This is a genomic window from Flavobacterium sp. (genome assembly GCF_046153165.1).
Taxonomy (GTDB): domain Bacteria; phylum Bacteroidota; class Bacteroidia; order Flavobacteriales; family Flavobacteriaceae; genus Flavobacterium.
Genome location: NZ_JBJXEN010000001.1, coordinates 1 through 57,671 on the forward strand (window position 1 = coordinate 1; position 57,671 = coordinate 57,671).

Annotated in this window: 52 protein-coding genes (1 of these 52 running past the window's edge); 4 read left to right on the forward strand and 48 right to left on the reverse strand. The window is 28.3% G+C overall.

What is annotated here, in order from left to right:
* The coding region (locus ACKVOV_RS00005; RefSeq protein WP_409204736.1) for a hypothetical protein at nt 1-505 on the forward strand (505 nt) is incomplete at its 5' end.
* Nucleotide 506: 1 nt separating this feature from the next.
* Here the strand turns inward: ACKVOV_RS00005 and ACKVOV_RS00010 are convergent.
* Together ACKVOV_RS00010 and ACKVOV_RS00015 are read right to left on the reverse strand one after the other, a co-directional pair.
* Nucleotides 507-1,322, reverse strand: a complete 816-nt coding sequence (locus tag ACKVOV_RS00010) for a glycoside hydrolase family 25 protein (protein ID WP_409204737.1) — start codon at nt 1,320-1,322, stop codon at nt 507-509.
* A 7-nt stretch (nt 1,323-1,329) separates the two neighbouring features.
* Nucleotides 1,330-2,040 carry a CDP-alcohol phosphatidyltransferase family protein gene (locus tag ACKVOV_RS00015; RefSeq protein WP_409204738.1) on the reverse strand — a complete coding sequence of 237 codons (711 nt, stop codon included), beginning with the start codon at nt 2,038-2,040 and terminating at the stop codon, nt 1,330-1,332.
* Nucleotides 2,041-2,232: 192 nt separating this feature from the next.
* Between ACKVOV_RS00015 and ACKVOV_RS00020 the strand changes: the two genes are divergently transcribed.
* Entirely contained in the window at nt 2,233-3,225 is a 993-nt protein-coding gene (locus ACKVOV_RS00020) for a PorV/PorQ family protein (protein ID WP_409204826.1), read from the forward strand.
* Nucleotides 3,226-3,234: 9 nt separating this feature from the next.
* Nucleotides 3,235-4,341, forward strand: coding sequence for a DUF4105 domain-containing protein (locus ACKVOV_RS00025; RefSeq protein ID WP_409204739.1), 1,107 nt, complete (start codon nt 3,235-3,237; stop codon nt 4,339-4,341).
* A gap of 2 nt (nt 4,342-4,343) precedes the next feature.
* Here ACKVOV_RS00025 and ACKVOV_RS00030 read toward each other — a convergent pair whose 3' ends face one another.
* The 32 genes from ACKVOV_RS00030 to ACKVOV_RS00185 all read right to left on the reverse strand — a co-directional run bounded on the left by ACKVOV_RS00030 (nt 4,344) and on the right by ACKVOV_RS00185 (nt 39,372).
* Nucleotides 4,344-5,738: a sugar transferase gene (locus tag ACKVOV_RS00030; protein ID WP_409204740.1), complete on the reverse strand. Its 1,395-nt coding sequence runs from the start codon at nt 5,736-5,738 to the stop codon at nt 4,344-4,346.
* 38 nt (nt 5,739-5,776) lie between these two features.
* Nucleotides 5,777-7,144, reverse strand: a complete 1,368-nt coding sequence (locus ACKVOV_RS00035) for an O-antigen ligase family protein (protein WP_409204741.1) — start codon at nt 7,142-7,144, stop codon at nt 5,777-5,779.
* Between the two features lie 64 nt (nt 7,145-7,208).
* Nucleotides 7,209-8,345, reverse strand: a complete 1,137-nt coding sequence (locus ACKVOV_RS00040; protein WP_409204742.1) for a glycosyltransferase — start codon at nt 8,343-8,345, stop codon at nt 7,209-7,211.
* Nucleotides 8,346-9,455: a glycosyltransferase family 4 protein gene (locus tag ACKVOV_RS00045; RefSeq protein WP_409204743.1), complete on the reverse strand. Its 1,110-nt coding sequence runs from the start codon at nt 9,453-9,455 to the stop codon at nt 8,346-8,348.
* A 1-nt stretch (nt 9,456) separates the two neighbouring features.
* Entirely contained in the window at nt 9,457-10,284 is an 828-nt protein-coding gene (locus ACKVOV_RS00050) for a polysaccharide deacetylase family protein (RefSeq protein ID WP_409204744.1), read from the reverse strand.
* Nucleotides 10,271-11,266 carry a GNAT family N-acetyltransferase gene (locus ACKVOV_RS00055; protein ID WP_409204745.1) on the reverse strand — a complete coding sequence of 332 codons (996 nt, stop codon included), beginning with the start codon at nt 11,264-11,266 and terminating at the stop codon, nt 10,271-10,273. The genes ACKVOV_RS00050 and ACKVOV_RS00055 overlap by 14 nt, the downstream gene beginning before the upstream one ends.
* A gap of 23 nt (nt 11,267-11,289) precedes the next feature.
* Nucleotides 11,290-12,636 (reverse strand): glycosyltransferase family 2 protein, encoded by a 1,347-nt coding sequence (locus tag ACKVOV_RS00060; protein WP_409204746.1) that lies wholly within the window; start codon nt 12,634-12,636, stop codon nt 11,290-11,292.
* The gene (locus ACKVOV_RS00065; RefSeq protein WP_409204747.1) at nt 12,626-13,684 is read right to left on the reverse strand and encodes an exostosin family protein; all 1,059 of its coding nucleotides are present in this window, start codon (nt 13,682-13,684) and stop codon (nt 12,626-12,628) included. The genes ACKVOV_RS00060 and ACKVOV_RS00065 overlap by 11 nt, the downstream gene beginning before the upstream one ends.
* An 11-nt stretch (nt 13,685-13,695) precedes the next feature.
* Nucleotides 13,696-14,589 (reverse strand): FkbM family methyltransferase, encoded by an 894-nt coding sequence (locus tag ACKVOV_RS00070; protein ID WP_409204748.1) that lies wholly within the window; start codon nt 14,587-14,589, stop codon nt 13,696-13,698.
* Nucleotides 14,576-15,733: a glycosyltransferase family 4 protein gene (locus ACKVOV_RS00075; RefSeq protein ID WP_409204749.1), complete on the reverse strand. Its 1,158-nt coding sequence runs from the start codon at nt 15,731-15,733 to the stop codon at nt 14,576-14,578. The genes ACKVOV_RS00070 and ACKVOV_RS00075 overlap by 14 nt, the downstream gene beginning before the upstream one ends.
* Before the next feature lies 1 nt (nt 15,734).
* Entirely contained in the window at nt 15,735-16,907 is a 1,173-nt protein-coding gene (locus ACKVOV_RS00080; protein WP_409204750.1) for a glycosyltransferase family 4 protein, read from the reverse strand.
* Nucleotides 16,897-18,282 (reverse strand): asparagine synthase-related protein, encoded by a 1,386-nt coding sequence (locus tag ACKVOV_RS00085; protein ID WP_409204751.1) that lies wholly within the window; start codon nt 18,280-18,282, stop codon nt 16,897-16,899. The genes ACKVOV_RS00080 and ACKVOV_RS00085 overlap by 11 nt, the downstream gene beginning before the upstream one ends.
* Nucleotides 18,272-19,351 (reverse strand): acyltransferase family protein, encoded by a 1,080-nt coding sequence (locus ACKVOV_RS00090; RefSeq protein WP_409204752.1) that lies wholly within the window; start codon nt 19,349-19,351, stop codon nt 18,272-18,274. Before ACKVOV_RS00090 ends, ACKVOV_RS00085 begins: the two co-directional genes overlap by 11 nt.
* Nucleotides 19,348-20,448: a glycosyltransferase gene (locus ACKVOV_RS00095; protein WP_409204753.1), complete on the reverse strand. Its 1,101-nt coding sequence runs from the start codon at nt 20,446-20,448 to the stop codon at nt 19,348-19,350. Before ACKVOV_RS00095 ends, ACKVOV_RS00090 begins: the two co-directional genes overlap by 4 nt.
* Nucleotides 20,424-21,200 (reverse strand): class I SAM-dependent methyltransferase, encoded by a 777-nt coding sequence (locus tag ACKVOV_RS00100; protein WP_409204754.1) that lies wholly within the window; start codon nt 21,198-21,200, stop codon nt 20,424-20,426. Before ACKVOV_RS00100 ends, ACKVOV_RS00095 begins: the two co-directional genes overlap by 25 nt.
* Before the next feature lie 3 nt (nt 21,201-21,203).
* The gene (locus ACKVOV_RS00105; RefSeq protein ID WP_409204755.1) at nt 21,204-22,109 is read right to left on the reverse strand and encodes a glycosyltransferase family 2 protein; all 906 of its coding nucleotides are present in this window, start codon (nt 22,107-22,109) and stop codon (nt 21,204-21,206) included.
* Nucleotides 22,110-23,066, reverse strand: a complete 957-nt coding sequence (locus ACKVOV_RS00110) for a hypothetical protein (protein ID WP_409204756.1) — start codon at nt 23,064-23,066, stop codon at nt 22,110-22,112. It abuts the gene before it with no gap.
* 3 nt (nt 23,067-23,069) lie between these two features.
* Nucleotides 23,070-24,509, reverse strand: a complete 1,440-nt coding sequence (locus ACKVOV_RS00115) for an MBOAT family O-acyltransferase (RefSeq protein WP_409204757.1) — start codon at nt 24,507-24,509, stop codon at nt 23,070-23,072.
* 43 nt (nt 24,510-24,552) lie between these two features.
* Entirely contained in the window at nt 24,553-26,391 is a 1,839-nt protein-coding gene (gene asnB, locus ACKVOV_RS00120; protein WP_409204758.1) for an asparagine synthase (glutamine-hydrolyzing), read from the reverse strand.
* Between the two features lie 69 nt (nt 26,392-26,460).
* Nucleotides 26,461-27,423: a polysaccharide deacetylase family protein gene (locus ACKVOV_RS00125; protein WP_409204759.1), complete on the reverse strand. Its 963-nt coding sequence runs from the start codon at nt 27,421-27,423 to the stop codon at nt 26,461-26,463.
* A gap of 13 nt (nt 27,424-27,436) precedes the next feature.
* Nucleotides 27,437-28,408 (reverse strand): glycosyltransferase family 2 protein, encoded by a 972-nt coding sequence (locus tag ACKVOV_RS00130; RefSeq protein ID WP_409204760.1) that lies wholly within the window; start codon nt 28,406-28,408, stop codon nt 27,437-27,439.
* Nucleotides 28,409-28,431: 23 nt separating this feature from the next.
* The gene (locus tag ACKVOV_RS00135; RefSeq protein WP_409204761.1) at nt 28,432-29,352 is read right to left on the reverse strand and encodes a GDP-L-fucose synthase family protein; all 921 of its coding nucleotides are present in this window, start codon (nt 29,350-29,352) and stop codon (nt 28,432-28,434) included.
* A 12-nt stretch (nt 29,353-29,364) separates the two neighbouring features.
* Entirely contained in the window at nt 29,365-30,453 is a 1,089-nt protein-coding gene (gene gmd, locus ACKVOV_RS00140) for a GDP-mannose 4,6-dehydratase (protein WP_409204762.1), read from the reverse strand.
* Between the two features lie 80 nt (nt 30,454-30,533).
* On the reverse strand, nt 30,534-31,658 hold the full coding sequence (locus tag ACKVOV_RS00145; RefSeq protein ID WP_409204763.1) for a DegT/DnrJ/EryC1/StrS family aminotransferase: 1,125 nt from the start codon (nt 31,656-31,658) through the stop codon (nt 30,534-30,536).
* Entirely contained in the window at nt 31,642-32,007 is a 366-nt protein-coding gene (locus ACKVOV_RS00150) for a sugar 3,4-ketoisomerase (protein ID WP_409204764.1), read from the reverse strand. The genes ACKVOV_RS00145 and ACKVOV_RS00150 overlap by 17 nt, the downstream gene beginning before the upstream one ends.
* Before the next feature lie 144 nt (nt 32,008-32,151).
* Nucleotides 32,152-33,078, reverse strand: a complete 927-nt coding sequence (locus ACKVOV_RS00155; RefSeq protein WP_409204765.1) for a hypothetical protein — start codon at nt 33,076-33,078, stop codon at nt 32,152-32,154.
* A 4-nt stretch (nt 33,079-33,082) separates the two neighbouring features.
* A complete protein-coding gene (locus ACKVOV_RS00160) occupies nt 33,083-34,519 on the reverse strand; it encodes an MBOAT family O-acyltransferase (RefSeq protein ID WP_409204766.1) in 1,437 nt (478 codons plus the stop codon).
* Nucleotides 34,520-34,534: 15 nt separating this feature from the next.
* Nucleotides 34,535-35,566, reverse strand: a complete 1,032-nt coding sequence (locus ACKVOV_RS00165) for a hypothetical protein (protein WP_409204767.1) — start codon at nt 35,564-35,566, stop codon at nt 34,535-34,537.
* A complete protein-coding gene (locus ACKVOV_RS00170) occupies nt 35,566-36,417 on the reverse strand; it encodes a class I SAM-dependent methyltransferase (protein WP_409204768.1) in 852 nt (283 codons plus the stop codon). Before ACKVOV_RS00170 ends, ACKVOV_RS00165 begins: the two co-directional genes overlap by 1 nt.
* Nucleotides 36,414-37,235, reverse strand: a complete 822-nt coding sequence (locus ACKVOV_RS00175; protein WP_409204769.1) for a TIGR04325 family methyltransferase — start codon at nt 37,233-37,235, stop codon at nt 36,414-36,416. Before ACKVOV_RS00175 ends, ACKVOV_RS00170 begins: the two co-directional genes overlap by 4 nt.
* A gap of 11 nt (nt 37,236-37,246) precedes the next feature.
* The gene (locus ACKVOV_RS00180) at nt 37,247-38,503 is read right to left on the reverse strand and encodes a polysaccharide ABC transporter ATP-binding protein (RefSeq protein WP_409204770.1); all 1,257 of its coding nucleotides are present in this window, start codon (nt 38,501-38,503) and stop codon (nt 37,247-37,249) included.
* Nucleotides 38,503-39,372, reverse strand: a complete 870-nt coding sequence (locus ACKVOV_RS00185) for an ABC transporter permease (protein ID WP_409204771.1) — start codon at nt 39,370-39,372, stop codon at nt 38,503-38,505. The genes ACKVOV_RS00180 and ACKVOV_RS00185 overlap by 1 nt, the downstream gene beginning before the upstream one ends.
* Nucleotides 39,373-39,491: 119 nt before the next feature.
* Here ACKVOV_RS00185 and ACKVOV_RS00190 point away from each other — a divergent pair, with 119 nt between their 5' ends.
* Nucleotides 39,492-40,226, forward strand: coding sequence for a tyrosine-protein phosphatase (locus tag ACKVOV_RS00190; RefSeq protein ID WP_409204772.1), 735 nt, complete (start codon nt 39,492-39,494; stop codon nt 40,224-40,226).
* 31 nt (nt 40,227-40,257) lie between these two features.
* Here the strand turns inward: ACKVOV_RS00190 and ACKVOV_RS00195 are convergent, their stop codons facing one another.
* The 14 genes from ACKVOV_RS00195 to ACKVOV_RS00260 form a co-directional block, all read right to left on the reverse strand.
* Complete coding sequence (locus tag ACKVOV_RS00195; RefSeq protein ID WP_409204773.1) at nt 40,258-42,612, reverse strand: GumC family protein; 2,355 nt, start codon at nt 42,610-42,612, stop codon at nt 40,258-40,260.
* An 8-nt stretch (nt 42,613-42,620) separates the two neighbouring features.
* Nucleotides 42,621-43,418, reverse strand: coding sequence for a polysaccharide biosynthesis/export family protein (locus ACKVOV_RS00200; RefSeq protein ID WP_409204774.1), 798 nt, complete (start codon nt 43,416-43,418; stop codon nt 42,621-42,623).
* 61 nt (nt 43,419-43,479) lie between these two features.
* Complete coding sequence (locus ACKVOV_RS00205; protein WP_409204775.1) at nt 43,480-45,396, reverse strand: polysaccharide biosynthesis protein; 1,917 nt, start codon at nt 45,394-45,396, stop codon at nt 43,480-43,482.
* Nucleotides 45,397-45,556: 160 nt separating this feature from the next.
* The gene (locus ACKVOV_RS00210; RefSeq protein ID WP_409204776.1) at nt 45,557-46,693 is read right to left on the reverse strand and encodes a DegT/DnrJ/EryC1/StrS family aminotransferase; all 1,137 of its coding nucleotides are present in this window, start codon (nt 46,691-46,693) and stop codon (nt 45,557-45,559) included.
* Nucleotides 46,686-47,303, reverse strand: coding sequence for an acetyltransferase (locus ACKVOV_RS00215; RefSeq protein WP_409204777.1), 618 nt, complete (start codon nt 47,301-47,303; stop codon nt 46,686-46,688). Before ACKVOV_RS00215 ends, ACKVOV_RS00210 begins: the two co-directional genes overlap by 8 nt.
* Nucleotides 47,293-47,895, reverse strand: a complete 603-nt coding sequence (locus tag ACKVOV_RS00220) for a sugar transferase (RefSeq protein ID WP_409204778.1) — start codon at nt 47,893-47,895, stop codon at nt 47,293-47,295. Before ACKVOV_RS00220 ends, ACKVOV_RS00215 begins: the two co-directional genes overlap by 11 nt.
* Nucleotides 47,896-47,934: 39 nt before the next feature.
* Nucleotides 47,935-49,089: a glycosyltransferase family 4 protein gene (locus ACKVOV_RS00225; protein ID WP_409204779.1), complete on the reverse strand. Its 1,155-nt coding sequence runs from the start codon at nt 49,087-49,089 to the stop codon at nt 47,935-47,937.
* A gap of 75 nt (nt 49,090-49,164) precedes the next feature.
* Complete coding sequence (locus ACKVOV_RS00230) at nt 49,165-50,475, reverse strand: hypothetical protein (protein WP_409204780.1); 1,311 nt, start codon at nt 50,473-50,475, stop codon at nt 49,165-49,167.
* A 23-nt stretch (nt 50,476-50,498) separates the two neighbouring features.
* Complete coding sequence (locus ACKVOV_RS00235; protein WP_409204781.1) at nt 50,499-51,698, reverse strand: glycosyltransferase; 1,200 nt, start codon at nt 51,696-51,698, stop codon at nt 50,499-50,501.
* Nucleotides 51,698-52,555, reverse strand: coding sequence for a dTDP-4-dehydrorhamnose reductase family protein (locus tag ACKVOV_RS00240; protein ID WP_409204782.1), 858 nt, complete (start codon nt 52,553-52,555; stop codon nt 51,698-51,700). The genes ACKVOV_RS00235 and ACKVOV_RS00240 overlap by 1 nt, the downstream gene beginning before the upstream one ends.
* A gap of 4 nt (nt 52,556-52,559) precedes the next feature.
* Entirely contained in the window at nt 52,560-53,690 is a 1,131-nt protein-coding gene (gene wecB / locus ACKVOV_RS00245) for a non-hydrolyzing UDP-N-acetylglucosamine 2-epimerase (protein ID WP_409204783.1), read from the reverse strand.
* Nucleotides 53,691-53,874: 184 nt separating this feature from the next.
* On the reverse strand, nt 53,875-55,392 hold the full coding sequence (locus ACKVOV_RS00250; protein ID WP_409204784.1) for a lipopolysaccharide biosynthesis protein: 1,518 nt from the start codon (nt 55,390-55,392) through the stop codon (nt 53,875-53,877).
* A 58-nt stretch (nt 55,393-55,450) separates the two neighbouring features.
* A complete protein-coding gene (locus ACKVOV_RS00255) occupies nt 55,451-56,677 on the reverse strand; it encodes a glycosyltransferase family 2 protein (protein WP_409204785.1) in 1,227 nt (408 codons plus the stop codon).
* A gap of 13 nt (nt 56,678-56,690) precedes the next feature.
* A protein-coding gene (locus tag ACKVOV_RS00260) for an EpsG family protein (protein WP_409204786.1) crosses the window boundary here: on the reverse strand, nt 56,691-57,671 show its 3' portion. Its footprint extends 150 nt past the window's final position; the window shows 981 of its 1,131 coding nt (coding positions 151-1,131); the start codon falls outside the window, past its right edge; it ends in the stop codon at nt 56,691-56,693.

Genomic DNA, 57,671 nt, shown 5'->3' on the forward strand with positions numbered 1-57,671 from the left:
TTCCGAAATTACAGATTATCGATATGGTGTAAAATGGATTCGAGGTTTTGAATTTACTATTGGTCGAGAATATCAAATTTTTATTAAAAATCAAGAAAATAAAATCATAAAAATTAATTTTAAAAGTTTTTATGGAATTAATAAAAATTTACACTTTAAAAATTATTCAGGGATTCTAAACTCTTTATGGAATTTTCATTTCAATAAAATAGCTTCAGACTTTATTGAAAAATTTAAAAATAACGAACAATTCTCAATTGGTAATGTTCATTTTTCAGATGAAAATATAATAATTGAAACAAATTCTATCTTAAAAAAGAAACAAAATATTATTCTTTGGAAAGATTTACGAACAAAAGACTACAGAACCTATTTTGCAATATATTCTCAAGAAAACCCATCAAATATAAATCAATGTTATAATTATAAAGATGATTGGAATACTGCAATTCTATATACTGTGATTAGAACTATTCTAAAAAACAAAGAAATCGAAATCTATTGATTTATTTTATCAATAACTCTTTCAAATCTACCGAAGTTCCGTTGTAAATATTTACATCTACACAACCTTTTATTCCGTTTACTTTTCCGTTTTCGGTTACTTGCCACATAGACCAATCGGAATCAATATCTGTATAAAAAGCGGTGTAATTTGCAATCCAAAAAGGATAATCCGAGAAATCTTCTTGCAGAAAATCGTTGTAATAACTCTCACCACTATAAATAATTGGTTTTACTCCATAATGTTTTTCAACTACATCGAGCCAACGTTGCAAACCAACTTTTAACCGTTCTATAGATTGTTCTTTTGGCAGCTTTTCAATATCTAAAACCGGTGGGAAATCACCTTTATGCAATCTTACATTCTTTATAAAATTATTAGCTTGCTCAATTGAGTTTTCGTTGGGACGATAATAATGATAAGCACCACAAATAAGCTTACTTTCTTTGGCTTTTTTCCAATATTTTTTAAACTTATAATCTCGTCTATCATTACCGACAGTAGCTCGAACAAAAACAAATTCAATAGGAAAACCACCTTCAATTTCTTTAATATTATCCCAATCTATTTTGTCTTGGTATTCAGAAACATCAATTCCAAAGGATTTTTCTATGTGTGCATCTAAGACTTTATCAAGCGGAGCGATTCTGGTTTCTACAATGATTTTATCCGTTTTAAAGCCTAAATAATAGGCCAAAATATTTCGCTGACTATATATAATAATCAAAACAAATGCAATGAAAATATACCCGTAAAAAGTATTGCTTCGAATGAATGATTTTTGTTTTTTAGACTTAACTGATTTTCGTACAGCCATTAATCCATTATTTTTTATTAATCATATTGTTTACAACCGAAAGCAAAACATAAAAAATAATAATCATAGGAATTCCTAAGTATCTAAACAGAAGTAAAAACAATACTGAAGTTGCCAAAAACAAAATTTGCAAGGCGTTTTTCTTGAAGGTAAAATCTTTTACTTTCAATGAAAATAAAGGAATTTCGGCATTCATAATGTAAGCACTAACAATAGATATTCCTATTAAAGTCCATTTATTAAATAAAATTTCAACAAATTGTGTATTTTGATTATCTGCCATCACCAATGGCAAACTCAATATAAACAAAGCGTTAGCAGGTGTTGGCAACCCTATAAATGAATCCGTTTGGCGTGTATCTATATTAAAATTTGCCAAACGATAACATGCTCCAAGAGTTATTATAAATCCTAAATAAGGCAAATAACCTTGTATTGGTACATGAGTATATTCGCCCGAAATCATATAAACCATAGCAAAACCAGGAACAACTCCGCTTGTAACCATGTCTGCCAAAGAATCTAGTTGTAATCCAAGTGGGCTAGAAACTTTGAATAATCTAGCAAAAAAGCCATCAAAAAAATCAAAGAAAATTCCTAAACAAACAAAATACAATGCTAAATCGAATTTGAAATCTGAAATAAAAATTATTGCTATGCAACCACACGCTAAATTTAACAAAGTAATAATATTGGGAATATGTTTTTTGATATTCATTTTGAAATAATTTAATTATCGATTCAGCAAATTTAGCACAATAAGTTTATACATCGATGCGTTTATTATATCAGATTTTTATTTAATCTTTGTAGAAATTAATTTTCCTTGAAAAAACTTATACTTTTTATATTTTTAATCTCATTTAGCTTTACAAAAGCGCAAACAATTCGTAAATATTCGAACGAATTTATGAATATTGGTGTCGATGCCCGTGCTTTTGGTATGGCAAATACCATGGTAGCGCATACTAAAGATGTAAATTCAGGTTATTGGAATCCGACAGGTTTACTAAAAATAGAAGATGGTGAAGCATCATTGATGCATGCTAATTATTTTGCTAATATTGCGCAATATGATTATGCGGCTTACGCGAAAAAAATAGATGATCGTAGTGCTTGGGGCGCATCAATCATACGTTTTGGGGTTGATGATATTCTTAACACAACTGAACTTATAGATGCCAGCGGAAATATAGATTATAACAGAATTAGCTTATTTTCGACCGCAGATTATGGTTTTACATTTTCATATGCTAGAAAATTACCCGTACAAGGATTTCAATATGGTGTAAATGCAAAAGTTATTAGGCGAATTATTGGGGATTTTGCTAGTTCATGGGGATTTGGATTTGATGTAGGTTTACAGTTCGAAAAAAACGATTGGCAATTTGGTCTAATGGTACGCGATGTTACTACTACTTATAATATTTGGAATATTAATGAAAAGGAGTTTAAGAAAATAAAAGATGCACAAACTCTAAATCCTTTACAAAATCAGGATTTACCCGAAAGTAGCGAAATTACTTTACCGAAAATGCAACTTGGTATTGCTAAAAAATATGAATTTCATAATGAAACAAGTTTATTAGCTTCTGCAAATTTGAATATGCAATTTCAACAAACAAATGACTTAATTTCTACTAGTTTTGCAAGTATTGATCCCGCTTTAGGATTTGAATATGGTTATAACAATTTAGCTTTCCTTAGAGCTGGTTTTGGTAATTTTCAAAAAATACAACAAATAGACGGAAGCAATAAAGTAGGATTTCAGCCTAATCTAGGTGTAGGATTTCAATATAAAGGAATTGCTATAGATTATGCATTAACCGATTTAGGAAACCAAAGCGCCGCTTTATACTCGAATGTCTTTTCTGTAAAAATTGATTTAAGTATATTTAGATAAAACTCTCCAATGACAAAAAAAATACTTTCTTTATTATTTTTTATACAATTTTCAATAAGTTATTGCCAACAATTGCCTATTTCAGAAAGTACAAAAATTAGTATTATCACTGTAGGTCTTGCTGATGAAGTGCATTCTTTATACGGACATACTGCATTGAGAATTCAGGATTACAAATTAAATTTTGATTTAGTTTATAACTACGGAATGTTCGATTTTAGTACTGAAAATTTTGTTGCAAAATTTGCAAAAGGTGATTTACAATACTATGCGGCAGCTTATCCTTATGCAGATTTTGAGTATAGTTATAGAGAAGACAATCGTTCTATATATGAGCAAGTTTTAAACTTATCTACTCTAGAAAAGCAAAAATTATTTGATAAATTAAACACTTCTCTTTTACCTGAAAATACATTTTATACCTATAAATTTATTGATAGAAATTGCACTACAAAAGTGATTGACATTGTAAATGAAGTATTGGAAAACAAACCAATTGTTAAAAAAAATATTAATAGTTCAACGTACAGAGAAGTGCTATTCCCTTATGCAAATAATCATTTTTATGAACAATTGGGCATCAATATAATTTTTGGACAAAAAGTAGATAATCAAGCAACTACTATTTTCCTTCCTCTAGATTTATATGATAATTTAAAAGCTATTTCATATAAAAACGAACCTTTAGTTTCTGAAACAAATATTATTTTTGAAGCTAACAGAACTACTCCCATTTCTTATTTAGATAGTATTTATTCTCTAATAGTCGTTTTATTATTATTTGTAATTCTAAACAAAAAAGCGACTAATATTATTTATTTTACTTTCTTAGGACTAATAGGATTGTTATTTTCTTTTATGAGTATTTACTCTTTTCACAAAGAGTTATTCTGGAATTATAACATTTTATTACTTAATCCATTATTTTTGTTTCTTGTATATTTCATTATTAAAAACAATACAAAATGGATTAAAAAAATAAGTATAATATGTTTATTATCTCTAGGGATTTATTGTTTATATGTCATAGGGAAAATACATTTTATAATTGTTTTACCTATTATAATTACAACATCTATTATACTTTCTCGATTGATTTTGAAAAGACAAAACTAAAATTACTGTCCCTTATAAAAAAGCACGGTACTTATTGTTTTTACGATAATATTTAAATCGAGAAAAATACTTCTATGTTTAATATAGTACAAATCATATTGTAATTTTATTAGGCTATCTTCAATAGTTTCTCCGTAAGAATAATTTACTTGAGCCCAACCCGTAAGTCCTGGTTTTATAACATGACGAGTTTCATAAAAGGGCATTATTTCTGCAATTTCTTTTACAAACACTGGTCTCTCAGGTCTTGGTCCAATAACGGACATATCACCTTTTAGCACATTTATAAATTGTGGAACCTCATCTAGCCTAGATTTTCTTAAGAACTTACCAAAAGGTGTTATTCTAGAATCATTTGCTGTTGCAAAAACAGCACCAGTCTTTTCGGCATTTATAATCATAGATCGAAGTTTATAAATCTTAAAAATCTCCCCATTCTTACCCATCCTTTCTTGAGTATAAAATATAGAACCTTGATTACCTATTACATTTCCTAATAGAACAAAAGGAAAAATAAGTAGACCACAAGAAAGCCCTAATATTGAAAAAATGATTTCAAAAAACCTAATTAATATGAGATACAATTGGTTATGATTACTTCTAGAGAATGGGAAATATTTATAAAAATCTCGTGCAACATACTGAACTGGTATACGTTGTGTAATACTCTCATAAACTTGCGTATACTCTCTAATAACTAAACCTTTTTCAAGAAGTCTGATTAGCTTATTATACAATTGTACAGTTATTCCTTCTGTTTTTTGTGAGGCAATAACAATTTCCGATATGTTTTTTTCATCAATAAATTTTTCAATATTTTTTAAATCAATATGACTCACAAAATTATATTCAAATCCTTTTGAATTTTGAATATCTGAATTTATATATCCTTCAATTTTATAATGAGGATCTACACTTTGTAATCCGTTTATTAACTCTTCTAATTCTTCTTTATCGCAAATTAAAATTACTTTTTTTCCAAATCTTGTTGATGCGAAAAATTTAACATAGATCATTCTCCAAAAAAACAATGATATTAATACGGAAGCATAAAAAAGCAGTATCTGTAATCTGTTTTCTGGAAGTGCTGGTGTTATAAGTGGTGTAAGTAAATAAAATAAAACAGTAGTTGAACTTACTAAAACGATACTTTTTGTAATTTGAAATTGATTACTTGCTACTTGCAAATTATACATTTCAAAAACAGAACCAAAAAATAAAATATAAACAGATAAAATTAATGTCCAATAAAAATTAGTTTCTGATATTTTAAAATAATAAAAATCAAAAATTATACCTAATAAATGTAAGATTCCTAAAACAAAAATTACATCAAAAACTCTAAGCAGAATTTTTCTCTCAGACATTTCGAAGTGTATTTTAGATTGGGAAGTCATTATAGGCGTGTATTGTTTACAAATATCTAAAAATATTTCTATTCTTTATCTAATTTCTCTTCTTGAATTGTAATATTTTGATTTTCGACACTATAAATATGCAATAATGAAAGTGCATATACAAATGCTGGGGCTGCAAGTCGCATTGCTGCATGATTTATTGTTAATAACCAAAAAGTGAAAAGAGCTAATAAATATATATGTTTTCTGTTATTTATATATAACGCTAAAGGTGTTAAACCTAAAATAAGCAACCCTAAAACACCAAATGACCCATGTTCCGCAAGCATTCTTGATATTTCATTATGTGTTGCCCCAACCATTTCTTTTGTTTCTTCTTGTCGGTTTTCTTTTCCTTTACCTACTCCAATACCCATGACTGGATTTTCTAAAAACATATTAAACTCATTTTCTATAATCACTTCTCTCCCTGAAAGCCTACTGGCTTTTACTCTACCAGCAGCATCTTCATTTGCATAACGCTTATTTATAAGTCCTCCAGTTTCTAAAGTACTATATGCCCAAATTATAGACATCGCAATTATAGAAAAACCTACCATTTTAATTATTTTATATTTAGATTTTGTCTTTACTACATTAAAAAGTATTAAAATTAAAAAAATCACCATGACTAGAGCACAAATCATACCTCCTCTTGAAAAAGTCATTAATCCTCTAAAAGCAAAAACTAACAACATGAATATATTAATAATCTTTATCCACTTTTCTTGTGAATAAAATATGACTCTTGTAAAAATGATAAAAACTCCTAATCCTATAATTGTAGAAACTTGATTTGGTCCATAACCTCCTGAAGTAGCAAAATTAGAATCGGTTCCAGTGACTACTTCTTTCACACTTGGGGCATATAAAAACAAAAAAGTAATTGTGCTGATTATAGGTAATAATATACATAATAAAATATTATCTAGCTCTTTTAAAGTGACATTCCTCTGATAGCAATACAGTGCAGAAATACCCAAACATATTGGTCCTGAAATATTAAACGCAATGGCTTTTCTTACGCTTGTATCTAAATTAAGTGTTGATGATCCAAGTATTATTCCTGGAATAAGTATAAGCAAAAATACCCAATAAGGAAATGAATTTCTAGAAAACCCAGAAAAATAAATTCCCATAATCATATAAATAATAACTGAATATTTTCCTATCTCATATAAAACATAACCACCTGTCATTCTTAATATTACTTCACTACCAATACTATAGGCAGCAACATAAAGCACTTGATTATGACGATTTTCTGTTTTTAAAATCAACAAGAAACCAATAGACAAAATCGCCAATCCATAAGGTATTGCTAACTTAGCTTCTATGAATACTAATACTCCAAGAATAACATGGAGGAAAACAAGACTTATATATAAATTATTCTTTTTAAACATTATTTAGGTTTGTTGCAATTCTTAGACATTTGCCTTTTAATAATTCAAAAGTACACACAAAATACTAAGAAATAAAAACCAAATGATTTAACTTTTCTAGATAGTTTATAAATGTAAATTTTTGAGCGACTTCCTGAATTCTGTTCGATTGCTCTTTTAGTTCTAAACTATCGATATAAATAGCTTTGTCTACAACAATAGCATAACTTTCTTTCGAGTTAAAATTCCATACAAAACCATTAGTTTCATTAATATAATGTCCTATACTACCCACGTTAGAAACGATTGGAACAACTCCATAACAGGCCGCTTCTGCAATCACTTTTGGAAATCCTTCAGAGTCTGAGGGAAGCAATAAGAAATGGGATTCTAACAAAATTTTATGTACATTTTCTTTATCTAAAAACCCATGATATTGTATTTTTTCTTTTAAAAAAGTCGTTTTTTCTTTGTAAAAAATTATTTTTTCGCCATCTCCAATAAAATTCACTTTCTCTATTTTATCTAGTGGAATGCTTTGCAAGGCTTCAATAATTCTATCGACACCTTTGGATGATTCTAATCTTCCAACAAAGGTAAAAATGAATGGTGAATCAAATTTTTTGTTTTTACTTATTATTTTTCCTTCTTCTAAATCATTAATTGTTAAACAAGGATTTTCAAACGACAAACAATGTTTGGGTTGATTTTCCCAAAAACCATTTATTGTGACTTTACAGTTTGCCCATTTTTTTTTGAGCCAAGTTCTTTGAATCCTGTAAGACAGTGGTCCTTTTTCTTGACCCCAATTTCCTGCGTATTTTACCCAAAGAATAAATTTTCTATTTATAAAAAAGGAAAATAAAGGCAATAGAAATAATCCCATACTGGTAGGCAAACGCAATTGCACCTCCGAAGCACCATCAAGAGATTTAACAACCTGACTTATAATTTTGGGTATTTTTGTAAAAATTAGAACTTTATCTAACAAACTCTTCCCTCCAAAAGGCGGAATAGGAACAAATGTGATGTTATTTTTGGAATAAGGTAATGAACTTAAAGGCATTTTAGTATCATAGAAACAGGCAACATGATACACTTCCTCCCAATAATCGGCAAGGAAATTGACTTCATTTACAGTTGATCCCCAACCCATTATAATACCATTTTCATTCGTATAATGTTCGGTATGCGAAATAATTACTAATTTTTTCTTTTTCATTTAATCAATAATTTCCAAATACTTTTTAATAATAATATCCCAATCAAAATGCTTCGACCATTGCTTGGACTCAGTAGAATAATGATTGTAATTATTCATAATTTCATCAAAAGCCGATGCAATTTCTATCGCATCATGTGGATTGACTAATTTTCCTGAATATCCCTCTTTTATTGCATCAGTAATGCCACTGTTTTTTGAACCAATGGCTGGCAAACCTAAGAAATTGGCTTCTAAAACAGCAATACCAAAGCCTTCTACATCTCCATTTTTTAAATGATCACTTAACATAAAAAAAACTTTGGATGAAGAAACTACTTGCTTCAAATCATGATTTGACATTGCACCATGAAATATAACATTTTCATGAACATGAAGTGATTTCGCCAAAGCCTCAAACGTATCTTTTTCGGTAGGAATACCAATAATATGATATTGTATTTCAGGATATTTTTCTTTTAATATCGGTAGCGCATTAATTACATTTTGTTGTCCTTTTCGATACGAAACATTTCCTACAGTCACTATATTTGGGTTTCCCTTTACAAAATCGGAATTATTGTTTTCAATTTCAGGAAAAGCAAAACCGTTATTTATTACTGTAATTTTTAAATTGGGATTGGTTTCTAGCGCTAAATTTTTGGTGAACTCAGAAACAGCTACTAAAGAGTCGAACTGAGATAGACTCCATTTTGTAATATGCTTGCTTAGTTTGCCGCCAGCATAAATCTCGGAACCATGTAGTACCGCTACACATTTACTTCTAGAAAATAAAAATTTCATAAATGCTCCTAGCCACAAGGAAAATTTTCCTGAACTAATTAAGGTGATTTTTTTGTTAGTATTTACTGTTTTTATAGTTTGGAAAATCCTGCTCAAATAGGTAAATAATACCATCGAGTGTCTTTTTATTCTTTGCACTTTAATAGGCAATTGATTATCAAAAACAATATCATCGTCAATTTTTTTCGAGCGCTGATCAGTAATTACAGCAACTTCCTTTCCTTCATTTTGCAAAGATAAAGCTAGATGCAAAGCATGATTGCCTATACCGCCTGGTAAGGGTGGAAATTCGGAAGATAGGATTAGAATGTTAAACTTATTTCTCAAATTAAATTAAACTAGACGGTAAAACAAATTGAATTTCTTGATCCGATTGAGTCAATTTTTTTAAAAAATTTTCAAAATTCTCTTTCGATTCAGTCTTATTAAGGAATGAAATCATTAATGGATGTGCGCTAATTGTATAAGTTGGAAAATTTGTATTTAATATATGATTAATTACTTTATCATCAAAACCTGTATAGTGGTTTTCTAAAATTAGAATTTTATTATATTTATATACTTTTCCTGTACAGTTTTTTTTAAGTAAATTAAATTTTTGAAATATATTTTGATACGAAATTCGAACCCATTTATAATTTGTTTCTATTAAAACATTAATCAAATTATTATTATCACCCATTTTAAAAAAAGGAAAAATCCCTCTATCACCTATACTAAAAGCACCTTTTCGAAGCCAAGTCATTGGTCTATTATGCGGAGGAACAAAACCAATCACATTTTGTTTGTTATGTATGGCTTTCTCTAAACTTTTTTTGCTTCGAATTAAACTTTTTTCAATTTGCTTTTTCAAGAATATTGGAGTCCATTCGTGACGCCAACTGTGTGATGCTATTTCATGACCTGCAAGAGAAATTTCATTTATTAATTCTGGAAACACGTAAGGATATTTTCCTTCTTCGGCAGAAAAACCCGTAATTGCAAAACAAGACTTTATATTATATTCTTCTAATTTTTTTAAAATATAATGAACATTATTTATTTCTTCTTCAAAATTTTCGAAAGAAAAATTATAGGGATACGAAGAATTTATTTGACCTATTGGACCATCAAAATCCCAAATTAATATTATTTTTTTCTCTTTAAATATTTTCATCCGAATCTGAGTAAGTATAGTAAAATTTCTTATTTATAATTTTGTCACTTAAATCATTATTGTCTGTATAATAAATAACTTCGCCTCTAGTCCTAAATTTTATAAAACCAAAAAACCAAAGTGCACTAAATCTAGTTTCATCATTAACTGCAAAACGAATGATTTTGAGATTTTGAGATTTATATTTAATTATAATTTGTGCCATCATATCAAAAAAAGCTAACCAATTTTTAATCTTAAAATCAGTCAGAAAATAAGTTGAATCAGCTAAATATCCTGAGAAACTATCACCTTTTTTATTTGAGTATGTATTGATACCTTTATAATAGTTTTTAAATTTTTCATATCTCCAATTTATAAAATCAGCATCATGAATGGTAGAAACAAATCCATCTCTATCGTTTGAATTATTCAATTTTGTATATTCTAATTTACCAATTGTATCAAATCTTTGCTTTCTGATTTTACCGTAAAATATAAAAAAATAAGCAAAAAAATTAGGAATGTTATTTAGTAACTTCAAATCAAAGCCCTTCAATTTTAAAATACCTCCTAAATTTAATGAAAATAAGAACTTATAAGAAGCTTTAATAGATTTATAACCGGCTTTTTTCATTGATTTTGATGCTGCTGGACTCGGATCACTTCCAAAAGTGATCTGTTTTTGTTTATGTGCAAAATCATATAGTAGTTTTGCAACTCCGCTTCCTCTATAATCGTTATCAACCATTAAATCACAAGTCCATTGCGATTCATAAACTTTGCCTTCAACATTTACATTAAATGGAATTAAACCCAACTGACCAATTACTTTATCCTCTTTAATAGCCAAAATAAATGATGGTAGATCTTCATTTTGCTTCCCTCTAAATTTCCAATAAATATATTCTGGTGTGATTCTCCTTGATTTTTTCCAATATTTTGAAGCAAAATCAATATGTTTTTGTTCTAAATGGGAAGAGTATGCCTTTATTTCAATCATTCTTTCTTCTATTTTTAGATTATTTATTGAATTTTTAAAGTTTCAATTTTTTCGCCTTCTTTAATTTTTGCACTAGCTAAATGCCAAGATTTTATAACCTGAAAACAAATAAGCGGTAATAAAACAGGAACCAAAGCAAAGCTAAGTACTTTTAGCAACTTGCTCTTTTTAAACCTGTAAGGCACTAGTGAAGGTAATATAGCGTGTAAGATATAATATTTACTAAGATTAGTGCCAAAATATTTTCTCGAAAAATACAAAACACTAGGCACAGGTCGTGGTCCTAATAATTTTTTAGGTCGCCAACCATCCCAACTTCCCATTTGTCTCAAACCGCCTTGTGCTACTTTAAGATGAACGCGTTTGGCTCTATAATTAGAAATATTTTTATATCCTGCTAAGTAGGATCTTAATCCAAATTCACCATCACCCATACGTTGTTTTTCGAATTGCCTGTCAAACAAGCCAATATGTTCAAAAATTTCTCTTTTGAGTAATACATTTCCAGTATCTAATTGATCGCTCCAGCGGAAATAACTGTAATGTTTAGGGATTTCGTCACCAATGGTACTTATTGAAACTCCAGAAGACAAATCGGCATCAAAAAAATCTAGTGTTTTTATATGTTCTGCAATCCAATTGGGTTCTACTAACGAATCATCATCATACAACAAGATATATTTTCCTTTACTAGATTGTATGGCTTCATTTCTGGCCCGCCAAAGTGCTTTTTCCTCCTGAAACCAGAAATACAAATCGAGATTCCAGCCTTTATAAAACTGTTCTTGAAAATCATCGGTCTGATCAACAATAATAACTTCAAAATTTTTATAAGTCTGATTTTCTAAATCACGTAAAACATCTTTTAGATAAACATATCTATTTAGTGTTGGAATGATGACCGAAACCATTGGATTTTCTTGCAACAGTTTACTATTAAACAACTCATAATCAAGATATTTATAATGATTTTTAGAGAAATCGAAACGTTTTGTTTTTTTAGCTTTTAGAAAACTAATAATTTCAGAAAACGGGTTATGAAGTGTCAGTATTCGAATAAGAAACACATAATAAACCCAAGCTTTATGAAAATTTTTGAATAAAAAAATATACTCGTCTTGTAACGGAATAGATTCTTTTTTCCAGATGTCTAATCCTGATTTGTATTCTTTATTTATAAATCCTTGCTGAAAAGCAGTCCATGCAACGTCGCGTTCTTGTGCTATATTACTTTTATAATTAGTATCTATAGAATACGTAAATGAAACTGCATCTAATTGTTGTATAGTTGGGAAATACCCAAAATATTTATTCGATTTTAAATTAAAATAAGCAATGGGTTGCAGGTATTTATAAAAACTAAATATCATTCGAAATCATTTCAAGCATTCCTTTTACAGAAAGTGTTTCTTTCCATAGTTGTCTATTAATCAATTGCATTTTAATAAAATCATCTTCTGATAATTTATTGTGAAAATTACTAACTATTAGCGCAATATTTTTTCTATCCTCCCATTCTATCCAAACCACATGATTCTTCCAATTTATGGTTTCTTCAAACGGCAACAGGCAATCCGTATTCACAAAAATAGGAATTTTACCCAACATGAGTGTTTCGTATAATCGTACGGAGAAATTTCCTGCTCCGCGAACACACAACACATAGTCCGACTGATAGATATTCTGATAATATTCTAATGTTGTTACTTCTCGTTGTGCTTTGGTAATAGCGCCGCCTCTATAGTTTTTTCGATAAATGAAATTAGTATTTATAAATCTTGATTTTTCAAACAGGTGCAATAATTTTGCTCGCTCGTAAGCCGATGCAAACAAAGGTTCATAATCTTTTCGAAATGGTTTTGCAATAAATCGCTTACTATTTTCTAACAGACATTTTGCAATTTCTTTCAGTCGTTTGATTAATGATGTGGTGGCATGACCACAAAAACTAACAATTGGCAATTCTTTTTTTGCAGATGGCGTAATAGTTTCTTGATAAAAAAATCGCTGAAAATGATCAGAAAGTGCAACGGGAAACCCTTTATTCTTATCAGATAATTGTTTTTTGAAACCTCCCATCCTAAAATATACAATATTAGAAAATTCTGGAAAAGCAATCCCAAAATCACCTTCTATAAATCCCAAAGCTTTTATATTATATTGAATACAAAGTGCATTTATTTTTTCCAGTTCATCTCCTTTATTTTCTGTAAAATAGTTATTTATTGAAAATGGAATGAGTATTATTTGTGCCTTTTCAACAATCTCTGTAAAGCTAAAATCATTGTTAAAATTCCATTTGCTTTTTACATCATTATCGTTTGCCCAACATTTTTCAGAATAAAAAGGTCGGGTTAAGATAAAAAGATTTCTTTTGTCTTTTACAGGGAATTTGATATTTGGAATGAAAATATTCAAAAAAATACTTTTTAAAACAGTTTATTTCTAATCTTAATTTTTCTGCTATTTGCAAGTCTTGATGTAACAAAATCAGGATCTCTCACAAAAATAGTATTAAATTGATTTTTATTATAGCTCTCTTGTTTTATTAATTTTCGATTCTCTAGATCATATAAATAAGGTTCAAACCCAAAATCTTTTATTTTTAAATATATTTCATGATCATCAAATCCGTATTTCTTCCCAGATTGATTTAATTCTAAAATCACTATTTTCAGATGTTCATTTAGTAATGTTTCGGAAGCACCATCCAACACATATTTCTCATATCCTTCGACATCGATTTTTATAGCAATTGGAATATTGTTTTTAACAATTGAATCTATAGTTTCTACATGTACGCTCACAGCATTTTTATAATTTTCGTCAACAATTCTATCCATCGTTCCTTTATCTGTAGAAAAGAATAATTCACTTACTTCATTAGAAACTCCTATATTTTTAATTTCAATTAAAGCATTTAGATTATTTAAATCAACTTGCTTTTTCAATTTACAATAAGTTTTAGGAACTGGTTCGATGGCTATCGACCTACACTTTTTTAGCCCTGACATTAATAATGAATAATGCCCTACATTAGCTCCAACATCTAAAAAAACATCTTCTTTTTCTACAAAATGTAATAAAAAAATAGACTCTTCAAATTCATACAATCCAAAATAAATATTTGCGACAATTCCTGCATCGCCTTTTTGAGCAATAAATTTTATTCCTTCAATCCAATTATAAACAATTTCATTAGAGACTCTATTTCTTAAATTAAATGAAATATAATGGTATAAACCCAAAATCTCATTACCTCTAGTAACAGGATGCTTTTTTAATGTTTTGTATATCTCTTTAATTTTTCTAATAATTTTCATAGAATTCTATAAATTTTGTATGCTGATCTTCTATATTAAATTCTATTTTCACTCGATTGATAGCTGCTTCTGAAATTATTTCTTTTTCCTTACTAGACAACTCATTTACGACAATAATCTTATTAGCCAAAGATAATGGATTTCTTTTGGGAACGACAAAACCAGTAATTTTATCTAAAATATTTTCAGACAATCCTTCGGCATCACTAACGATACAAATTCTCCCCATCGCTTGCGCTTCTAACGCTGCATTGCAAAAACCTTCTTGATGACTGTATTGCAAATATAAATTGGCTTTTTGCAGTTCACATTTTACCTCTTCAGAGTCTAATTTTCCTGTAAAAGTGACATTATCTGTAAGATCTAATTGATGCACTGCAAATTGCAATTTCTCCTTTTCTGGGCCTCCACCAATTATAGTATAATGAAAATTTATTCCTCTTTTTTTGACTAAAGCTAAAGCTTCTAGTGTGGCAGTTAATCCCTTTATCCAATGCAATCTGGCAATGGTAATTATATTTAGATCACTATTATTATTAATAGTATTAGAAAACAAGTTAGTATCTATTGCTGGAGTTATTTTTGATATACTATTTTGATTTATTCCGTTTGCAATCAAATCCTTTTTCATTCCTTCAGAAAGCACGTGATATTTTATTTTCTTAGAGAATAGTAATTTATAGCAATTTTTATTTTTTTGTGGATAAACATAATGGTCAAATCCTCTAAAACTCACTGCCATTTTTGCTTCTATTGCTTCGGCAACATTTTCTCTACCAATAGCAAGCGTTCCAAAACCAAAATGAAGCCAATCTAATTTTTGATCTAAAAAATGACTGTTCAGAAAAACCATTCTCACAGATTTTTTAGCACTTAAACCGTCTTTTTTGCCCGAATTATATAATCTAATTGCTTTGTTTGAATTGAAAATTATTTTTAACAAAGAATTAAAAAAAACACCAGTTTTGTTGTGAATATAATAATTTGGGAATGCAACTATTTTGCAAGGTATTTTTTCCTTGCTTCTATCATCAACGACAAACAAAGTAACTTCAAAACCACTATCAATTAAACCTTTAATTTTATTTCTAAAAAAAGTTTCGGAATAACCCGGAACTGACGGCAAGACTAATCCTATCTTCATATTAATTAGTTGTTAAAACAGATTGATATAAAGCTTGCATGGCATTACAATTTCTGCTGAAATCGTGTTGTTTTTCGATAGTTTTTCGAGCTTTTTTATAAATTTCATTTCTTTCGTTTTCAGACAGCAAAGTAATTTTTTTTATTTTTTCGGCTATGGCTTTTGGATTTCTTACAGGTACAATAAACCCATTTTCACCATCGGTAATTACTTCTTCTATCCCACCGCAATTTGTAGAAAGCACCATAGTACCTAGCGCCATCGCTTCGAGAACTACATTAGCAATTCCTTCTTCTAGACTGGATAGAAGTAGTATATCGGCTTGTTGAATTTCTGTTATGATTTCTTTAAAAGGCATACTTTTTTTAAATATAACCTCATTTTCTAATAATAATTGTGCCTTTTGAAAAATTAATTCTTCGTCGCTTCCAACTCCTATTATTGAATATTGAAAATCAAAATTTTCTTTTTTTAATAAAACACAAGCATCTAATGCATCAGTATATCCTTTTACCCAATGTGAGCGACCTATGGAGAGTATTTTTAGTGTTCTGTTTTTAATTTTATTTTCTACAAAAGGTAATTCTTTTAGATTTAATCCGCTGTAAACGACTTTTATTTTAGTTGTTTCAGCTCCATATTCTTCAGCTTGTTTCTGTATCGATTTAGATACGGCATGAAAGCCATCTACTTTAGGAAAAAGTTCTCGATATTGTTCTGCTAACTTTTCGTCGGCTATTGGACTAATGGTAATGTGTGTGCCTCGTAAGCTTAGAATTAATTTGATACCAAAATCATGAACCCAAATCCAATCTTCAAGACTTTTTGCCCATTGCAAGTGAAAAACATCAGGTTTATGATATAAAACAGGATAGTATTTTACTTTACATAATTTAATATTTCTTTTTTTATTATAAATTATTTCATCTAGTTTCTTCTTTTCTTTTGATTTAAAAACAGAGAGTAAAAAGCTATATTTCAACAAAATATACAATTTATTCCATTTATTAGAATACGAAAAAAAGGAAACATTTTTAGCATACGAAACGCTCCCTTTTTGCAATCCAAAAAGGAAAATTTTAAAACCATCATTTGACACCCCTTCGATCAATCTTTCGATAAAAGTGGTACTAGGAATTTCTCCCGAATAAATGGCTATTTTTTTAGATTGCATTATCTTTTTGTTTTGAAAATAAGGATAAAGTAAGTAACATGCTCAAAAGATGCGAATAATAAACGGAATCTTTATTTGTGAATTTATCATAAAATGAGGTTATCAAATCATTTGATATTAATTCTTGGAAAGAAGTATTTTCGAACAACCATTTCTGTAATTCTTTTTTATTTTCTTTTCCAACAAATTGCAGTTCCCAATTGCGTTGAATAATTTTCTTAGTGAACAACTTATATTTTATTTTGTTATATATCTTATAAGGTAAATTAAACGGCATTTTATTCCAATGGTATTGATATAAATTGAACGGACGATGGTCTTGCCATGTTATTTTAGCTAAATCTGGCATTCGCATTTTTAAGTATTCAATTTGAATTTGCCTTCCAGCGAGATATTTTTCGGGAACAGAACAAATAAATTCGCACATTCGATTATCAAAATACGGAACAGTTATAGGTCTTACCGATTCAAAAACCGAGAGGTTGGTATTTGTCCAACGTGGCGCCCAATACAAACTTTTGAAAGCTCGAATTTGGGCATTAGCACTTTGTGGAATATTGATATTTTCAAGTAAAGTCTTAATCCTCTCAGAAAGGTATTCTTCAAAATCACCTTCGAGTTTCCATGATTCCCAAAGTGTATTTGCTAATTCTAAACCACCTTTTTTGATGACTTTTTTGGCAATAATTTCGGTTTGTTTTTCTAAAGGCATATCATCTGGAACGCCCATATCGTCAAACAATACATCTCCCCAATGTCCTAAATTAAATATATCGCCTAATTTGTCATATTCATCGACAAAAGCCATTTGCCGAGGATGTGTAAATTCCGAATAGCATTGGTTTATTTTGGCTAATTTCTCAATTTTATTCCACAAATATCCATTTGGAATTTTCCAATCTTGAAAAGGAAAATTACAGACTTTGGCAATTTTTTTGGCGTAATAAGTTTCGTCATGACCACCATCAAAAGCATAACTATAAGCATTCACTTTGTTTCCTAAATGAAATAATGCCGCAGCTTGTGTGCGACTATCTAATCCGCCAGAAAGTGGCAATATAACTCTTTTATCTCCTACCTGTTCTTTGATTATGGTTTCGAAAAGTGTGGCAAACTCTTTAACTATTTCGTTTAATGGTCGTTCAACTGGTTTGTAATACCATTTAAAATAAGATTTTTCAGAAATAATAGTTTTTCCTTTCTCGTCCAGTTGGTATTCGAAAGCAGGCTTTAAAGCTTTTTGTTCTTTATAATATGTATCATTATCTAAAAAAAAACCTGTAGCTACAAAAACACAAATAGCTTCGTAGTCGAGCGTTTTTTTTTCGCCAACAAAAGTTGAACTATTGGGGATTATTGGGTTTTTAAAAATCATTATGAATATTTTTTCTCAGATAGTTATCTCTTATTTTTAAAAAAGGTAATTCTATAAAATAGTAGGATAAAACAGAACAAATTAAAATACCTATAAATTTATAATAAATAGAAAAATTCCAACTATACAACCAAAGTTGTTGCCAAAGATATATTGAATAACTCCAAAGTCCGATGGTAACCATTATCTTATGATTTAATAATTTAGCAATGTTATTGTCTTTAGGAAAATGTACATAAAGCATCATTACTAATCCTATGCAAATATTTATAATCGTCAGTCCTACTAAATTATATAAATAACGAGGTTTCAATCCCAATTTACCAACGACCAATGAACTATCAAGAATCATTAATACTAAAATAAATGTAATAAATATGATTGTTTTGTTTTTAAAAAAATGAAATATTTTTTTATTAATTATAAAATTTTCTATAATGGCAATTATTCCTCCAATTGCTAAAGAATCGGCAACAGTTTCGAAAGAACGGTGCAAAGATCCTTTTAAAATATCTGGGATTCCATTAAAATAAAGATAACTTACACGAATAAATGGGGTTATACAAACTATAAAAATTAATATATACAAAAGTTTTTGTTTGTTTAACACCTGTTTGTTTACGAAAAAGAATAAAATAGCAATAAGTATATAAAATTGCTCCTCAACTGCCAGAGACCATGTATGTCCCACAAACCACTGTGGAAATGTCCAACTAGATCGAGGTTGATAATTAACCAAAAAAAGTGGTGCTCTCCAAAATTGACTCCATTTAAATATCTCTAATGATAAAAGTATAATAGCTAACACTAATAAATAAAAATAATAAGCTGGAAAAATTCTTAAAATTCTTTTAAAATAAAATGTATTTATGCTAAATCTATTTTTTTCAACATCCCGAAGAAGCATTCCAACGATTAAATATGAAGAAATAATATAAAAAACGGTTACACCAAGGGTTCCAAAATGTATTAATTCAGGTCTAAAAGCATGATCATATATAACCATAAATATTGAAATGGCTCTCAGACCATCCAATGATGGTCTCCTATTATTTATTTCAACACTCATTTTTTAGAAATTTTTATATACAATTCTTCATGTTCTTTGATGAATTTTTCTTCAATAAAATACTGCAAACAATAAGCTCTGAGTTCATTCCCATCTCTTTCTAACTCATCCCTAGTTTTTTCAACATATAAGTTAATTTTTTGAGCTAAAGCTTTTTCATTGCTTGCTTCAAATAATAGTTCAGGAAAATCTTTTAAAACATAATTTATTCCTGAAATATTGGATCCTAAAACTGGAATTCCCATAGACATTGCTTCTACTAAGGCCATTGGCATTCCTTCTTTTCTTCCTTCGTTCAGTGTTGGTATTACATATAAATCTGAGTTTGCTAAAAAAGGTCGAACATCTATATGTTTACCTAAAAAGAAAATCTGGTTGGTTAATTTTAAATCTATTACTAACTTTTTTAAGTTATTAGCATAATTATCTCTTGTGTCTCCTAAGATTTCTAATCTAATTTTAGTGTTATCTAATAAATGAATTGCTTTAATTAAAACTTCTATTCCCTTTACTGGCACTAGATTGGCAACAGTTATTATTTTAAAAAAAGTATCCGTATTTTTTTTTACAAATAAATCTGGGCTATAATAATTAGTATCTAATCCTAAAGGAATTAGTTTCTGATTTTGTTTGTATGGAAAATAATGGCTCATTTCTTCATTTATAGTAACTATAAAACTCGATAGAAAACTTCTAATTTTCCAATGAATATTTCCCCAAGTCATTGCTTTTTTAGTGTAAACAAATTTTGATCCTGCTAATTTTGCTGTTAAAACTTCTGTCCAATCACTACTCCAATGCCAAGAATGAACAATGTCAAATTGATTTTTTTTTATAAAATTCTGAAACGGTTTTAACCTTGACCACAAACTAAAATAAGGTCTAACAGGTGTTGTTGTGTCCATAAAATGGATAGGAAGCCCTAATTTTTCGACTTCTGCAAAAAAATTTCCTTTATTATTTTTGCAAGCAATGTGAACTTCAAATAGAGATTTATCTAGTCCTTTGGCCAAATCATACAAAACCTTTCCACTACCAGCAGTGTCGAAATTAGGAATGGTGTAAAGAATTTTTATTTTTTTGCTACTTTCTTCCATTCTTCAAATTGTTGAAGGTTTAAATATTGATTTCTATTTTTTTCTAATAAACTGAATTCATAATATTCATTTTCTATTTCACCTTCAATGTTATTAAATGATATTGTTTTAGTTTTACTAATTACTCCAACTCCCCAATCTGAATCAAAACAAATTGAAAATAAATCTAATTGATGTCTAAATTTATAAAAAGCTTTCCATGTTGTTCCGTTCCAGAATGGTCCAGCTGGTGAATTTTTAAAATCGTAATTTTCTCTTTGATGGTATTCTGAAGGAGGATTACAATCATGTAATATTATAAATCCATTATCTTTTATAAATTTTAAACTATTTTGTATATCCTTTTCTACTTGACTTGATATATGCAAACCATCTATAAAGATTACATCAAATTTTATGCTTTTATCAATTCCTTTTAATTGCCCATTATTTAATTGTTTAAAAAAAACATCCGAAGTCATTTTAAAATCAACAGGGTTTTCTTCGAACTCTACACCTGGATCAACAGAATATTTGTTTTTACAATTAATTTTAACAAAGTTTTTTTTAGGATCTCTAACTCCTATTTCTAGGTAATTATCTGCATTAGTAAGTTCTAATAAATAATTAATAATTTCAGTTCTTCTGGGTCTTTTAGCAATTTCTAATTGATTTAATATGTTTGTTTTTATAAAGCAATCATCTTGCAAAATTCTTTTACCAATTCTTAATTTGTTTAAAAAAATTCCAGCTTTCTTTTTTAAATTAACCATTATTTATTTTTTAAATTTTCTAAAAACCATTTTAACTAAATATTCCAACTTAAATTTAACATCTAAAGGAAATATAAACAACCTAATTACTTTATTAAAATTATTTAAATGTCCAAATTCTAATCTGTTTTGAAAAGTATGTGCTTTTTTATAGATCTTCTTTGTTATTAGCAAAGGTTCTTCAAATCTAACCATTCTTAAAAGTTCAAAGGAATTATATATTGTATTTGTTTTGTTACTTGTCACATTTGTTCTTGATGGAGTTCTGTCTAGAATAACTAAAGTTTTATTAATTCCTTTTATATTTGAAACTTTTAAAAAACGCAATACATAGAGCCAATCTACAGATACACTACCCAAATGTTTTGAAAAATATAAGCCATTATCTATATGTACTGATTTTCTAAACATCATACACGAATTAACTACTTTTACTCCATTTATATAGTTCAAAAGAAAAAAATCTTCTTTATTTTTAGGATAATTTTCATTATTTACTAACAAGCCTGGAAACTTAAATGTAGATATATTGTCGTTATAATTAAAATGTTCGGCTATACCACTACACATCCCAAATTCGGGGTTTGTATCTAAAGCATCTACTTGTATTTCTAATCTTGATTCTACATATACATCATCTTGTTCAGCTACAGCTAAATACTCTCCATTTGAATAAGCAACCAGTCTATTCATAGTTGGTCCTAATCCCAGATTTGTTTTGTTTTCTAAAATTATTATTTTTTTAAATTTATTTTTATAACCATTTATTATATCTAATGAATTATCTTTTGATCCATCTATACAGGTGACAAGTTCAAAATCCTGAAAAGTTTGATGAAGCAAACTATCAAGAGTTCTGGCTAATGTTTTTCCACCGTTATAAATAGGTAAAATTACAGATACTTTCATTTAATTATTATCAGTTTTTAGTTTTGCCATTTCTACATTAATAAATTCTTGCTTATCCTGTTTTTCTAATAATTTATCTTCTAAAAGATTATTAAAGAATAAAGAGAATTTTGAAGCTCCAAAATGATTTAAATGACTTAAATCTCCATAAGAATTATTCTCTAGTGGGAAATCCTTAAAATCTAAGAATTCATATTTTTTATAACGTTCATTTACCAATTTTTTGAAATAATATTCATTACTCAAAGCTCCCCAAGCATGATGCACAGGACTTCGAACAAGGTATACATTTATTTTATTTTCTTTGCAAATTTTTAGAATTTTATCTAAGTACTGTAAATTATATTTTGAATATTTGAAATTAATGATTTTTTCGTTTGTAGTATCCTTATGTCTTAACAAAGAATCTAATTTATTCCGATTTAAATATTTGTATTTACCCCAACTAAGATCTTCTATGATACTTTTTTTTCTTTTTATTAAAAATGTTAAATACTTTTTTGATGCTAGTGATTGAGCATTTAAAATCCCTTTGAGATTTTTCTTCAATAAAAGTAATAAATCTTCTGATGTCATGTAAGCCCCATATTTTGAATACCATTTATTAAGGTATTTTTCTTTCCAAATTTCGGTGGTATCAATCGTGTATTCGATATAATTATTTGTAAAAGAAATAAATACATTTTTAATTTTATTATTTTCGATGATTTTTTTTACCTTAAAATAAGTATAAAAATAACTTTCTCCACTATTTGAAATATTCAGCGTATTTGCTATTTTTTTATCATTAAAAGCGCATTCACTATGGGAATGTCCAAAAATTAAATTATCATATTTTTTATCAAGTTTATAATAATTTCCTTGATCGATTATTTTATAAAGTGATAGTATCCCAAAAATTAGAATAGTAAAAACAATGCTTACAAAAATGGTAGCTTTTATTAATAATTTTTTCATTATTTAAAATTGAAAATAGATAAATTCTTGCTCTTTTCCTGTAAATACTAATATTATTAAAATAATTAAAACATATAAAATCCATCTAAACATTCTATTCCATTTGAATCCAATTTTTTGAAGAGCAAAATCGTTTTCTCTTCCTATCCATTCTGTAAAAAAAAATAGCATAAGAAATATTAAAATTCCGAAACTAGGTCTCTTTGATGGAAGTTGAAAAATAGAAGTTGAAAATAATTTAGCAATATAATGAAATGCGTCATGTAAATTATCTGCCCTAAAGAAAATCCATGCTAATACTGTTAACAGGAACGTTATTAGTATTTGAGATCCCTCTTTTACAGTGGGGAATATTTTGCCTTTTGCAACAATCTCTAAATTATTTCTATTGGTTTTTAAAATTATGGAAGGCAAAATAAAAATTGCATTTAGTAATCCCCAAAAGATAAATGTCCAATTGGCTCCATGCCAAAATCCGCTAACTATAAAAATTATAAAAGTATTTTTAATTTTTATCCACATACTTCCTTTACTTCCACCAAGAGGAACATACAAATAATCACGAAACCAAGAGGACAACGAAATATGCCATCTTCTCCAGAATTCTGCAATATCTCTTGAAAAATAAGGATAATTAAAGTTTTTTAGTAAATCGATTCCAAATAATTTTGATGTTCCTAAAGCAATATCTGAATAACCACTAAAATCTCCATAGATTTGAAAGGCAAAAAATATAGCTCCAAACAGTAAGGAACTTCCATTATAATGATTTGGATTATCAAATATTAGGTTTGCATATTCGGCACAATTATCGGCAATAACCATTTTTTTAAATAAACCCCAAAGTATTTGTCTTAAGCCATCGACTGCTTGGTTGTAATTAAAAACTCTCTTCTTTTTAATTTGTGGTAATAAATGTGTGGCTCTCTCGATAGGTCCAGCTACAAGAAGTGGAAAATAACTTACAAATAGTGAATAGCTTACAATATTTTTTTCTGGCTCAATCCGGTTTTTATAAATGTCAATTACATAAGATAATCCATGAAAAGTATAAAACGAGATTCCAATTGGCAAAATAACTTGAAGTGTCCAAAAGTTAGCGTGAAAACCAATACTAGATAAAGCCTCAGCAAATGAAATGGCAAAAAAATTATAATATTTAAAAACTCCTAAAAACCCTAGATTAACCGTAATACTTAGCCAAAACCAAATACTTTTGTTTTTTTTATTTGTGGCTTGATGCATTTTTATTCCTGTAAAATAATCTAATGCAGTCGAAAAAATTAATAAAAACAAGAATCTCCAATCCCAGCAGGAATAGAAATAGTAACTTACTAACAACAAAAAAAGGTTTTGATATTGTAATTTTTGCTTGTTTAAAAACCAATAGATTAAAAAAACTATTGGTAAAAACAATAAGTATTCTAAAGAATTAAATAGCATATACTAGGCAAATGTTTGATTTATAAATGTTTTTAAACTTGTGTTATTCCAATTCATAATTTTGTGCCCATTTTTGCCAAGCATATAAATGCCAAATAGTATTTGCATTCACATTTCCTTGGTTGTAAAAGTCATCAATATTTTTTAATAAAATTGATTCGTCGATATATTCTTTACCAAAAAAAGGTTTCTCTATTACTGTTTTAATAAAATCATCCTTCAGTTCGTTTTTTAACCATTTTTTCATTGGAATTGAAAATCCTTTTTTAGGTAAATTTGTGATTTCTTTATCTACAAACTGATTTAACAAATTTCTTAAAACTAATTTAGAAGTTCTATGATTAATTCCGTACTCAGGAATTATTGTATTACTAAACTCGATTATTTCTTTATCCAAAAGCGGAACTCTAACTTCAATATTATTTGCCATACTCATCAAATCAACTTTACGTAATACTTTTTGCAAATGCCCATAAAATTCGTTTTTTTTCAAATAGCGCAACGCATTTTTTTTATTTAGAGTTGTCTTGAATGAATAAACGTCATATAATTCTTGAGAAAAATCAGTGTTTGGAATAAATTCATTAAGGTTTTTAAAATGTATTTGTTTGTCTAAAATCCATTGATCAAACTTTAAAAAAATATCTATTGAGCTTGACGTTTCTTGATAAATTTTTCTATAAAAAGGAGCTAATATTTTTCTTAAAAATAAAGGCATTTTAAACCAATTTAAATGTTCAATTGATCTTAAAAAACGAGGATATCCCCAAAACAATTCATCCCCCCCATCCCCTGAAATCATAACGGTAAAAACCTCTTTTGCTTTCTTGGTTATTAAATAAGTTGGCACACTACTTTCATCTCCAAATGGCTCAGAAAATTTTTTAAAATGAGTTTCTATTGTATTTAACAATTCTCGTTGATCAATTATTTCAAGATAATGTTTAACATTTATTTGATTTGCAATTTTACTTGCTACATGACTTTCGTCATAATCTGCATCATCAATTCCAAATGTATAAGCGACAATATCTGGTTTAGATTGTTTTATAAAAGCTGAAACTAATGAACTATCAATTCCTCCACTTAAGAAGGATGCGATAGGAACATCTGCATTTAATTGAGTTTTTATTACTTTAGATAATAGGTTTTTTAATTTTTGAGTAATTTCTAAATTAGTTTCTTTTATTACATTTTTTACTTTCCATTCATAATAAAAAGTTTTAGAAACAATAGAAAGCTCATTAAAACTCCAACTTACAATTTGCCCAGGTTCTACCTGAAATATATTTTCAAAAACTGTGTTTGGAGATTGCATATATCCAAACCCAAAATATTCTTTCATTATTTCTGGTCGTAATTTTTTTTCTATAAAAATTGGATGTTGAAAAATTTGATCAAACTGAGATGCAAATATGACTCCTTGATTGTGGATACCGTAAAACAAAGGTTTAATCCCTGCAAAATCGCGAACTAAGTGTACAATTTTATTTTCGATATCATAAATTACAATAGCAAACATTCCGTTAAGCTCTTTTGAAAAAACATCAATTGAAACTTCATCTATTAAATGGGCTAGAATTTCGGAATCAGATAAAGATCGTAAGTCATTATCCCTAATGTTATATTTATTTTGAATTTCTTTATAATTATATACTTCCCCATTAAAAACTATTGCGAATTTTCCTGATGGACTTAAAATAGGTTGCTTAGCATTTTCTTCTAAATCAATAATTGAAAGTCTATTAAGACCTAATTTACAATAATTATCTTGCCAAATTCCTTGCTGATCTGGCCCTCGATTAAGACTTAAATCAAGAAGTTTTTGAAAAATTGATTCGTCAATTAATTGTGTCGATATTTCCCCGACTAAACCACACATATTATTCTTTTATTTGTTTAAACCAAATAACAAAAAATAAAATACCTTTTGTAGTATTAATTACCATATTTAATTAAATATTTGATTTATAAATTTATTAATCTTCCCATTAGGTGTTATTCTTGAAATACGATATTTATTAGATTCTCCAATATACTTCTCTTCTTGTAAAATTAATGCTCCTTTATAACCTACTTCATTTAGAATAATAGCTGAATTGGAATTATAATTCCCATTTGGGTAAGCAAATAAAAAGACATTGTTTTTTAAATTATCTTCTATTATTTTTTTTGACATTAAAATTTCATTTTTTAAAGTTTCAATATCTTGATTTTCATTATGAATTTCATGAAAATGACCATGACTATGAAACTGAATATTCTCATTTTGAACTTCTTTTATCTCATCCCAAGTTAACATTTTAAAATAATTATTTTTTTCTAATAATTGCTCTAATTCATTTTCTGGAAATTGTTTTAAGATCTCTTCAAAAAGTGAGTTTCTTAATTTAGAATCAAGTTTTTTTAATTGATTTCTAATTACATTAAACACATGAAGTCTATCTTCGTAAGTTAAAACTTGATATTCTTTATTATTGAAAATAATTTTATTTATGCTTCCTTCTAATAGCAATAATGACAAATTTACAGTCCAAATAGACGTTTTACTGTTAATAGCATTTGAAGTGATAAAAAAGGTTCCAGACACATTATTATTTCTTAAAATCTCTATGGCTTTTAAATTGTTTTGGTAACCATCATCAAAAGTTATACAGACCATTTTTTGAGATTTAATTTCTTTTGGATTATCTATAAAATAAGCCAGTTCAGTAGCATTTAGAAACCTAAATTTCTTCTTTTTAAGAAATAAAATATGTTCTTGAAATTGGGAAACTGTATGAAAATTCCTTTGTAGTCTTGTATTTGTTATTTCATTTACTAATCCGTGATAGGTTAGAATAGAAATTCCTTTATTTTTTTTTATAAGGATTGAAGCTATTAACTTTTTATATGATTTTATTAGAGAATTCATCTAAAAAATATTATTATATTTTATTTAAAAATATTTTTTCAAAAACAATTCTATATTTATATTTTGTCTTCATATTAAAATTAGTATTAAGAACAAAAATAACTAGTAATTTAATTTTTTCGTAGAATGAAATTCCTCTAAATGAAAACGATGTTATATAAGAACTTATATTATTTTTATAATGCATTTTATTATTGTCATAAAAACTTAAATATTTCATTAAATTTAATTTTTCAATCAACATTTTATAATCTTGTGATATTGTTTTAGATTGGTCATGTTTTCTAAATGCCGATAAAAACTCCTTAATAATTATTACTTCTGGCTTGAAATACCCAAATTTATAATATAAATCAATATCCATTGGATAACGAATCATTGGATTAATACCACCCGCTTCTTGGTATATTTTTTTAGAGAAAAAAATTGATTGTTGTGTTGGATTGCCTATAAACTTTATAAAATTATTTTCTGCTTTATTATCACAGTTATAAACCATTCTATTTCCAATAATTTTACTATCCCCGTTCATATCATATCCATTACCAACAATAACGATATTATCACTTGTTCTTTTCAAATAAGCATCTGCAATAGTCTTTAAAGCATTTTCACACAAAACATCGTCGGAATTTATCCAGTTTAAGATGTCCCCAGTAGCTCTTGAAAAGCCTTTATTTAGTGCATGACTTTGCCCATAATCTTTTTCAGAAACCCAATAATCGATGTGTTTTTCATATTTTTTAATGATCTCCACGCTATTGTCGGTGCTTCCTCCATCGATAATAATATACTCTAAATTAGGGTATTTTTGATTGATGATGGATAAAATAGTTTCTTCAAGAAAATCGGCTTGATTATAAGAAGGTGTTACAATAGTTATTTTAGGTAATTGCTTATTTTCATCCTGATTTACATCATCTGAGGTAAAATTCCAAGGCCAAGATTTTGTATCTAGAATATTTTTTGAATCGTTATTATACATTGTATTATTAATTGTTATTTGAACTAAAGAAATCTATTACGATACACTTCTTGTATTCCAGCTTTTAAATGTATTTTATATTTCCAACCTAGATTATTTAATCTAGTTGTATCAGTTAATTTTCTTGGCGTTCCATCTGGCTTTGTAGTATCAAAAAGTATTTCACCCTCAAATCCTACTATATCTTTTATTAAGTAAGCTAAATCTTTTATAGCAATTTCTTCTCCCGAGCCAATATTTACAAATCCTTTATCATTATAGTTCTGCATCAAATATACGCAAGCATCTGCCATATCATTTGAATGCAAAAATTCTCGCAAAGGGCTTCCTGTTCCCCAAACAGTCACAAATTTATCATTATTAATTTTAGCTTCATGTACTTTTCTTAATAATGCTGGCAAAACATGTGAATTTTGCAAATCATAATTATCGTTATTACCATACAAATTTGTTGGCATAACTGATATAAAATTACAATCATATTGTTCCCTATATGCATCACACATTTTTATTCCTGCAATTTTCGCAATGGCATACGGTTCATTTGTTCCTTCTAACAGTCCCGTTAATAAATATTCTTCTCTAAGTGGTTGTGGTGCAAATTTTGGATAAATACAAGAGGAGCCTAAAAAAAGTAATTTCTTAACATTACTCTTATATGATTCATGAATTACATTATTTTGAATCATCATATTCTCATAAATAAAATCGGCTCTATAGGTATTATTAGCCACTATTCCTCCTACTTTTGCAGCAGCTAAAAAAACGTACTCTGGCTTTTCTAATTCAAAAAAAGCTGTAACTTGTTTTTGATTAATTAAATTTAATTCTGTCGAAGTTCGGGTAACAATATTCACAAACCCTTTATCTTGAAGATTTTTTACTATAGCGCTTCCTACCATTCCTCGATGACCTGCTACATAAATTTTTGAGTTAAAATCCATATTTTACCGTTTCTATTTGTAGTTTTTAAGGTATTTTTCCTTTTTAAACAATTCTAAGTCAGATTGCATCATTTCTTTAACTAGCATTGGCAAAGTATATTTAGGTTTCCAACCCAATTTTGTTTTTGCCTTAGTATTATCTCCAATAAGTAAATCTACTTCAGTAGGTCTAAAATAAGTTGGATCTATTTGTATTACTTTTTGTCCTATCTGAAAAGCATAATCATGATTTGAAGTTGTCTTCACAACACCAACTTCTTCTACTCCAACTCCTATAAATTCTAATTGAACTCCAACTTCCTCAAAAGCCATTCTAATAAATTCTCTAACTTTTGTTGTGATTCCTGTTGATATAACAAAATCTTCAGGTTCATCTTGTTGCAAAACCAACCACATCGCTTCTACATAATCTTTTGCGTGGCCCCAATCTCTTTGAGAATCTATATTTCCCATATAGAGTGTGTCTTGCATACCTAAAGCCATCTGAGATATTCCTCTTGTAATTTTTCTAGTAACAAATGTTTCTCCACGCAAAGGACTTTCGTGGTTGAACAAAATTCCGTTGCAGGAAAACATCCCGTATGCTTCTCTATAATTGACCGTTATCCAATAAGCATACATTTTTGCTACTGCATAAGGTGAACGCGGATAAAATGGTGTTGTCTCTTTTTGAGGAACTTCTTGTACTAGTCCAAACAATTCTGATGTCGAGGCTTGGTATATTTTAGTTTTTTTTGTTAATCCTAATAAACGTACAGCATCTAGAATACGAAGTGTCCCTATTCCATCTGTATTAGCGGTATATTCAGGAATATCAAAACTCACTTTCACGTGACTCATCGCTCCCAAATTGTATATTTCGTCTGGTTGCGTTTCCTGAATAATTCTTATTAAATTAGTAGAATCACTCAAATCTCCGTAATGCAAGATAAAATGTTGGTTGTCTATGTGTGGATCTTCATATATATGATCAATTCGTTGGGTATTAAACAAAGAACTTCTTCGTTTTATACCATGCACTTTATATCCTTTAGAAAGCAATAGTTCTGCTAAATAAGCTCCATCTTGTCCCGTCACTCCTGTTATTAATGCTACCTTCATGCTTATAATTATATGTCCTTTAAATTTGGAGAAATATAGATTAATTAGTAATGTAAAATTAAGAAACTTAATTTAAGATTTTAATTTTTCTCATTAGAACTAAAAAACGAGTTTATTTTTCCGATAACAGTTTCAATATCTTGTATTGTATTAGCAAAAGAAATAGGTAAACTTAGTGTTGTTTTATGTATTTCTTCACTTATAGGAAAACTTAATTTCGAGAAATATTCTTGGTATCCTTCCTGCTGATTTGGAGGCAATGGATAATGTATTTCTGTATGAATTCCGTTTTCTAATAAAAACTGTTTCAACTCGTCTCTTTTTTGGGTTCTTATATTATAAATATGATATACATGATAACCTTCTTGCAAAGGATTTGGTTTTATAACATCATTAGTTAGATGTAAATCATATAAGTTTGCTAATTTTCTTTTATGGTTATTAATTTCATCCAAAAAAGGCAATTTGATATTCAAAAAAGCGGCTTGCAATTCATCTAATCTAGAATTTCTACCAATATATTTGTTATAATACTTTTTGTGGGAACCATAATTTCTTAATGCGATTAGTTTTTCGTAAATAACTGCATCATAGGTAATTATTGCGCCAGCATCCCCTAACGCTCCTAGGTTTTTTGTTGGGTAAAAACTATAAGCTCCTATTTTCCCGAATGTTCCTGCTATTTTATCATTAAATTTTGCTCCATGTGCTTGTGCGCAATCTTCAATGATTTCTAAATTGTGTTTAGTTGCTATTTTAGTAATCGCATCCATATGTGCTAATTGCCCATATAAATGAACTACCATTATTGCCTTTGTTTTTGAAGTAATTTTCTCTTCTATTTTATTTTCATCGATATTGTAAGTTCCCAGATTAGGCTCTACTAAAACAGGAATATGACCAGCATTAATAATTGCTAAAATAGTTGCAATATAAGTATTTGAAGGTACGATAATTTCTGATTTAGTAGGAAAATTAAACACCTGTAATCCCATTTCTAAAGCATCTAAACCATTTGCTACGGCAACACAATAAGGTGAATTGCAAAAATTAGCAAAATTTTCTTCAAATTGCTTTACTTCATCACCTAAAATATACCAACCTTTTTTGAGAAAATTATTAAACTTATCTTTAAACTCTTGCTCAAATTTTTTGTTTAAAAGATTTAGATTCTCATAAGGAATTATCTTATTTATATGCTTCATAGATATAATCTTTTGGGTCAAAATATTCTGATGCTAGTACTAATAGAATAGCATCTTTAGAAAAATGATGCATCGAATGATAGTCTTCAGGATAGAGGAACAAACATTTGTTGGGTTGATCTAAAACAAAATCTTGTTTCGACATATTATCATCGTTGGATATTGTACACGAACCCGCAATACATATAACTGCCTGAATCGTTTTGTGGTGACGATGATTTCCTCTAACAGAATCATCTACTCCATAAATATAAAAAACTCTTTTTATATCGAACGGAATATTTTTTTCTAGCACCGAAAGATTTCCACGATTATCCGAAAATGTTTCTATAGTAATGAGTTTAGGCATAAATTTTAAAAATCGAATTATATACTAACAAAACTAATACTAACTTTTTAGATATAGCATTTGTTCTAATACAAATATTGACTTATTTTTACTTTTGTCTCACTTTATTTATATTTTTTTGAAATGAGAATAAAAAAAATTATTTTAAAACATAATCTTCTTGTTTTTTAAAATCATAACCAATTTATTTGTTCTTTCATTTCTACCTTTTTTGTTTAAGTGATATACTGTATCATAGAAAAAACCATCTGTAAACAAAAAATCCGTGGGCTTATTTAAAATTGGAATAGTAAGATTATTTTTCAAATCAGATTCTAGTTGAGTTATTGCTTTTCTATTATTTACATATTCAGATTTTAGAAAATCAGGAAATAAATAATATACTCTTACATTCTTTTTTTTTGCATAGTTATCAAACTCATTAATTTGATCAATTCCTTCCCAATATTTGTACTCAAAATATTCTTTCCCACTTAATTCTTTGGCATTTGTTCTATCCAAATGAGCAATTACATCACCATATTTATTAAAAGCTTCTCTAGAATAGACTTTTATCTCAGTGTTTTTATTTTCTATCTCTACACTTTTAAACAAACCTTTATATTTTACATTTGTGTTTTCTAAATAAATATTAAAATCATCAAATAAGTTACTAGAATAATATAGTTCAGCTTGCTTGTAAAAATTACTTGTTTTTTTCTTTAATCTATAATCTCCATTTTTTTCTAAAAAATATTCTGGGGATAGTAATACAACATCTCCTTCCTTTATAGAATGTTTAAGTTCTTCCAACATGAAGGATAATCCTAAACTAGCATGAAGACCTAAATTAACTACAGGGATAGAAAACTCTTTTTCTAGTTTTCCACTATCAATTCCAAATGCTAGATTAGAACCCCCAGTTAATATTAGTTTCGGAGATTTTATTTTTTCAATTCTGCTATGTTTATCAATAATAGCAGCTGTATAATTCGACAATTTTTCATTCTTCTTTTCAGATAAATTAATCCCTAGAATGGCAATAAAAATAATTCCAAAAAAACAAAGTGATTTATATATAAATTTATTCATAATTTTAAAATTGAAAATAAATAAACTGTTGTTCTTTTCTATAAAAATAAAAAATGGAAGCAACTATGATAAAATAGAATAGCCATCTTAAAGGGGTAACCCATTTTAAACCCAAATTTGCAATTGCAAACTGCTTTTCTCTACCTAACCATTCAATAGTCATAAAAACAAACAATAATAAAAATAGCATTTTTGGAAACAATGTTGGTTTTGAAAATAATGATTGAGAAAATATTCCAGAAATATAATTAATTGCATGAGACAAATCTTCGGCTCTAAAGAAAATCCAAGCAAATACAGTTAAACTAAACGTGATACTTATCGAAATTAAATCTTTAACCGATGGTAAATATTTTCCTTGTGCAACAATATCAAGATTTGTCCTATTGGTTTTAAAAATAATAGAAGGCATTATATATAATGCATTTAGAAAACCCCAAATAATAAAAGTCCAGTTTGCACCATGCCAAAAACCACTTACAATAAATATTATAAATGTGTTTCTAACTTTTATCCAGGTACCACCCTTACTGCCTCCAAGTGGAATATATAAATAATCTCTGAACCAAGTTGAAAGTGAAATGTGCCAACGTCTCCAAAATTCTGCTATATCTCTAGAAAAATAAGGAAAAGCAAAATTTCGTAACAAATCTATTCCAAAAAGCTTTGCTGTACCAATAGCGATGTCTGAATAACCTGAAAAATCGCCGTAAATTTGAAACGTAAAAAATATTGCACCTAAAACAAGTGTACTTCCAGAATATTCTCCTGAATTGTTAAATATTAAGTTTGCATACTTTGCACATTGGTCAGCGATTACAATTTTTTTAAATAATCCCCATAAAATTTGTCGTAATCCATCGACAGCAACTGTATAATTAAATATTCTCTTTTTTTGAATTTGTGGTAAAAGATGTGTTGCACGCTCGATTGGTCCAGCAACTAGCAATGGAAAAAAACTAACAAAAACTGAATAGTCTATAAATTTTTTTTCTGCTTTTATCTTATTATTATAAATATCTATTACATAAGATAATCCGTGGAATGTGTAGAAAGAAATACCAACAGGCAAAATAACTTTTAATGTCCAAGGATTTATTTGCAACCCAAAATTAGAAATTGCTTCTGCAAAAGAAGTAGCAAAAAAATTATAATATTTAAAAATTGCCAGAAATCCAAGATTTATAGAGATACTTAACCAAAACCAAAACTTTTTTGATTTTTGATTATTAGCATCTGACATTTTTATTCCAGTATAATAATCTAAAAAAGTTGAGAAAATAAGTAAAAATAAAAATCTCCAATCCCAACAAGCATAAAAAAAATAGCTTGAAACTAATAGTAACGCGTTTTGCCATTTTAAACTTTTGTTAGTTACAAACCAGTAAAGAATAAAAACTATTGGTAAAAATATGGCGAAATTTATTGAATTAAAAAGCATTATTGTAATTGTCGTTTAGGCATAAATTTTACGAATTAGGTTTCTTACTTTAAAAGGGATTTTACTGAAATCTAAAGAAATAATCTTATTTTTTGATATTCTAAAAAAAACAGTTTGTTCTTCTAGTAAAACTAAAAGCAATTTTTTAGACAATGATTTTGTTCGTATATAAACTTCTTTTTTAATTTCTAATAACTGATTAAACTTAATAATATTATTCCAGTAATCGTTATAAATTTCATTTATTCCTTCTTGATTTCTAACCTGATTTGCTTTAAATCCATTTGTTGCCCATCGTTTTTTAAGAAACTTATTGTGATGGAAATGATAAAAAATAATTCTTTCTCCGTTAGAATAAAAAAGATTGTCTTTTTTTGTGATTGCATAATTATTCAAATTCCAAGAGGCCAAACCACTAACATTATCATTTAAGACTTTAATATTTGGAGTATATTTTTGTTCCCAATTGTCTAAATATTTTTGATCTGCAAATCTATCATTTTCAATATCTATTTCATCTTTGCACCAATCGATACATTGTTTTCTCCATAATTCTAAGCAAGAAATTCCAACTTGGTCATTTTTAAATATCTGGAAACTCACATTGTTTTTACCACTTTTCTCTTTGTATTTTATTTCTTGAGAAAATTTGTGTGGTGTAATTATTATTGAATATTTATTTAAATCGAATAATGTATTTGGGGAAGCATAAAATTTGATATCGGCATCTAATGAACATATATGAGGTATTGCATATTTTTTCAGCAAAAATAAAGGCAAACAAGGACTCAGTGTAAAATAATATTCGATAGTGCTTCTGTTTTCCTTACAAGCAAAAAGCTCTTGGTCTTCTTTTTCGACATCATTTAATGTCAATACTGTTATTTCGGGATATTGGATTTTATTTTTATTAAAATACTCAATTGTAAAATCGTCTAAGCACAAAATATACAATTCGAATTTAGAAGTATATTTTTGCAAAGATTCTATTAAAACCAATCCGCGAGAAAGGTAGTTTTTATCAAAAAATGTAGTGAAATGTAGCATTATTTTTTAATACATTCTATAAATAATGAATCGGGTTTTCTTACAACATTGTCTTTTCCGTCAATTTTATACTCTGCCCAATTGTTTATATAGCTCGAAAAAGCGTCTCTAACTTCAATCTTAAAACCTCCTTTATGAGTAAGTAAACTAGTTAATGAATATCTGTCGTACATCCACTGGTGAATTTCTCCACCTAATCTAAATGAACCAATAGCAATATGATCAAGATTTATATCTAAAAATTTAATTATTTTATTTTTAGTTACTTTTTTTAATTTATTTATAATTCTAGTAATAATACTTGGTGTGTTTTTCTTTTCTGAAGATTGCACTTGTTTGTTACTATTCTTGGCATTAAGGAAATTATTTCTCATTACTCTACCTTGGTCTCCTATTCTTTGAATAACAAAATCTTCATTTATCATATTGTCCTGACGGACATATTTTTTCATATTACCGCCACTAGTATTCCTTACCGTTTGATCATACATTTCGATCTTCATCCATTCGTAATTGGCGCGTATTAACTCATCGTTAGGATTTGAGATTCCTTGTTCTAAAAAATCTAAATATTTTTTAGCAATTATTTCTAAATCAGGAATAGCAATTCTTAAAACTCCATTTGGTTTAAGAACTCTAAAACATTCAGATATTAGGTTTTCTCCATCTTCTTTAGAAAAATGTTCCAACACGTGAGAATGATAAACAAGATCAAAACTATTATCTTCAAAAGGTATTCCCTGCAATAAATTATGTGCAATAACTCCTTCGTAAGATGAAACGAAATCTAAATTTACCCATTCTCTTTCTTTTGAAAAATAATCTCCGCAACCTAAATTTAAGTATTTCATTTATTTATCTTTAATATCATTCCAGTCCATTCTGCTTTTTTATTGTTTATTATAGCATCCTGAGTAAAACTATTATTTATTTCTGCAATAAAAATATAATTTTTAAATTTTTTTATTAATTTTTCTTTATTAAAAAACCAAGCTGGATAACTTGCTTTATAGATACTTTCTGGAACATTCTGAATGGTCAAAATATCTTCATCTGAATCTATAAATGCCGTCCTATCTATAATAATATATTCAATTTGTAAGTTATTAAATTTTTCAATCCATTGATTTGGATTTTCCAAATATTGCAATACGCTACTCAATAGCAAAACATTAGGTTTACTATTTTGTGTACATTCCTCGATTGTGTGATAAAACTTTAGTTGTTCATTTTCAAAATTTTGTTTGCCACAATCCACAAAATGAACTTGTTCTACAATATTCCACTCTAATTTTTTTAAACCCGACAAAAAAACTTTGTTTTGATAATATGTACTTCCTAAACTTCCTCCAAAATCTAATACACAAAGTTCGTTATTGTTTTCTATTGTTGCTTTTTGTAATCCTGCTAGCAAACCCCAACTGTACTGAATTTTGTCAAATAACACACTATCTCTTTCGTAAACTGCTTCTTTATTTTTTACTTTTAACAATGCGTTTTTACATTTTTCTAAAATAATATCCGAATCATAACCCGAGCAGTTTAACTGTGCTTCTTCCCAAGATGCAAAATCACCAGCCCAAATTCCTACTTTTTCTTTTTTTGGAACTATTTTTCTATAGATTAAAATAAATATAGGTGGAACAAAGTGTATTAATTTAATTTTCATAATATACTTTTTTAGATAGCAATCTTATTTACTATCCATGATAATTTAGGCCTTATAATTCCTTCTACTTTTCCTTGCCATCCTAGTTCTTCTATATGGTTTTCTACTTCAATTTCTAAAATATCTTCATATTTAGCTAGAAAAGAAATATAATCTTTAGAAACTCCTATTGTTAATTTATATAAAGCATTATTAAGTAAATTTTTTGGTACAATACAAGTTACTTCTAGGATTCCTTTTTTTACATTAAATGTTTTTGTAAAACTATTAAATACTAATGCTTCTTCATCGTTCTTTACAAACAATTCAATTGCAATTCCTGAAATATCATTTTTAAAATCGAAAATTAAATTTAAATGAATATCATCATTTATAGCAATAAAACTTGTGCCTTCATTATTTTTATATGAAATTTCATTTAGTGTAAAATATTCATTTTTAAAATCAAAAATTTTTGAAGTATTATTCTGATTATAGAGTTTTTTATATTCATTTATTATAATATCTGTAGCTGACATATTTTGCATGATTCCATTACTCAATAATATAGAATTATTACATAATAATTTAACGCTTGCCATATTATGACTTACAAACAAAACTGTTCGTCCTTCTCCTTTGCTTATGTCTCCCATTTTGCCAAGGCATTTTTTCTGAAATTCAGCATCTCCCACGGCAAGAACCTCATCTACAATAAGAATTTCACTCTCTAAATGTGCTGCCACAGCAAACGCCAAACGAACATACATTCCTGAAGAATACCTTTTTACAGGAGTATCAACATATCTTTCGACCCCAGAAAAATCGATAATCTCATCGAGTTTTCTAGTAATCTCTTTTTTTCTCATTCCTAGAATGGCTCCGTTGAGATAAATATTTTCTCTTCCAGATAATTCTGGGTGAAATCCTGTTCCTACTTCTAGCAAACTAGCTATTCTTCCTTTGACCTTAATATTTCCGGTTGTAGGACTGGTTACTCTAGATAATAATTTGAGTAACGTACTTTTTCCCGCTCCATTCTTTCCAATTATCCCTACTGCATCTCCTTGATTTATTTCGAAATTAAGGTCTTTTAGAGACCAAACTATATCACTACTTCCTTTTGTACCTCGATCATTAGTCTCTCCAATTTTGAGAAAAGGGTCTTCTTTTCCTAGAATTTTAGTTGTAACAAAACGTTCTAAATCTCTCGAAATAGTTCCTGTTCCTATTTGTCCTATTTGATAGGCTTTAGATAAATTTTCTACTTTTATAACTGGTTTACTCATTAAATCGTATCTACAAAGTTTTTTTCAGTTTTGTTAAAAATCAAAATTCCTAAAAACAATACAATAACAGTAATTGTTGCGGAATATCCTAGACTGAAAAATGAAAATTCTCCTTTTCCAAGAAATGCAAAACGAAAAGCTTCTATTATTCCCGTCATTGGATTTAGCTCAATTATAGATTTATATTTTTCTGGCGCAGCACTTAGCGGATAAATAACCGTTGTTCCATACATTAGTAATGAAACTCCAAAAGTAATTAGAAACGTTAAATCTTTATATTTAGTGGTTACTGCTGTAATAATTAATCCTAATCCTAATCCTAATAATGCCATTAGTAAAACCAAAAGCGGGAAAAAAGCAATGGCATAAGTTACATGAAAACTAGTCCCGCTAGCAGGAAACATTGCGAAATAGATCATCATTATAATTAATAACAATAACTGCACACCAAATCTAACTAAATTACTAACTACTATACTTAACGGCATGATTAATCTAGGAAAATATACTTTACCAAATATATTGGCATTATCTTTAAATACAGTGCTTGTCTTTGTTAAACAATCTGAAAAGTAATTCCAAGAAGTGATTCCTGTTAGGTAAAAAAGTTGTTGTGGCAAACCATCTGTACTTATTCCTGCTAAATTTCCAAAAACAAATGTAAAAACAATGGTTGTAAAAATAGGTTGTATAAAAAACCACAGTGGTCCTAAAATAGTTTGTTTATAAAAACTAACAAAATCTCTTTTTACAAACATAAATAACAAATCACGATAACGCCAAATATCTTGAAAATTTATATCAAAAAGTGAAGTTGAGCCTTTTATAATTAAATCCCAATCCTCTGAGTTTCCTTCTTCTTTAATCATCTAAATCAATTTCTTTTATAACAAACCCTAATTTACAAATGTAAATATTTTAAGCTTAATTTAATATTAATTTTAGCAATTATAACTACTTTTGTAGTCCAAATATAAACTCACCTACATTGATTTTTTTTAATAAACACAAAGCCATACTCAAAGACTTAATCCCTGATAATCATATCGATATACATTCGCATTTATTGCCTGGTATCGATGATGGCGCACAGACTATTAATGATTCTATTTTTTTAATTAATGAATTAAAAAATATGGGCGTTTCTAAATTCATCACAACTCCACATATTTTTAGTGGGTTTTGGGATAATACAAAAGAAAAAATTGAAACTCTTAAAACCGAAACAATTTCTAATCTGGCATCAAATAACATAAATTTACCCATATCTGCTGCTGCTGAATATTTGATGGATGATCATTTTGTTTCATTATTCAAAAAAGGAGAAATTTTGACATTAAGGGATAATTATGTATTAGTAGAAATGTCTTATTTAAACCCTCCAATACAATTGTATGATATTATTTTTGATTTGCAAGTTGCTGGATACAAGCCTGTACTTGCTCATCCGGAGCGTTATTTATTTTATCATAACAATTTTAATGAATATTTAAAATTAAAAAATGCTGGTTGCTTATTCCAATTAAATTTACTCTCAGCTGTTAGTTATTATGGTGAAGAAGTTGCTGAAGCTGCAAAAAAATTACTTTCTAAAGGGTTAATCGATTTTGTAGGATCTGATGTGCATCATAAAAAACATATTGAATCTTTTGATAAAAAATTGGTATTAAAAGATTTACAACCTCTTAAAGAAGCAATCGCAAATAATCAATTTTTCTTATAAAAAAAGAGAGGCAAATGCCTCTCTTTTTTATTTATCCAAGTATTGAAAAACTAAAAATTTTCTTATACCAAGGTTTTTTAACTTCTTCTTGCCCGTAGCCATAACCATAGCCATTTTTTGTATCTGTATCATTTAACAAAACACACATATTAGGAAGTTTACCTTCTTTATATAGTGACTCTGGTGTTCTCAAAAATGCTTTGTCTAGATAATTTGCACGAACAACATATACAAAAGTATCGGCATTTTTGGAGATTAATAAGGTATCTGTTACTAAACTTACAGGAGCAGTATCTACAACTATATAATCATATTCTGATTTTAGCTGTTCGAACATAGATTCAACTTTTTTACTCATTAGCAATTCGGCTGGATTAGGTGGAATTATACCAGCTGGAAGAATATCAAATTTCTCATAGCCTTTTTGTTTAACTATAAAATCGCTAATACTAGCATCCTTAGTTGACAAGAAATTTGTCAATCCTCTAGAAGGTAATTTAACATATTCATCTAACTTAGGATTTCTAATATCCATACCAATAAGTAATACTTTTTTGCCTGATATTGCAATTGTTGCAGCAAGGTTAATTGCGATAAATGTTTTCCCTTCTTTAGGCAATGTGGATGTTAAGAATATAGTTTTGGCTTTTTCTTTTTCTACATCATTTAATATAAACTCTAAATTGGTTCTAATAATTCGAATAGCTTCGGCAGAACTTGTACGACTATTAGATTGAATAATCTCATTATGAGAATCAGAATGTGGAACATCGCCTATAAAAGGTATTGATAAATTGCTGTCAATATCTTGTTTATTTTTAACTTTAGTATCAAGTAAGTCTAATATATAAATAATTGAAAAAGGGATTAATAATCCTAGTATCAACGAAACTAAATAAATTAGACTTCTTTTAGGTGATATAGGCGTATCCGAAGAATAGGCGTAATCTACAACTTTAGATATTGGCGCTGTTGCTGCTAGAGTTATTGCTGTTTCTTCTCTCTTTTTAAACAAATACAAATATAATTCCTCTTTAATTTGTTGTTGTCTAAAAATTCCTCTGAATTCTCTTTCTTGTCTTGGGATTTGAGAAATTCTTCCATTAACAATGTTTCCCTGATTAGCAATAGCATTGTTTTTTATTACTAATGAAGACCTTAGCTTATTTAAGCTTTCAGAAATACTTGATTTTAAAGAATTAATTTTATCATTAACTCTAATGACAATTGGATTTTCTGTCGTAGAACTTTTAAGGACTCTATTTCTTTCTATTACTAAATTATTATATTCCGCAATTAGAGAAGATGAATTATTATCATCAGGAACAATATTTGCAGGTATTATATCATTATTGTTATTACTTTTCAGAAAATCAATCATTATACCCACAACTTTAAGTTGCGTGCCTATTATGACCTCATCTTTTTTAGAGTCACTAGAGTTCTTAATATACAATTCTGCCTCAGTAGGAAGATCTGTAATACTATTCTTACTTTTATATTTTTCTACATCTTTTTCTACACCATCTAATTCCCCTGTAATAATTCCTAATCTTTCATTTATGAATCGAGCAGTTTTTTCAGAAATTAAATTTTTGTCAACTATAGCATCATTATTATAAATTACGACTAATTTATCCAAAAAATCCTCAGCTTTTTCTTTAACGGGATCTGTGAAAGAAATCTCTAAAACATTTGTGAATTTTGTTATATTTAATACGTCTAATTTACTTTTAAATTTATTTGTAGCCTTTTTTATAGATTCTAATCTTATAGTAATGTTATAATTTACATCTTCAGCATTCTCTTCATTTATATTTACAACATAATCTCCCAATTCTTTTGAAGATATTACCTGTCCAAAATTAAAATTACCTACATGACTATTATTGGCATTGAATAATTCGAACTTTTTTGTCGATAAAATTTTAACACTTAATATAGTATCCTTTTCGAAAAAATTTTTAATATTTCCTTTAAAATCAATAGCTACAGGATTTTCCCCATAAGATTCTGAAGACTTAATACGACCCTCTATAGCATATGATATATTAAACTTACCTTCTTTAATTGTTTTCTCAACCAATGATCTAGATTTTAAAACTTCTATTTCATCATCAAGATCTCTTTTTGCACCAGAAAACATTGATAAATCCTGAAATGCAGCAAGTTCAGAGGACATCCCTCCTGAATCTTCTCTTTTTATCAGTAATGTTGTTTGTGATTTGTATTCAGGAATTGAATATCTCAAGTATAATTTAGCTAAAAAGAAAAAGAAAAAAGCACTTAGCAAAAACCATTTCCAATGCACTAAATATTTAAATAATTGTTCTCGAAAATTTATAGCATTATCCTCCGCTAAATCAGTTATAGTATTATTTAACATTATAAAACTTAATTTTTATTTATTAACAATATTGATAAAACCGCAGATGAAATTAATGAGGCTACCGAAATCCAAATGGGAACATTTTGATTAAATCCTGTTGAAGTATTTGATTTTGCTTTGTTTGGTTCTACATAAAGTAAATCATTTTGGGATAAATAGTAATATGGAGAGTTTATAAAATCAGCTTTTGTAATATCTATTCTATTAAATGTTTTTTTATTATTTACCTCTCTTACTAAAATTATATTATCTCTTTTCCCGTAAATAGTTAAATCACCTGCTAAACTTAATGCTTCTGGCAATGTAATACGCTCACTAGCAATAGTAAAACTCCCAGGTCTCACTACTTCTCCTTGCACGGTAACTTTAAAATTTATAATACGTATATTTATTATAGCGTCATTAATATATTTTTTTAGTTTACTTTTAAGTAGGGAAATAATTTCTGCTTTTGTTTGCCCTCCAGTTTTTATTTCTCCTAAAACTGGAAACTGGATAAGCCCGTTAGCATCTACTAAGTATAATTGTTGTTGTCTTTGCCCTTGAGTTGTTTGTCCGATTGCTGTAGGCACTGAAATTGTTTCAAGGTTAAATGGTGCTGCAGCTTCAGGATCTGGTGTTGAAACTACAATCATTAACAAATCATCTGGTTGAATTTTTGATTCAAAATTATTTGTTATTTCCTGACTAGCAACTTGATTTATATTTTGATAATAAGCGATTTGTTTTTTGTTACCACACGATGTTATTAGTAATAAATTTAGTCCTAATAAAAAGTATATTAATAAATTTCTTTTTTTCATTGTTATATTTTTGAGTTCAAAGATACTTTTTTTATTAAAAATAGTTTGAATTCTGGTCTGTTTAGTTATCTAAAATTTCGAAAGTAGAATTCATGCTTTTAAATTCTGGTATTAGCATTTTCATTTTCGTCACTATCAAATTATTATCATAATCATTTGAAGCTTTAACGATTTCTAAAATTGCAATTTCTACTTCACTATGAATATCTATTATCTCTTGTGCAATCATAATTTTTTCGTGGTGCGTAGGCAATGTTTTCGAATTATCGTTTAACAACTCTTCATATAATTTCTCGCCTGGGCGCAATCCTACAATTTTAATTTTTATGTCCTTATCTGGCACAAAACCAGCTAAACGAATCATTTTTGTAGCTAAATCATATATTTTTACTGGCTTACCCATATCAAATATATATATCTCCCCTCCTTTTCCCATAGCTCCTGCTTCCAGAACCAATTGACAAGCTTCTGGAATAGTCATAAAATAACGAATAATCTCTTCATGAGTTATCGTTATTGGTCCTCCTTCTGCAATTTGTTTAGAAAATAGTGGTACTACAGACCCATTAGATCCTAATACATTTCCAAAACGTGTAGTTATAAATTTTGTTGTGTAAGAACCATTATTTTTTTTATCAAAATACAATGACTGAACATATTTCTCGGCAATTCGTTTACTTGCTCCCATTACATTACTAGGATTTACAGCCTTATCTGTAGAGACCATTACAAATTTTTCTGTCTCATACTTTAAAGCTAAATCGGCTAAATTTTTTGTTCCCATCACATTTACAAATATTGCTTGTGAAGGATTTTCTTCCATAAGTGGCACATGCTTGTAGGCAGCAGTGTGATATACTAAACTTGGCTTATATTGTCGAAATATTCGTTCTAGTCCCATTAAATCTCTTATATCTGCAACAAGGGAAACTAATTTGGTTTTTGAATTTAATTTTTGAATCTCTAACGTTAAATCATGCAAAGGTGTTTCTGCTTGATCTAAAATGACTAAAATTTCAGGATTAAAATCGATAATTTGTCTTACAATCTCACTTCCTATAGAACCAGCAGCTCCAGTAATTAAAATTGTTTTTCCTTTTATTTGAGAAGATATTAATTTGTTATCTAAAACGATTGGTTTTCTTTCTAATAAATCTTCTATTTGGAAACTCTTTATTTTTTTTGATATTTCTTTTTGATTCTCCCAATCCGATATTAAAGGAACAGTATATACTTTTAGATTAAATTCTAAACACTCATCTACAATAGCAATTTGCTCGTCTTTTGTAAGACCCTTGTCTGCAATTATTAATGCGTCTGCATTCATAGAACGCATGAGTACAGAAATTTTCTTTTTCTGATTTAAAATAGGTAAATCAAGAATCCTTTTTGAAGAATTTGAATTGTGCTTGTCTATAAATCCTAGCAACTTAAATCTCATTGGAATTTCGGAGATTAATGCATTAGAAACCGAAATCGCATTTGCGTCGGAACCGTAAACAATTGCTCTGACTAGCTTTTCACTTTGAATTCCTTTTAAATAAACTTCAAAAAATTGCTTCACTAGTACTCTATATAAGAACAATAGACAAAAAGAAACAATCATATTTATAACAAGTGCTGTTGTAATAAACAGACTATCTTTAAAATAGATAGAGAAAACAAAATTAAAAATAACTAAAACTATAAATGTAGAAACTTGTGAGAAAACAATCTTTATTGCATCTATAAAAGAAGAGTGTCTAATAATTCCTGAATAGGTTTTAAACCACCAAAAGAAGAAAATATTAGTTATAAAAAACAAAGCAATTTTATAACCCTCGTTATGAGATTTATAATATTGCAAACCTATACCTTTAAACAAATAATACGTTAAGAAACCTGATATAAAAATAGTTATAACATCAATAGATAATATCACCCATCTAGGTAAATAACCTAGATTTTTAATACTAAAACTTGACCTTGAACTATACATGAGAATCTGTTTTAAGACAGACTTTATTTTTGCTTTTTCTTCTATTTCCAAAGTAATTTTACTTTAAAACATATTACATTATACTTTTATTCAGGATAAAATCAATATTTTAAATCCCTTTCATTCTAGGCATTTATCTTTCAAAAAGTGTTGCAAAATACTAAAAAAATAGTTGAATTTCAGCAATTATTCTGTTTTTTTCTTCTTCTGTTAGATTTGAACCTGATGGTAAGCATAATCCTTTTTCAAATAACCCGTCAGAAATATTATTTCCATAGTATGGGTAAGATTCAAAAACAGGCTGTAAATGCATTGGTTTCCACAACGGACGGCTTTCAATATTAGCTTTTTCTAGAGCCAATCGAAAGCCTTCACTTGCTTTTCCATTTGTTTTTTCTGGATTTATAATGATAGCACTTAACCAATGGTTAGAAAAATAATTCAAATCAGGTTCGGTAAGAACCGTAACTCCATCAATATTTGCAAAAGTATCGACGTATAATTGATGCATATCTCTTCGCAGTCCAACATGCTTATCTAAAACTTGCATTTGCCCTCGACCAATTCCTGCACAAATATTACTCATTCGGTAATTATAACCTACTTCACTATGCTGATAATGCGGTGCATTGTCACGAGCTTGTGTGGCTAAAAAAACTGCTTTTTCTTTTATTTTTTCATTTTTTGTAACTAACGCTCCACCACCAGAAGTAGTTATGATTTTATTTCCATTGAATGACAAAACACTTATTTCTCCAAATGTTCCACATTTCTGTCCTTTGTATGAACTTCCTAATGCTTCGGCACTGTCTTCAAGAATTGGAATTTGATATTTACTTGATATTGCTTGAATTTCTTCGATTTTATAGGGCATTCCATAAAGATGTACTGCTATAATTGCTTTTGGTTTTTTACCTTTCGAAATCCTATCTAAAATAGCCTCTTCGAGAGTAATTGGACACATATTCCAAGTATCCTGTTCGCTATCTATAAAAACTGGTGTTGCACCTAGATACATAATAGGATTTGCAGATGCTGAAAATGTCATACTCTGACAAATAACTTCATCTCCAGCTTTAACTCCTAATAAAATTAATCCTAGGTGTAAAGCTCCTGTGCCAGAACTTAATGCAGCAACATGAGAATCTTGATCTATATATTTTGCTAAATCTTGTTCGAAACCAGTTACGTTTGGTCCAAGTGGCGCAACCCAATTTGTTTCAAATGCCTCATTAACAAAACTTTGTTCGTTTCCACCCATGTGTGGGGAAGAAAGCCATATTTTTTGACTATTCATTTTCATTTACTTTAATTATTCTGCCTGGATTACCTACAACTACTGAATAATCAGGCACATCTCTTATAACAACCGAACCAGCTCCAACAGTAACCCATTTTCCGATTTTTATTCCTTGTATCACGGTTGCACCTATACCTATTTGAGAACCTTCTCCAACCATAACTCCACCAGCTAAATATGCTTTTGGTGAAATGTGTACGAAATCACTAATAACACAATCATGTTCTACAAGAGCCCCTGTATTTACTATACAATGTTTACCTATTTTTGCATCTGGATTAATAATCACTCCTGCCATAACTACACTTCCATCACCAATAAATACACTCTTTGAAATTATAGATTTTGGATGAATAGCAATTACAAAATTAGTATTTAATTTACTAGCTAATTCTCTCCTAACTCTATTATTTCCAATAGACAAAATCATATTTTGAGCCCTTGAAAAATCAAATTTAATTGAGTTTAAAATACTAAATCCAAGAATGGTCTTTAATTTTGGCGCATCATCAATAATAGTCTTTATACTTTGTTCATTTGATTGCAAAATATCAATAACGACTTTACAATGTCCGCTTGCGCCATATAATATTATATTATTCTCCATCGAATGGTTCTATTGTTGCTGCATTTGCTGCATTTATACCTTCCTTTTTTATTACTTTTAATAGTGTTTTGAATAAAATTTTTACATCTATTAGAAATGAACAATTATCTACGTACCAAACATCATATTCAAATTTTTTGTCCCAAGATATGGCATTACGACCATTAACTTGTGCCCAACCTGTTATTCCTGGTTTTACTTCATGTCTCCTATTCTGAAAATCATTATACAAATGTAAATATTGTGTTAGCAATGGCCTTGGTCCAATAAGACTCATATCTCCTTTTATAATATTGATAAGTTGCGGGATCTCGTCGAGTGATGTTTTACGAATAAAAGACCCAATAGATGTAAGTCTTTCTTCATCTGAAAGTAATTTCCCATCGCTATCTTTCTCATTGGTCATGGTTTTGAATTTTACAATTTTGAAAATTTTCCCATTTTTGCCTGGTCTATTTTGAAAAAAGAAAGGATTCCCCCGGTTTGCTAGTGCCAACCCAATCATAACAATTAAAAAAAGAGGCAATAATAATATGAGTCCCAATAATGCAAAAATAAAATCTAATATGATTTTTAAATGGTTTTTGTACATGCGAAATTATTATGTTCTAAATTAAAACAAATTTATAATTTAAAATTGTTTTAATTCTTTATTTTTGAAAAATAGGTTACTAAAATAAGTTAACCATAATTTAGCCATAATTTCTTTTGAAAAATAATCTTCAGTATACTCTCTCCCTTTAATACCCATATTAATTCTTTCGTAAGGATTGTCAACTAAATATTTCATTTTCTCGTAAAGTGAATTTACATCTTGTGTAATATGTCTCAATCCAGTCACATTATCGACAATTGTATCTTGCAGTCCATAAGTATCACTACAAATAATTGGTTTCTGGCAAGCAGAAGCTTCAATAATACTCAATCCAAAAGCTTCTCTATGACTTGGAAGACAAAACACATCACATACTTGCACTGTCTTTTCAGGACAGTCAGTTGAACCATAAATATGATATTTGTCTTTTGATTTTTGACTTAATTGTTCTGTAACATTTTCTTCGTCAGGACCAACAATTAATAACTTTACATTAGAATAAACTTCAGTGAGCTTATCAAATGCTTTTACCAAATCGAAAATTCCTTTATCTCTATTTAATCTTCCCAAAAACATAAAAACAATATCATTTTCTTCATAATTTAATGATTTTCTTAGTTCTTCTCTAACTTGGTCATTTGGGGAAAATTTAACCAGATCGATTCCGCTTATGGTTCCTTTACCTAAAACTAACGAATTATTTTTTGCAATTATATTATTTTGAATTAAAAATTCCTGTTGTGGTAGTCCGTCTACTAAGATATTTGTACTTAGTGATACGACAAGTTTGTCTAGTAAAATTAAAAAATTTTTTAAAAAACCCTTTTTTGTGTGCCATACTTGACCTGTAAAAAAATGTATTCTGTGTTTTGTTTTAGCTATTTTTCCACTTATAATACCTATAAGTCCCGCTTTAGGAGTAAAAGTGGCTATAACATCAAATTTATTTTCTCTCAAATATTTGGTTAACAAAAATAAAGCTTTTAGATCTTCTAGAAGATTTATTTTTCTACATATTGGAATATGTTTTATTTCCTGCAAATATTGATTTGAATAATTAGGTAATTCTAAATCATTTAAGTTTGCTACTAAATACAACTCATATTGCTTTGATAAACTTTCAAAATGACTCTCTAAAAATGCTTTTGCAGTATATGGAGTTGAGACTATGAAACATATTTTTTTTTTCATATATAGACTACGCTTTTTTTATAATATGACATATTCATAAAAATAGTCTATTATTATAATAAGTGTATTATAAATTTATTTATTTTGTTCATTCAAAGATACTAACTCTAGTATATCTTCATAAATATTTTTTCTAATTATATCTAGATTAAATGTATTTTTAGAAAAATTATACATTTTAGTAGAATAGTCATCAATTATATTATTGTCTTGAATAATTTCTTGTAATCGAGTATATATATCATCATATGTATTTACAACTATTGCGGCTTTAGATTGTTTAAGAAAATTTATAGATGCTAATTCAATTGGACCAAATCCCATAACACAACTTCCGCTTTGGATGCAATCAACAATTTTTGTTGAAAATGAGTACTTTATTATATTAACATACTTCTTTTTAAAAGACTCAACGTGCAGTACAATATCAGCACTTTCTATAATTTTTTTTATCTCACTAAATGGAACCGCTCCTATAATTGAAGAGTATTTTGTATTAAGGCTAATATTCATTTCATTTGAAAGAGCAGTACCCGTATAAATTGACAATTGAAACTCGGTCTGACTTGTAGATACTTTTTCAATCGCTTTTGAAATTAAAGATAAAGCCCTCCATCTATCGTATAATAAATTCCCCGCATATACTATCTTAATTGGTTTTGAATGTAATTTCGGACTTGGAGGCAGTATAATTGCACCTTTATATAATACTTTAAATTCTTTTCCAAAAAGTTGTGAATAATAACTAGATAATTCTGGAGTAGCCGCATAATTTATCTCTGAAATTTTTATGTTTTTTCTTATCCAATACCTTAAAATTGATTGATATATTACACTTAATGGCCAAAAATTTTTATAGGTATAAATTTCATCCCCAAAAAAAAGAACCACTTTTGCTTTGGTTTGTTTATGACAATAATACAGCATTCTATGCCCATAAATTAAATTAGGGCAGTGCATGTGTATTATTTCAGGTACATTTTTTTTTAAAAAATTATTTAAATTAGTTTTACTTCGAAATCCAATTTTCCAAAACACTTCTCTTAAAAGTAATATAATTGTTGGTCTAATCCTTATTAGAAAAGACTTAATTTTCGACGCTTTTAAAATTTTTGGATTTGAATTAGTTTTGTTTTGTTTTAGATAATTAATCTCTGAACCCATCCCTTTTTTAGAAAAAAAAGAGTTTACAATATCTTTTTCACAAATTTTAAAATAAGTAGTACAGCAATCATTGTCTATTTCTTCATCTCTCAAATAAATATTCGACAATTTGGTTGGATCCCAATTACCAAAATGATTAGAAATTGTATTCCCCGTTGAATTCTGATCCGACCAAGCATTTACGGTTATAACCAATAATTTAGGTAAGTTTTTCTTATTCATATTATTACATTCAATCACAATGGTTATTCCATTTTTTCATAAATAGACATATATTCTCTAAACATTTTTTCAGTTGAATATTTCCCGTTCACTTTTTCTACTACATTTTGCGGGTCAATTTCTAAATCGAGCCATTTTCTAACCACTTTTTCTAAAGCATCAATATTACCATTTTCTACAAACTCACTAAATTCAGGAATAGCTATTTGTTCCGGAGCACCTGCTTTAAAACCTATTACTGGGGTTCCACATGAAAGTGATTCTGCACAAACCATCGAAAAAGTTTCTAATTTACTTGTTAGTAATGTGATATTTGCTAAAGAGTAATATTGTGCCAATTCTTGTTGAGAATTAGTGTGATTTATGGTAATTACATTTGAAGGAATCTCTCCGTCAAATCCGTCAAATCCAACAATAATAATTTTAACATTATCATTTTGTAACCTTTTAGCTATTTCAATTACATGTTTTCCTCCTTTTACAATACTATTAAACGACGGTGTTACATGCAATATTATTTTCTCGTTATTTACCCCAAGCTTTTCTTTCAGACTATTTGTTATAATAGGATGATATATTTTTGTATCAATACCATTTCCTACAATATAAAAATCACGATTACTGAACATAGGGGATTGTTTTGCTCTATTTTGTAACCACTCCGAAACGCTTACTAAAGTTAGTGATTTAAACTTGGCATAAGCCTTTTCTTTTCTTTTCCATTCGGTTGCTGTTTTATCAAAAAATAAAGATTGGTATTTTTTAAAAACTTGTGGACAGTTTCCACATCCTGTTTTCCATTTTTCACAATCAAAAGCATGTTCGCAAACACCTGTATAATTTATTTCAGCATGAAGTGTAACAACAGTTTTATAATTATTTTGAGCTAAAAATGCTAATAATTTATAGTTATTAACATAATTTCCATTCATGAGATGAATATGAACTATATTTGGTGAAATTGACTTTATTCTCTTAATTAATTTATAAGTCGAATAAAAGGCCCCTCCATAAAAATCCCCTGTAACCCTAGCGTACAAAGCTTGAAGTTTTCCTTCCCAATCTGGTGAAGTCTTATAAACATTTTTTTCAGAATAAGTTTTACCTCTACCATAAATCACAAATGATTCTTGATTTGCTTTTTGTAGTTGATGGTGAATTTCGCTTACTATTTTACCTGTACTTCCAAATTTATAAACGGTATTTATCTGAAGAGTTTTCATTAAAAATATTTTTCTTCATAAAATGCTGGATGAAGCCTCATCCAATCTAACATTTCTGTTAGCATCTTGTTGTAAGTAGGAACTTCATAAGAAAATAATTCAGATTTCGCAATAGATTTGTCACATGGAATTCCTTCGAAAGGTAATACCAAAATATTATCTTTATTATAAGTTTGTTTGAACAAAAGCAACATATCGTATTTACTTATTGGAAGTCCATTGCTTAAGTGAACTAATCCAGTAAGTTTTTCTTTTATTGCTGCCTCAATTGCTTTAGCTAATTCGATAGTCGTTACGCCTCCCCAAATTGCATTGGTAAATCCGTTTACATTACCATTTTGATTCATAAACCAATGAAACAAACCTTCTCCTTCAGTTTTTAATTCAGGTCCAATGATTGAGGTTCTAATGGTTAAATCTTTATCATTATTAATTTCTCCTAAAGCTTTACTTCTTCCATAAACATCATCTGCATCTTTGAAATCGTTCTCTGTATAATTGCCTTTATTTCCTGTAAAAACACAATCAGTACTTACATGAACTAATTTTGCATTAACTTCGTCGGCCAATCTTTTAAGCAAATGAGGAAAATAAGCATTAATATAAATAGCATTATCAGGGTGTGATTTAGATCCTCTTATTAAAACACCAATACAATTAATAATTATATCGGGTTTTTGTTCTAGAACCAAAGCGGTAACTGAATCTTTATTTGTAACATCTACAACAATACTTTCTTCGTTTAATTTCTGACGAAAAACTACATTTACAATATCATATTGATTTTTTTCTTTCAGATAAGAATAAACAACATGACCCGCCATTCCTGTGGCACCAAAAAGCAATATTTTTTTCATACTTTTAAATGAATTTTGACCAAACTACTCTGTTAATATAATCGGTATAAGATAAAATAATACGCACCACTTTTTTTGAAACATTATCCGTTTTGTAATCTGGTATTATTTGTATAACATCATTATTTCCTTCAAACTGAGAAGTCACAATATCTATAGAATTTAGTATCAAATCACTCTGTAACCCAGTCATTATAAGAGTTCCTTCATCCATTCCTTCAGGACGTTCGTGTGCTTGACGTATAGTAATTGCTGGAAAATTAAGGATAGACGATTCCTCTGTTATTGTTCCACTATCAGAAATTACACAAAATGCATTTTGTTGCAATTTAATATAATCCAAAAAACCAAAGGGTTTCATAAACTCAATCAATGGATTTAAATTTTCAAATCCCATCGATTCAAGCTTTTTTCTGGTTCGAGGATGTGTAGAAACGATAATCTTTTTATTATATTTTTTAATAATAGCATCTAATGATTCTAATAGATCTGAGAAATTTTTTTCTGAATCTACATTTTCTTCTCTATGTGTACTAACAATGAAATAATCTCCTTTTTTAAGATTTTCTTTTTCTAACACATTCGATTTTTGAATATCTTCTTTGTGAAAAAGAAGAACTTCTTTCATTGGCGAACCAGTTTTTATAATTGTCTCTGGACGAATTCCCTCGGCAATTAAATACCTTCTAGCATGCTCAGAAAGAGGCATATTGATATCGCTTAAATGATCTACAATTTTTCGATTAATTTCTTCAGGAACTCGTTGGTCGAAACAACGGTTTCCTGCTTCCATATGAAAAATAGGTATTTTTCTTTTTTTAGCAGCTATTACTGACATACAACTATTTGTGTCCCCATAAAGCAATATAGCATCCGGTAATTCTTTTGCCATAACCTCATCAGATTTTGTAATAACCTGAGCAATGGTTTCTGTACCTGTTATGGCTGATGCATTCAAAAAATAATCTGGTTTTCTGATTTTTAGTTCTTGAAAAAATATTTCATTTAACTCAAAATCATAATTTTGACCAGTGTGCACTATTATATGATTTGTATACTTATCCAACTCCGCCATTACACGACTTAATTTTATTATTTCTGGACGAGTGCCTACAATTGTCATTACTTTTAACATACTTTTATTTTTTTTAACAAGCTAAAATTATTACTTATTATATTCAATCCTACTAATAATTATTATTTTATTTCAGGTTGTGCACTAATGAATTATAATTTTATATTTTTCCAAAAGTAACGATTTCCTAATGACTTCAAAAATATTAATTCCTATTCAAAGTACTCTTATTGCAATAGAGTATTTATTTTTTAAATTTAGATCTTAACTTGTTTAACGGAAGTAAAATCAGTTGCTTTTCTGAATCATTCATTCCAAAAAACCAAATAGATATTATGTAAATAATGGAGACAAGAATAAATTGAAAAATTAGAACAAACCAATTACAGCTGCCGAATAAAGAAATAGCATACGCACCTACACATGCAAAAAATAGTCCAATCCATAACTTACTGAAAATTTCTTCTACGAATCTTATCATATCCAGTTTTAAAACTTTGTGATAAAAAATTGTATTGAAGATTAAATAAACAGATACATAGGCAAAACAAGTACTTATAGCTGCGCCAATTATACCTATTTTTTTTACTAAAAAAATTGTTAAACCTATATTAATAATACTTATTCCCAATGATACAAATGACTTAATCTTGTGCTTATTTTTTGCCCACATTATATATAATGGCACATCCATTAGAGCTGAAATCATTTGAGGAATTAGAACCAATAATGCTATATAGTAAGCAATTGAAAAATCATCTCCAACCCATAAATGAATGAACTGTTTTCCAAAAAAAACGAATCCAATAATAGGTAATGCTAGTAGAATACTTTTTATCCTTCCAATTTTTATGGCATAATCTGTAAGTTCTGAATCGCTAGCTCCTTGCGTTACTTTTCCCACCACATCAGGCATTAAAACATCTGAAATTATTATTGAAAAAGAAAAAAACAATGAAGATAAAAGTGTTCCTATTGAATATATGGCAATAGCTTTACTCGATATATAGATACCAATGACAAAACTATCGGCTGCCATTAGAAAGTGAAATGCTACCGCATCGACAAATACAATTAATGAGTAAGAAAGAATTTTTTTAGAATAATTGACATCAAAATTTTTAAATCTAATGGTTATATTAAGATTTTTTAAACAATAATAACTTGTATAAGCAAAAACTATTGAAATTAGAATTGCATCAACAAATACAATTTCAAATGATTTGAAATTTGACAATAAAAGTATAGCTATTAAACCTGTTCTTACAAATGTCTTAATGATATTTATTACATTAAGCAATGGAAATTTTTCATATGCTTTTAGTAGTGCTGTGGCAAGGTTTAGAAATAATGTGAAAATACCTGTGATAACTATCAGGAAGAATAGCTTTTTTAGTAAGCATACTTCATCTACATTAAATGAGTTTTTGAAAATTTGGGGAATGAAACAATAGAATAAAAACCCTAAAAACAACAAAAAAGCTCCAATTATCAAATCGATAACGCCAACTAAACCAACGAATTTTGATTCGGATTCTTTATCATTATTAGCCCTATATTCAGAGATATAACGAATCACCGCATTACTAAGTCCTAGGTCTGCTAAAGCAAAATAAGATGTAATTGACAGCACTAATTTATAAACTCCAAATTCACTTGTACCAAAAACAAGTAACATGAGTGGTGTTAGAAAAAAAGAAAATGTATTATTTACCAGCATGGCAAGATAACCTAATACAACACCCGTTTTTTTATTACTCATTTAAAATATTCATTATATAATCACAAAATTATTTTACTTACAAATCATAAAAACTAAATTAGACAGCATCTAATTTTAAAATAACATCGTTTATAGATTGATTTTTTCTTTGCAAAAATTCTTCAAAAACAACTTGAGCATTTTTTATATCCAACACTCCATCGTGATTTTCAACTGCATTTTTTTTTCTTATTAATCTGGAATAAATTCTTTTTAAAAGATCTTTAATGGGACCATTTAGATAGGCTACATAAAGGTTTTTTTTCTGTTTTAAAAAATTAAAATTCCTCTTTTTATTATACTCAATATAATTAGCATCTATTATTTTCTTGTACTCCTTATAAGTATAATTACAATAAGCTGTCAGAGCTGACACACTAAATTTAGAAATCAAATCATCTTGTTTCATATCTTTTAATGCTGCTAAAGCAGAATCGGCCCAAATTGTTTCTACACTATAAAATTTTGGAACTAATTGTGACCATTGATAATTTATATGACCTTTCAATTGAGGCGCATCTTTTAAATCTCCAACATGCCTTCCAGTAGAAGCTTGTCCAGAACCACTTAAGCTACAAACTCCAGGAATTGTTAATGGATAATTTATTTTAAGAACTTTATCTATAACTAAAGAAAGCGCAACAGAACTATAAATATCAGGCGATAAACCCCCAAAATACTTTCCTGTTATATTCTTAACTTTCTCCATAGCACTTTTCTTTACAATACCATGATAAATTTTCACTAAGCTATAACTTAAATAATTTTGTCCTCCAGAACTTAGAAGTTTATTTAGTTCTTGTTTAGTGTCATAATACTTATTGTTTAAATTAAAATCTATTATCATTAAATTACCATTATCCTTTTTATAATAAGAAATTCCAGTTTCTGGCCATATATAGTTTAGTCTTATCTCTGGAGTAACTGCTTCTATATTATTTTCTTTTGCCCAATAAACAAATTTTACAATTTCTGGATTAATCCCATCGTCATCACCTATCATACAAACATATTCTCCGTCTGCTTGTGATACTGCATTACTAAAATTGACTACAAAAGATAATACTTCGCTAGAATAATTATATTTTATCCTTGATAAAAAAGGGCTATCAATAAATTTATCATACAAAGAATCTGCATCACTATTATCCTGTATCACTACTTGAACATCATCATTAGTAGATTCTAAAATTTGCATTACACAATTAAATGCATATTTTTCTCTATTTCTAGTAGGAATAATAATTGATAAGATATAATTATTATTCGTTTTACTATTATTCATAAGTTATTATTTTTTAATCTCTGTTGTAATACTGCTTGGTTAGTCTCATTTCTTCCCAGAAAAAGCCATAAGGCATTTCGCTATTAAAATTAGATTTTATAAATAATGAAATCAACAATATAATTGTAATTACTGAAACATCAATCCGCATTTTGTTTGATATATACTTGAGTGAATAAATAATTTCTGGAATAAATAATATCATAAAAATAGAAAAGTACATAATAATTCTCAATGCATTAGGATTAATGTATGATAAAGGCAAAAAAACTAAGGCAATTGCAAAACCATTGTAATAATTTTTTGCATTAATATTGTTTTTAATTATATATTTTCTTCTAATCATAGCCATCAAAGAAATAAAAACAAACAATGCCGTAAAAGTATATGTACCTGCACCTTCTAATTGATTATAATCTGTATATCCACTAAGTACACTTAAGTATTTCCCCATAGCATCCTTAAAAACAAAGAAAACAGGAAATAACAAAAGTACTGCCGTAAAAATATATTTTTCTTTTTTTATTCTGCAAACAAAATAAAAAGGAATAAATATAAGAGCTGACTTATGAAGTGTTGAAGCTATTAAAACAAGTAATAAAAATGGGATTATTTTTTTCTTCTTAACAAACTCATAACTATATAAGGTAAAAACTGTTGCTAATGTTTGCCTAATTCCAGTTATAGAATAAAATGAATAAAATAATACTGAATAAATTACGAAAGCAATCATAACATCGACTAATCTAGTCGTGTTTTTATAGATAAAATTACCTAATGCTGCAAAAAACAATATTGCAATGAGGAATAAGAAAACTTGATAATCGGTTGTTATATACTGAGCTAGTTTTTGAAAAATTAAATAACCTGGATCTTTACCCAAACCATACTGATAATAATCTATTATTAATCCTTTTATTTGATACCATGGAGTTCTTGATATTTCTTTAAAAGTTTCAAAATAACTGTATGTATCGTCTCCCACAGCGACATT

Excerpts from the sequence above, each read along its gene's own strand:
- ACKVOV_RS00010 (WP_409204737.1), bottom strand. The coding sequence starts at position 1,322 with ATGGCTGTACGAAAATCAGTTAAGTCTAAAAAACAAAAATCATTCATT.
- ACKVOV_RS00015 (WP_409204738.1), bottom strand. The coding sequence starts at position 2,040 with ATGAATATCAAAAAACATATTCCCAATATTATTACTTTGTTAAATTTA.
- ACKVOV_RS00020 (WP_409204826.1), top strand. The coding sequence starts at position 2,233 with ATGAATATTGGTGTCGATGCCCGTGCTTTTGGTATGGCAAATACCATG.
- ACKVOV_RS00025 (WP_409204739.1), top strand. The coding sequence starts at position 3,235 with ATGACAAAAAAAATACTTTCTTTATTATTTTTTATACAATTTTCAATA.
- ACKVOV_RS00030 (WP_409204740.1), bottom strand. The coding sequence starts at position 5,738 with ATGACTTCCCAATCTAAAATACACTTCGAAATGTCTGAGAGAAAAATT.
- ACKVOV_RS00035 (WP_409204741.1), bottom strand. The coding sequence starts at position 7,144 with ATGTTTAAAAAGAATAATTTATATATAAGTCTTGTTTTCCTCCATGTT.
- ACKVOV_RS00040 (WP_409204742.1), bottom strand. The coding sequence starts at position 8,345 with ATGAAAAAGAAAAAATTAGTAATTATTTCGCATACCGAACATTATACG.
- ACKVOV_RS00050 (WP_409204744.1), bottom strand. The coding sequence starts at position 10,284 with ATGAAAATATTTAAAGAGAAAAAAATAATATTAATTTGGGATTTTGAT.
- ACKVOV_RS00055 (WP_409204745.1), bottom strand. The coding sequence starts at position 11,266 with ATGATTGAAATAAAGGCATACTCTTCCCATTTAGAACAAAAACATATT.
- ACKVOV_RS00060 (WP_409204746.1), bottom strand. The coding sequence starts at position 12,636 with ATGATATTTAGTTTTTATAAATACCTGCAACCCATTGCTTATTTTAAT.
- ACKVOV_RS00070 (WP_409204748.1), bottom strand. The coding sequence starts at position 14,589 with ATGAAAATTATTAGAAAAATTAAAGAGATATACAAAACATTAAAAAAG.
- ACKVOV_RS00075 (WP_409204749.1), bottom strand. The coding sequence starts at position 15,733 with ATGAAGATAGGATTAGTCTTGCCGTCAGTTCCGGGTTATTCCGAAACT.
- ACKVOV_RS00080 (WP_409204750.1), bottom strand. The coding sequence starts at position 16,907 with ATGCAATCTAAAAAAATAGCCATTTATTCGGGAGAAATTCCTAGTACC.
- ACKVOV_RS00085 (WP_409204751.1), bottom strand. The coding sequence starts at position 18,282 with ATGATTTTTAAAAACCCAATAATCCCCAATAGTTCAACTTTTGTTGGC.
- ACKVOV_RS00090 (WP_409204752.1), bottom strand. The coding sequence starts at position 19,351 with ATGAGTGTTGAAATAAATAATAGGAGACCATCATTGGATGGTCTGAGA.
- ACKVOV_RS00095 (WP_409204753.1), bottom strand. The coding sequence starts at position 20,448 with ATGGAAGAAAGTAGCAAAAAAATAAAAATTCTTTACACCATTCCTAAT.
- ACKVOV_RS00100 (WP_409204754.1), bottom strand. The coding sequence starts at position 21,200 with ATGGTTAATTTAAAAAAGAAAGCTGGAATTTTTTTAAACAAATTAAGA.
- ACKVOV_RS00105 (WP_409204755.1), bottom strand. The coding sequence starts at position 22,109 with ATGAAAGTATCTGTAATTTTACCTATTTATAACGGTGGAAAAACATTA.
- ACKVOV_RS00110 (WP_409204756.1), bottom strand. The coding sequence starts at position 23,066 with ATGAAAAAATTATTAATAAAAGCTACCATTTTTGTAAGCATTGTTTTT.
- ACKVOV_RS00115 (WP_409204757.1), bottom strand. The coding sequence starts at position 24,509 with ATGCTATTTAATTCTTTAGAATACTTATTGTTTTTACCAATAGTTTTT.
- asnB (WP_409204758.1), bottom strand. The coding sequence starts at position 26,391 with ATGTGTGGTTTAGTCGGGGAAATATCGACACAATTAATTGACGAATCA.
- ACKVOV_RS00125 (WP_409204759.1), bottom strand. The coding sequence starts at position 27,423 with ATGAATTCTCTAATAAAATCATATAAAAAGTTAATAGCTTCAATCCTT.
- ACKVOV_RS00130 (WP_409204760.1), bottom strand. The coding sequence starts at position 28,408 with ATGTATAATAACGATTCAAAAAATATTCTAGATACAAAATCTTGGCCT.
- ACKVOV_RS00135 (WP_409204761.1), bottom strand. The coding sequence starts at position 29,352 with ATGGATTTTAACTCAAAAATTTATGTAGCAGGTCATCGAGGAATGGTA.
- gmd (WP_409204762.1), bottom strand. The coding sequence starts at position 30,453 with ATGAAGGTAGCATTAATAACAGGAGTGACGGGACAAGATGGAGCTTAT.
- ACKVOV_RS00145 (WP_409204763.1), bottom strand. The coding sequence starts at position 31,658 with ATGAAGCATATAAATAAGATAATTCCTTATGAGAATCTAAATCTTTTA.
- ACKVOV_RS00150 (WP_409204764.1), bottom strand. The coding sequence starts at position 32,007 with ATGCCTAAACTCATTACTATAGAAACATTTTCGGATAATCGTGGAAAT.
- ACKVOV_RS00155 (WP_409204765.1), bottom strand. The coding sequence starts at position 33,078 with ATGAATAAATTTATATATAAATCACTTTGTTTTTTTGGAATTATTTTT.
- ACKVOV_RS00160 (WP_409204766.1), bottom strand. The coding sequence starts at position 34,519 with ATGCTTTTTAATTCAATAAATTTCGCCATATTTTTACCAATAGTTTTT.
- ACKVOV_RS00165 (WP_409204767.1), bottom strand. The coding sequence starts at position 35,566 with ATGCTACATTTCACTACATTTTTTGATAAAAACTACCTTTCTCGCGGA.
- ACKVOV_RS00170 (WP_409204768.1), bottom strand. The coding sequence starts at position 36,417 with ATGAAATACTTAAATTTAGGTTGCGGAGATTATTTTTCAAAAGAAAGA.
- ACKVOV_RS00175 (WP_409204769.1), bottom strand. The coding sequence starts at position 37,235 with ATGAAAATTAAATTAATACACTTTGTTCCACCTATATTTATTTTAATC.
- ACKVOV_RS00180 (WP_409204770.1), bottom strand. The coding sequence starts at position 38,503 with ATGAGTAAACCAGTTATAAAAGTAGAAAATTTATCTAAAGCCTATCAA.
- ACKVOV_RS00185 (WP_409204771.1), bottom strand. The coding sequence starts at position 39,372 with ATGATTAAAGAAGAAGGAAACTCAGAGGATTGGGATTTAATTATAAAA.
- ACKVOV_RS00195 (WP_409204773.1), bottom strand. The coding sequence starts at position 42,612 with ATGTTAAATAATACTATAACTGATTTAGCGGAGGATAATGCTATAAAT.
- ACKVOV_RS00200 (WP_409204774.1), bottom strand. The coding sequence starts at position 43,418 with ATGAAAAAAAGAAATTTATTAATATACTTTTTATTAGGACTAAATTTA.
- ACKVOV_RS00205 (WP_409204775.1), bottom strand. The coding sequence starts at position 45,396 with ATGTATAGTTCAAGGTCAAGTTTTAGTATTAAAAATCTAGGTTATTTA.
- ACKVOV_RS00210 (WP_409204776.1), bottom strand. The coding sequence starts at position 46,693 with ATGAATAGTCAAAAAATATGGCTTTCTTCCCCACACATGGGTGGAAAC.
- ACKVOV_RS00215 (WP_409204777.1), bottom strand. The coding sequence starts at position 47,303 with ATGGAGAATAATATAATATTATATGGCGCAAGCGGACATTGTAAAGTC.
- ACKVOV_RS00220 (WP_409204778.1), bottom strand. The coding sequence starts at position 47,895 with ATGTACAAAAACCATTTAAAAATCATATTAGATTTTATTTTTGCATTA.
- ACKVOV_RS00225 (WP_409204779.1), bottom strand. The coding sequence starts at position 49,089 with ATGAAAAAAAAAATATGTTTCATAGTCTCAACTCCATATACTGCAAAA.
- ACKVOV_RS00230 (WP_409204780.1), bottom strand. The coding sequence starts at position 50,475 with ATGAATAAGAAAAACTTACCTAAATTATTGGTTATAACCGTAAATGCT.
- ACKVOV_RS00235 (WP_409204781.1), bottom strand. The coding sequence starts at position 51,698 with ATGAAAACTCTTCAGATAAATACCGTTTATAAATTTGGAAGTACAGGT.
- ACKVOV_RS00240 (WP_409204782.1), bottom strand. The coding sequence starts at position 52,555 with ATGAAAAAAATATTGCTTTTTGGTGCCACAGGAATGGCGGGTCATGTT.
- wecB (WP_409204783.1), bottom strand. The coding sequence starts at position 53,690 with ATGTTAAAAGTAATGACAATTGTAGGCACTCGTCCAGAAATAATAAAA.
- ACKVOV_RS00250 (WP_409204784.1), bottom strand. The coding sequence starts at position 55,392 with ATGAGTAATAAAAAAACGGGTGTTGTATTAGGTTATCTTGCCATGCTG.
- ACKVOV_RS00255 (WP_409204785.1), bottom strand. The coding sequence starts at position 56,677 with ATGAATAATAGTAAAACGAATAATAATTATATCTTATCAATTATTATT.